Source organism: Flavobacterium oncorhynchi (assembly GCF_002217355.1).
GTDB lineage: Bacteria > Bacteroidota > Bacteroidia > Flavobacteriales > Flavobacteriaceae > Flavobacterium > Flavobacterium oncorhynchi.
The window spans coordinates 1-57,671 of the sequence record NZ_MUHA01000006.1; the positions used below are offsets into that span (position 1 = coordinate 1).

Sequence of the window (57,671 nt, forward strand, 5' to 3'; positions counted from 1 at the left end):
CAACTACAGTTGATAACGGAAACGGAACGTTTACGATTACGTATACTGACGGTACAACTTTTACCACTTCTAACTTAACAGGACCAAAAGGAACTGACGGAGCAAAAGGAGAAACTGGAGCGCAAGGAGCAACAGGAAATAATGGAAAAGGAATCACAACTACAGTTGATAACGGAAACGGAACATTTACAATTACCTATACTGACGGCTCAACTTTTACTACTTCTAATTTGACAGGACCAAAAGGTGCAACTGGCGCAGCAGGAACTGCAGGAGCAAAAGGTGATACTGGAGAAACAGGGCCGCAAGGAGTTGCAGGAACTAAAGGTGATACTGGGGCAAAGGGAGATACTGGAGCACAAGGACCTCAAGGAGCTACAGGAAATAATGGAAAAGGAATTACAACTACGGTTGATAACGGAAACGGAACTTTTACAATTACCTATACTGACGGTACAACTTTTACCACTTCTAACTTAACAGGACCAAAAGGAGCAACTGGAGCAACAGGAACTGCAGGAGTAAAAGGAGATACAGGAGCAACGGGACCACAGGGAGTTGCTGGAACTGCTGGAGCAAAAGGAGACACTGGAGCAACAGGACCGCAAGGAGTTGCGGGAACTGCTGGAGCAAAAGGAGATACAGGGGCGCAAGGTCCTCAAGGAACTGCAGGAGTAAAAGGTGATACTGGAGCAACAGGACCGCAAGGAGTTGCAGGAACAGTTGGAGTAAAAGGAGATACTGGAGCAACAGGACCGCAAGGAGTTGCAGGAACAGTTGGAGCACAAGGGCCTCAAGGAACTGCTGGAGCAAAAGGTGATACTGGTGCGAAAGGTGATACTGGAGCAACAGGACCGCAAGGAGTTGCAGGAACAGTTGGAGCAAAAGGAGATACTGGGGCACAAGGGCCTCAAGGAACTGCTGGAGCAAAAGGTGATACTGGACCAGCTGGTCAAGGAGGTGTTACAAATGCAGGAAATAATATTTCAATAACTGGATCTGGAACAACAGCCGCTCCTTATGTTATAAATGCAGTTATACCTGCAACTACACATACATTATCAAATCAAACCAATACAATTACATCAGTAGTAAATGGTGTTAGTGTTACGGCACCTGCAGTAAATACAGTTGGAAATGCATTAAGTGGTGCTAAATTGACAACGACAGTAAACGGAATACCTGCAACTGCATTAGATTTAACTCCGGCAATAACCAGCGCAATCACTGCTGATAATGGTTTAACAATTACTACTGGGAATACACAGTTAGGAGGAGCATTAATAAAACCAACTACGGTTACTACTACAACTGCTAATACATTAGCAATTGGTGGTTTGCAAACGGGTAACAATACTAATATCTATAACGGAAGTTCTTATACATCAACAGCAGACCGCATAGTTGTTGCAGATCCTTCAACTGGTGTTTTGAAACAAGTAAAAGCAGCAATGCCAAAGTTCTTTTATGCACCTTCTGTTGTAGTACCAACGCATAATGCATCTGGTGTTGTATTATCAGGGACACAGACTTTGAACATATATACTTTTTATTCACAACAGTTTGGATTCAATGCTTCTGCTGGGCAGGCTAGAAGTAATTCAGCTTCATCGCTTCCTGTTTTAGCACCTGCAGATTTAGATTATTTTGTGACTTATTTTGACACTAATGTATTTAATACAGTTACGGTTTCAGCAGCTGGGGTTATCAGTTATACAGTTAAACCTACTGCTGTTCCTACAGAAGCTTCATTTATGAATATTGTATTTAAAGTAAGAGACTAATGTTTTTGAAACGTACTATTATGAAAAATACATTTTTAAAAGGTTATAATAAACTAGTAGTTTTTTTGCTTCTTGCAACTGTTCAAACAGTAAGTGCACAGGTGTACGGTGATTTCCCGTATACACAGAGCTTTAATTCTGCGACAAAGCCTGCTGAAATAATTCTGCCAACTGGAGCTACTGCAAATGCTGCGGTATTTACAACTACTGGATTAGAGTTAACACCAGCGACTAATTCAAAATTTGGAGCAATTATTATTGACAATAAAAAATTTAACAGCGCAGTTGGTATTAAAATTTCATTTGAGTATGCAATTTATGGAGGAACTGGAGCAGATGGTATAAGCGTATTTTTATTTGATGCTGCTGTTACTCCAACAATTGGAACAAATGGACGTGGAATGGGATATTCTTATTTAAGAGCCAACGATTCCTATTCTGGCAATAGACGTGAAGGACTTTCTGGAGCTTATTTAGGTATTGCTTTAGATTCTTATGGAAATTTTAAAGGAGATCCTTTTCAAGGTGATGCTAGACTGAATGGGGTTTCGGCTCCATCTGGCGGCTGGGCAAACTCAGGAAGCAGTCATGTTACTTTGAGAGGTGCTAGAGGAGGTGCTTTGGATAATAAAGGAAGAGGAGCAGGTTATACAGGTTATCCTGTGCTTACAACCCAAAGTACACTAACTCCAACAGGGACATCAAACGGAGGTGCAGAACTTAATGTTTTAGGAGCATATTCCTATAACAATGGAAATCCGGATAATTTTAATATCCGATCTGGAGCCTATACCACAGATCCTAACAATGCAAATTATCGAAAAGCATTTATTGAACTTGTTCCCAATGCGTCTGGTGGTTATAACATTACAGTAAAAATACAGCATCAAAATACAGTTAGAACTATAATCGATAATTATTGGTACAAGCAATCTATACTTTATACCGAAAATTCAAATCCAGAAAACTCTGATTATAATACTTCTTTAAATGAAGGAGCAGCTACAACTCATACTTTAAATACTGCTATTCCTAATAGTTTTAAAATTGGTTTTGGAGCTTCAACAGGAGGTTTAAATGATATACATAAAATATGGGGCTTAGAAGTAGTTTTACCATATGCCGCAGAAGCAGTTGCTGATAATGCAACAATATGCAAAAATAATCCAGTAACTATAAATCCATATGCAAACGATGTCGCGTATAGTGGGCCAACTCACGGAATACCAATAGCATCTTCAAGTAATATAGATTACAGTCAATTTAGATTTCTTAATGCTGATGGTACTACTGCGGCAAATCCGTTTTCGATTACGACAACAGAAGGAACTTTTACCTATAATTCAGCTTCAGGATTAGTAACATTCAATCCCGTAAAAGGATTTACAGGCAAGGCAGAAGTTTCTTATAATATAAAAGGAAAAACATATCCGGCTGGAACATTTCAGCCTTATGGAGATGAAGGGTTTAGATCTAAGAAAGCCGTGATAAGTGTTACAGTATCAAAATGTCAGGTAATTACAAATCCAATGCTTCCTTCAAAAAGCAATGCTAAATACTAAAAGCGTTATTTTTTAAAGTTAAATCTAAAAAATTTCGATACAACAGTAAGTCAATAAATAGAGCTTATGAAATCAAGAATTCAAAATATTTTTTTAACCCTCTTATTATTTCTCGGCGGAATAATGACAGCGCAGACTGTAAATGTTGGAGAGTTGTTTATTACATCTGGCACAACTATGTCTACAGTAGGAGCAATGGATAACAAAAGTTCAGGAAATCTGTTTAATGATGGAGAATTTATCTTGTACAGCCATTATAATAATGACGGACTGGTAAGTTTTTCTTCAGGATCACATTCAGGAATAACACGAATGATTGGATCGACAGGATTTCAGCAAATTTCAGGAACTATGCCTATGCAGTGGAATGATGCTGAATTTAAAAATAATAGTATTCAGCCCGCTTTTCATTTGTCGAACGAAGTGAGTATTTCTGGTACGGCTAATTTTCAGCAAGGAATTATTAATGACGATGAATATGGAGGATTGTTAGTTTTCGAAAATAAATCTAAACATATTAATGTCAATGATAACAGTCATGTTGATGGTAAGGTGCAAAAAGCAGGTCAAGAAGATTTTACTTATCCAATTGGCGATAAAAATAAATACCGATTTGCAGGTATCTCGGCACCAAAGGAAATATTGAGCAGTTTTACAGGCAAATATTTCTTTGAAGATTCTAATGCTTTATATCCGCATAGTCAAAAAGCAAAGGAAATAGTTCTTATCAATAATCAAGAATATTGGACTTTAGATAAAACTTCCGGAAACTCAGATGTAATGCTGACTTTAAGCTGGGATGAAACATCGACTACGCCGGCAGACGTTCTCGTGTCACCACAAACTTCAATACATATCGTAAGATGGGATGAAGCTCAAAACCGTTGGATTGATGAAGGCGGAGTTGTAGATAGTGATAAAAAAACGGTTACTACTCCTGTAAATGTTTCGGGATATAATGTGTTTACTACTGCAAGAGTCGATGACGGCATTGTTTTGCCTTGCAGTACTTTGACAGTTTTCAATGCTGTTTCACCTGATGGAGATGGAAAAAATGAGTATTTCAAGATTGATGGATTGACAGAATGTTCAGCAGATAATACAGTTGAAATTTACAATCGATGGGGAATAAAAGTGTTTGACACTGTTAATTATGACTCTAATGGAAATGTTTTTAGAGGTTATTCAGAAGGAAGAACAACCATATCGAAAAATGAGATGCTGCCAACAGGAACTTATTTCTACATTATAAATATTAAATATTCTGGAACTTCACCTCAGGTATTAAAAAAATCAGGATACCTGTACTTAACTAGAAATTAATTTGCTGAGTTACATTTTTAGCAGCTTTAAATTATTAAAGATAAAAGCATGAGAATAAAATTTTATACAGTGGTTATTATGTTAACTGGTTTTTTTTGCTGTGCACAGCAAGATGCTCAGTTTACACAATATATGTACAATACCATAAGTATTAACCCCGCATATGCAGGATCAAGAGGAGCATTGAGTGTTTTTGGTTTATATAGAACGCAGTGGGTAGGTCTTGACGGTGCTCCAGAAACAAGCAGTTTTTCAGTCAATTCACCAATTAGTAACAGTAATTTAGGAATTGGAGTTTCGCTTGTTAATGACAAAATTGGACCAACAAACGAGAATAATTTCTCAACAGATTTATCGTATTCAATTCAAACATCAGCAAATTTTAAGCTGTCATTTGGTATCAAAGGAACAGTTAATTTGTTTAATTTAGATATTAATAAATTGAACATTGAAGACCAAGGAGATCCGCAATTTCAAGATTTAAGAAATAAAATTTCTCCAAACGTCGGAGCTGGAGTTTATTGGCATTCAGACAAAGCTTATGTTGGTTTATCAGTGCCCAGTTTTATCGAAACTAATCGTTACGATGATAATGATGTGGCGATTTATAAAGATAGAATCAATTATTATTTAATGGGAGGATATGTGTTTGATTTAGATAAATATCAATACATTAAATTCAAACCTGCGGTATTAGTAAAAATGGTAGAAGGAGCACCTTTGCAAGTAGATCTTTCGGCTAATTTTATGTTCAACGACAAATTTGTTGTAGGAGCAGCATACAGATGGAGCGCTGCGGTGAGTGCAATGGCAGGTTTTCAGGTTTCAGACGGACTTTACATAGGATATGCCTACGACCATGAAACAACAAAACTGCAAAATTATAATTCAGGATCGCATGAAATATTTCTACGATACGAGTTCTTTAAAAACTATGGTAAAATTACAACCCCACGTTTCTTTTAATCCTACATTGACAATGAAAAATTTTATACTTGTTTACGCCTTACTAATTGTTTTTTCATTTAATAGTTATTCCCAGCAAAACCAGACAGTTTCTGCTGATAAAGACTATAACAATTATGCCTATATAGACGCCATTAAAACCTATGAAAGAATTGCTGATAAAGGATACAAATCTGAGGATATGTTCAAGAAATTAGGCAACTCTTTTTATTTCAATTCAGAGTTTGAGAAAGCAGCCAAATGGTACGAGGAATTATTCGCTATGAAAAGTGAGGTAGAACCAGAGTATTATTATCGTTATGCACAATCATTGAAAGCAGCTGGAAATGATAAAAAAGCAAATGAAATATTAGACTTGTTTGCTCAAAAATCAAAGAAAGATACAAGAGCTGAGCGCTATTTAAAAGACAAAAATTATTTAGCAGAAATTAAAGCCAATTCAGGAAGATATAAAATTGAAGATGCAGGTGTAAACAGTAAGTATTCAGATTACGGAACGGCATTTTATCAAAATAAAATAGTGTTTACATCAGCCAGAGATACTGGTAATTTTGCGCAGCGAATTCACAAATGGACAGGGGAACATTTTACAAATTTATATCAAGCCGATATTGATGCCGATTTCAATCCAAATAAGCCTGAAAAGATAAAATCTAAAATCAATTCTAAATTCAACGAAGCGACGCCAGTTTTTACAAAAGACGGAAAAACGGTTTATTTTACAAGAAACAATTTTATTGACGGCAAAAAAGGAAAAGATGGTAATAAAACTACTTTAATTAAAATATACAAAGCAACTTTTGAAAACAATAAATGGACGAATATTATTGAACTTCCATTTAATAGTGATACTTATAGTACCGCACATCCAGCTTTAAGTCCTGATGAAAAAACCTTGTATTTTGCATCTGATATGCCGGGAACATTTGGACAGTCAGATATTTATAAAGTAAGTATTAATGGAAGCGGAGGTTTTGGTTCTCCAGAGAATTTAGGTAAAACAATTAATACTGAAGGCAAAGAAACGTTTCCATTTATAACAGCTGATAACGAAATTTATTTTGCTTCAGATGGTCATCCAGGACTTGGAGGTTTAGATGTATTTGTTGGTAAAATAAGCGGGAATGAAATAACAAATATTAAAAATGTAGGTGCCGATATTAATTCTCCTAACGATGATTTTGCATTTGTTATTGATAATAAGTCCAGAAGAGGTTTTTTCTCTTCGAATAAAGACGGCGGACAAGGTTCTGATGATATTTATAAGTTTTTAGAAACGCGTAAATTGGAATGCGTTCAGGAGTTAAACGGTATTATTACACATACACAGACAGGAGTTATTTTATCTGGTGCCAAAGTCTCACTGTATGATGATATGCAGGTGCTGAAAAGTACTGTCATTTCAGATTTAAATGGATTTTACAGTTTTTCTGTTGAATGCGGAAAAACCTATAATGTAAGAGTTGAAAAAGCAGATTATGCAACTAAAGAGGTTCGCCCATCGATTGGAACAGAAACAGGAAAAACGTATTTGCCAATTTCGCTGGATAAAGTTACATGTCAGGTTGCAGTAGGAGATGATTTAGGGAAATGTTTTGATATTAAAATGATTTATTTTGATTTGGACGGATCGGATATTCGTCCTGAAGCGGCCTTGGATTTGGTGAAAATTCTAGATGTTTTAAATCAGTATCCAACAATGAAAATAGATATTCGTTCGCATACAGACAGTCGCCAAACAGCCGTATACAATGAAAGACTTTCTGATAGAAGAGCCAAATCAACAATAAAATGGCTGGTAAAAAACGGTATTTCACCAAATAGATTAACAGGTAAAGGTTACGGTGAAACGCAGCTTGTAAATGAATGTTCTGATGGTGTAAAATGTACCGAAGAACAGCATCAAATGAATAGAAGAAGTGAATTTATAATCACGAAACTATAAAATATAATCAGTTAAGAATTTAAAAAAAATCAAGATAAACAAGAGAAGAATGAGCAGAAAAACCATTTCAATAATTAGTTACTTAACTCTTGTAGGATGGGTAATTTCTTTTCTTGTTTATCATAATGGAGGAAGGTCTTCATTTGCGCAGTATCACCTAAAACAGTCTTTTGGATTAGGTGTTTTGAGTGCAGCACTAGGCTGTGCTTTTATACCGATATTTTCTATTAATCCTGTAATTTCAACTTTCTTTACCGTTTTTAGTTTTGGTATATTGGTTTTTTTAATAGCAGGGATTGTTAACGCTGTTAATCAAAAAAGAAAACCCATACCGCTAATCGGATCTATGTTTGTTGATCGATTTAACTTTATCAAATATTAAATTTTCTATTCTTTGTTTTTAAAAGAATACGATACAATACTTATATCAGATTATCTCTTTGTTTACTAAATATTTCCTTAAAATGTTTAGTAAATAAAAGTCTTATTTTGAGGTTTTTATGTCTTATTGTGGAGGTGTTTAATTTTGAAGTGAAATACTTTTGTACTTGTTTATCAAGATTGTATAAATCAAAAAAAGACAAACAAATACAAAACCTAAAAAGAAACTTTGATGAGCTGTAACTAGCTCAGTTTAGGGAGTATTAATTGTAAAGAAATTGACGATGGAAAAGATACAAGTTTTAGTGCGAGACGATAAAGGATTGTTTTTAAAAATGTTTAAAAATAATTTTGCAGATGAATTTAAATTTACCCAAGATTCATTTTTGATTAGTAAAAAGCCAAAATCTCAAGGGCTTAATAGATCTATATTTGTAGTTTACAGTCATCAAGAATTAATTGAATTTTTGCAGCTTGAAAAGAAAGGAAAAATTGCTTTAGTCTGTTTATTTGATAAGTTATTATACGCTAATCTAGCTGTTCTAGAAGAAATTAACAATTTGATAGGATTAAGCGGTTACCAAACAAAAAGAGGAATTGTTAATGACTTGAAGGCATATCTTAAAAATGCTGCTCAACCAAAAAGGGATACCATTCAATCTGGAGTTTTTAATGCAGATACAAAGCAAATACAATCTAATGATTTATATAAAACAGTATTGTATTTTGTATAAATAAGATTAAAAAAATAAGTATAAAAAAAGGAATTTCAATCTTCTTGAAGTTCCTTTTTTTTGTGAAAAATGATTGAATTGTTAGAGTTGAATATTGATTGTACTCCCGTCTTTAATTAGTTTGGTAAATACTATCTTTTTTCCATTAGAGATAGTTACTTTCAGTTTTTCATTCGCTCTTTCAACTGTAATATCAAAATCTTTTTCAAAAGCATGTATTTGGCGCAGTTTCATAATAGGCCAAGATTTAGGAAGCCTCGGCGTAAAATCGAAACTGTTTAAACCAGTAGGACGAATGCCAAATAATCCCTCCGTAAAAATTCTACAGTATAAACCGCTTTCGGAAGAAAGATGTCTCTGATCTCCTTCAGGATAAGCCTCTACAGGATACGGAACGTGATCGCCCAATAAACGACGATTCGAGTAATAATGTAAAAAATCCAGCGCTTTATCTGTTTCTCCCGCAGCCAATACGCCTCTTAAAGCATATAAAGTTGAGCGGTCCCAAAATATTTTATCACCAGCAATACTGGCAAGACCATCTTTTGTCCATAGTCTTGTAGAAAACAAAGCATCTATAGTTCCCTCTTTTCGATCATAAATTTCCATCGTGAGCGGAGTGCAAATCCAAGCTCTCAAAACATCATTTTCTTTATAGTATTTATAGGTTTCAAAACCTTCTACTTTAGCTCCAAAATATTTTTCAATAGCCATTTTTAATTTTTCAGCCTCAGCCTTATAAGTCTTCAATTGAGTTTTGTCTTTACCTAAAGCTTCGCCCAAATAAACAGCAGAGTTAAGAGCGTCATAATATAAAGAGGAGGTGTTAAGATTGGCTTTTCCTGCCGGAAGACGACCTTCAAGTTCATCAGAATCAGATATTACAACTCCATCAGAATTTAGTTTTCTATGGCAATACTCTAAACACCATTCAATCAATGGCCATAATTGTTTGGCTTCATTTTTATTTCCTCTAGAAAGAGCGTAACGTGCAGCACCGTAGGCAATCATTGCGCCATCGCCGCGGTCGCCGGCGCCATCCCAAATATCCGTTCCCTCAGCAATAATCGAACTTGGAATAGACTTGTATTCCTTATTCATGAATTTAGCAAATTGCAAATAAGCATTGAATGATGCCTGATTACCATACTCATATCCTAAAAACGGAAAGAAAGGCCCAATATATTCAGCCTGATCGTTTGCCCAAATAGCCGCATAATAAGATTCTCCTCCAGGACCGTGCATAGGGCCGCCTTTAGTTTCAAAAATACTTTCAGAAGCTCTGATTTTAGCAAAAGCAAATTCTGTATTCAAAACTTCATCAGGTGTTTCTAATATGAGTTTGTCCCAAAATTCATAGATTAATTTTAAGCGTTTATCTTTTTCGTCTTCAATGTTTACAACTGGAATTTGTTCGTTTGTTTTACCTGCGGAGTAAAAAACAGAAAAACGAATAGTCTCATTTTTCTGCAGATTAAAATTTCCATGATTAAAAAGATCTACATGCAAGTCATAACTTCCATCCGTTCCTTTTGCTGGATCTGATGTATAAACAGCATTTGATTTTGGAATCTCTACAACACAAGTTTTATCAGAAACATTTTTAATAGTATAGATTTCACAATATCCAGATAAGGTTGTTGATGGGAAAAATTGTCTCGTTAATTCGAGAGTATTACCCGATTTACTCTTTACCAATAATGTTCCGTTCAGCGTTAATGAAATTACTTTTTCTGAAGCAATGGGTTTATAATTCACCGTAACCAAATCAAAAGCATCTTGCGCAAATTGACGTGTAAAACTGGCATGAGTATTATTCGGTATTGTTCGCAACATTGGCCAAACCAAACTGCGGGTTGCATGAAACGCGCCATCTGCCGCTACACCATATCTTAGTACGCAGGAGATTTTTTTACCGCTCATTTCGATATGATCTTTATGCGGAATGTTGTTGTTTATCTGCCAAGAAATAGATCCGTCTTGATCAATCTGCCAGCGGCGCTCTTCTTGCGAAAAGAGTTTACTGGAAAATAAGCAAAGTGCAGCTGAGACAAATAGAAAATGCTTTCGGGTTTTGGCAAATAATATCTTCATTACATTTATTTTTTAATTTCAATAAGGAGCAAAAGGCCCTTTTTCGGGCTGTTTATCATATGTTTCTGATTAGTAGAAAGAGATGAAATTGAAAATCAAAATTAGAAAGGTTTCTTTGTTTTTTCGTATCAGTACCAACTAGTTTGTTTGTCGTATGTCTAAAATAGTATCATGATCTGATAGAATATGAAAAGAAAGCGGATAATATATGAATATAAATCATAAAACGAGGAGCTGTCGGTGATAACGGAATTTGTGCATTATTTTAAGATTGAAAATATTTCACAGCTAATCTAAAAGTGCAAAGGTTATTTTTTGCCCCTTTAAAATGTAGAAAAAAATAACAGTTTGCGTTTTGTAAAAATGGATAATATAGTATCAAAAATAATTTTTGTACAGTTTTACGATTGGCTGTGTTTTTTTTAATTTTTGAACCATACCAGTTGTAGAAAGTTAAATCTACACAAGATTAAGTTTGTTTAAAATTGTATCAGTTCAATTTCGAATTTGATTTTTTTGGGTTTTGATTGTTGTAAAATCACTTGTTTTTAGTGTGTTATGGTTATTCGTCTTTTTTGTTATTTAGAATAGAAAGCAAAAAATCAATTTACTGGTAGGTTTTTTTCCAGCAGTGCTGTTATTCCGCAAGATGGTTTAAGTTATTTTTTTGAATCCTTATTATCGATCGAGTTTTCAGCAAAATGATGATTTTTTAGCATTCTTAAATTATTTAAAACATGGATTATTTTTAGGAGTGCAGCATTTATTAAAAAGAAACTGGTAGGTGCCAGTATGTTTGTGAATATGAATGTGATATTTTTGAATTTCATTTTTCGCAAATAAATAATAGAAACAGAAAAAATAATATAGTTTATTGTGAATTCTATAATGTAATAACGCAAGTTACTATCTGTTGATTTAATTGTAAATAACATACAGTAACCACATTTTAACTACCAACTACTTACTTTTTATGAAAAAAATAATCTTTTTATTAATGCTTACCGCTTTAGTTTATAAAGCTCATACACAAGAGAAACAAATACAAATTGAAACACAAAGTTCAGCTTTGATTTTAAAAGCGGGAAAAAACGGCTTATTGTATCAAACGTATTTAGGAGCAAAACTTACTGGAAACTCTGGATATGATGCACTTTCAAAAGAAAACACAAAATCATTCGTTATAAATGACGGAAATCCCTTGAATAACTTGAGACATTTGGCGTACCCAACTTATGGAACTGATAATTTGTTCGAATCTGCTATACGTGTAACTCATAACGACCGAAATCCATCTCTTGAATTAACTTATGTAAGTCATCGTACAGAAAAGATAGATGACAATACAACAGAAACCATTATAAAATTAAAAGATCAAGTATATCCAGTAGAAGTGACGCTGCATTATAAGGCTTTTTATAATGAGAATATTGTTGAACAATGGACAGAAATTGTGCATCACGAAAAGAAACCCATAATGTTGTACAATTATGCCTCTTCAATGCTTCATTTTGATGCTGATCGTTACTGGTTAACTCAATTTCATGGTGACTGGGCAAAAGAAGCACGAATGCTGGAAACGGAATTAACGAGTGGAACAAAAGTAATCGACTCAAAATTAGGAGTTCGTACCAATATGTACCAAACACCTGTTTTTTTCTTATCTCTAAATGCTAAAGCGGAGGAAAATTCGGGAGAAATTATTGCAGGAACAATTGCTTGGTCAGGGAATTTCAAACTTGCTTTTGAATTAGATAATAAAAACTCACTTCGAATAAGTTCAGGAATTAATCCATTTGCCTCAGAATACAGTCTTGAGCCAGGTAAATTATTTACTACACCGTCATTTATCTATACTTTTTCTAATAAAGGTAAGGGACAAGCGAGCCGAAATCTGCATAAATGGGCAGGGAAATATGGCATAAAAGATGGTGATAAACCAAGATTGACTTTATTGAACAATTGGGAAACAACCTTTTTTAATTTCGATGAAAAAAAACTAACAGATATGTTTGCTGATACCAAAACGCTTGGTGTCGATATGTTTTTATTGGATGATGGCTGGTTTGGAAATAAATATCCACGAAGTGGCGATAAATCAGGACTGGGAGATTGGCAGGCTACTAAAACGAAATTGCCAAATGGTATTGGTTTCTTAATTCAAGAAGCACAGAAAACCGGAGTAAAGTTTGGTATTTGGATTGAGCCGGAAATGGTTAATCCTAAAAGTGAATTATACGAAAAACACCCGGATTGGGTTTTAAAACTTCCAAATAGACCAGAAAGTTATTATCGCAGTCAGCTGGTTTTAGATCTAAGTAATCCGCAAGTGCAGGATTTTGTTTTTAAAACAGTAGATGATATTATGCAGACTAATTCTGGAGTAGCATTTTTTAAATGGGATTGTAATCGAATGATGACGAGTGCGTATTCTACTTATCTAAAAAATCAGCAGTCACATTTGTTTATCGAATATACAAAAGGACTTTATAAAGTTTTAGACAGAATTAAAACTAAATATCCAAATCTGCCCATGATGCTTTGCGCTGGCGGCGGAGGAAGAACAGATTATGCGCTTCTTAAATACTTCACAGAATTTTGGGCAAGTGATAATACAGATCCTTATAATAGAGTATTTATACAATGGGGTTATTCGCAGTTTTTTCCAGCATTTTCAATTTGTAATCATGTAACATCATGGGGAAATCAGTCGATCAAATTTAAAACCGATGTGGCTATGATGGGCAAATTAGGTTTTGACATTAATGTAAAAGAACTAAAAGCAAATGAGTTGAAATATTGTCAAGATGCGGTTGCAAATTATAAGCGATTAAGCCCAGTAATTTGGCACGGTGATATGTACCGTATGGTATCACCATATGATGAAAGTCGTGCTGTTTTAATGTATGTTGATGATACCAAAAGCAAAGCCGTTTTATTCTCTTATACCTTGCATCCGCTTTACGATCCTCAGTATAATTTAGTTCGTTTTCAAGGATTAGACCCAAACAAAAAGTATAAAGTTGAAGAGATCAATTTAATGCCGGAAGCAAAGAAAACCCTTGAAGAATCAGGAGAATCTTATACTGGAGATTATTTAATGAATGTAGGTTTACGAGTTTCTTCATCAAAAGTAGAAACGAGTGTAGTTCTTGAGATTACTCAGATATAGATACTAAAGGCATTTAGTATTAACGATTTTACTAAGTAAAAAAACAGCTCAGTTACGAGCTGTTTTTTTATTAAGTAAATCGACTAATTTTTCTGGTAGGTGTTTTTTGTTTTTCTTATTTAAAACACTGTATTTTGTTAGATGAACTCTGGCAGGAGATATGATGATTAAAGGTTTAGTGTTGATTCTAGGGTTTTTAAGTGAAAAAATAAAATTTTTAAATATGAATAAAATAAAAGAAGTAATCATTTTATGTTTTGCAACTTGTTCGCTGTTTGCCCAGCAAAAGCCCAACATCATTTATATTTTAGTTGACGATATGGGCTATGGTGATATAGGTGTATTTTTTCAAAATCAGCGAATGAAAAGCAATGATCCGTCAAAACCGTATCAAATTACTCCTTATCTAGATCAGATGGCCGTTACTGGTGCCATGTTTACACAGCAATATTGTAACGCTCCAGTTTGTGCGCCTTCTAGAAGTTCTTTGTTGACAGGTGTTAATCAAGGAAATGCTCAAATTAGAGACAATCAATTCGACAAAGCATTAGAAGATAATCATACGCTGGCAACAGTTTTAAAACAAGCCGGTTATCAAACTATGGCTATAGGAAAATGGGGATTACAAGGAGTGGAAGAAACTGGACCAAATTGGCCTGCACATCCTTTAAAGCGTGGTTTTGATTCGTATTATGGTTACATGAGACACGTTGACGGACATGAACATTATCCTGTTGAAGGTTTGTATCGTGGTAAAAGAGAGGTTTATGACGACTATAATAACGTGGCCGAAGGTTTAGCAAAATGTTATACAACTGATTTATGGACAGCGATGGCAAAAAAAAGAATTGTTGAACACGCAAAAAGCAAAGATGCTTCAAAACCTTTTTTTATGTATTTGGCATATGATGCGCCTCACGCAGTATTAGAATTGCCAACACAAGAATACCCAAGCGGAAAAGGATTAAATGGAGGCTTGCAATGGACAGGAACTTCTGGACATATGATTAATACAGCTTCTGGCACTCCAGATTCTTATATGCATACTGATTATGCAAATGCTGCTTATGATGATGACAATAATCCAGCGACAAAAGAGGTGCCGTGGCCCGATACTTTTAAAAGATACGCAACTGCCAATCGCCGAATTGATGATGCAGTGGGCGATATACTTCAATTATTGAAAGATTTAAAAATAGACGAAAATACGCTGGTGGTTTTTACATCAGATAATGGCGCTTCTATTGAATCGTATTTGCCATCGCAATTTGTTGGATTTCAACCTACATTTTTCTCTAGTAATGGTCCTTTTGATGGTATTAAAAGAGACTGTTGGGAAGGTGGTGTTCGTATGCCGGTTTTGGCAAATTGGCCTAAACATATTCAAGCCGGAAAAGTTGTTACCACTCCGTCAATGTTATCAGATTGGATGGCTACGTTTGCGCAGGCAGCCGGAGTTATTCCTCCCGCAAGAACTGATGGTGTTTCGCTTTTACCTACATTAATTGGAAATGGAAAACAGGAGCAGAGTTTAATATATGTAGAATACTTTGAAAATGGAAAAACACCAGATTTTAAAGACGATAATTCGACACACAAAAACCGTAAACGCGGACAAATGCAAATGATACGAATAGGGAATTACTCAGGAGTTCGCTATGATATTAAATCAGCCGAAGATAATTTTGAGATTTATGATGTTGTAAATGATCCAAAGGAGACAAATAATTTAGCGATTAAACCTGAGTTCGAAAATATGCAAAAGCAAATGAAGGCTTCCGTTTTACAAACGCGTCATACAGATACTGAAGCACCTCGCCCTTATGACAATGCTTTAATTCCTGCCGCTAAAATTTCAGGAAAGTTTTTGTCAGGATTTAAGCAAGAGTTTTTTGCAGGTGATTTTCCTTGGGTAGTTTCAGAAAAAGGATTAAAAGCACAATCTAGTAAAATAAGTACTTCTATAAATGACAAAGCAGAAACAGCTAAAACAGGTATGATCCTTTACAAAGGATATATAAAAGTTCCTGCCGATGGAAAATATAGTTTTTCATTGAAAGCATCAGGAAAAGCTTATATGCGTTTGCACAATGCTAGTTTGTTTGACGCTGATTTTGGTTATCAATCCAATAAAGAGTTAATTCAAGAGGTGAATCTAAAAGAAGGTTATCATCCTGTTTCAATTTATGTACTTAAGCAAAGTAAGAGTAATGAAACTATAACCATAAAATGGAAAGACAAAGAAGCAAGTGAATGGAAAGTCTTAGATGATTCAGATTTATATTATTCAACTAAATAATCAGAGTCAAAATGAGTTTGTCTATTTGTAAAGCTCTTTTATTAGATTTAGTTCCATATTAAAACAAAAAAGTTTATGCTTTTAAGCATAAACTTTTTAATATTGGGTGTAAAAACAATTTCTTAATTCGTTCCAGCAGCACTTTTATCTACAAGAAACAATAGCTCTCCAGAAACAGGTTTAATTAACTGCATCGGATAAGTTACTGGATTGTATTCGCCAGTTGTAACTTCTTTTAAAGCGGGTGCTTTTTTCTCTCCAAAAGCAATTACAATGATTTTTTCAGCTTTGTTTATAAGCGGAGCAGTAAGTGTAATTCTGAACATTTTTTGAGGTTCAAGATAATAGGCATCAACCCATTTATTTTGCTCTTCCAATATTGCTTGACCAGGGAAAAGTGAAGCTGTATGTCCATCGTCACCCATTCCTAATAAAATAAGATCAAACTTTCCTTCATCGCCTAAAACTGTTCTAATAGATTGCTCGTAAACAGCAGCATAATCTTCTGGTGTAACATTGTCTTTGTACATTTCGAAAATATTTTCTGCAGGAATTGGAACGTGACTTAGTAAAGCAGCGTAAGACATTTTAGCATTGCTTAAATCGTCATTAAGCGGAACCCAGCGTTCATCTCCCCAAAACACAAAAACTTTGCTCCAGTCTATTTTGGTTTTATAATCGTCAGAAGCTAATAATTTGTAAACTCCTGCAGGAGAAGAACCTCCTGTAAGAACTACGGTAAATTTGTCTTTTTCAGTGATTGCTTTTTGTGCTGCGGCAATAAAAAGGTCTGCAGCTGCGATATTAATTTCTTCAGTATTATTGTAAATCTGTATCATCTAAAACTTCTTCTTTTGTTTGTTTATTTGGGATCCATTTGTGTCCTTGGCGCGCCAATAATTCATCAGCTTCTTCAGGCCCCCAGCTTCCTGCTTTATAATTAGGGAAATTATCAGGCGCTGTAGTTTTCCATACTTGTTGAATAGTATCAATTGCATCCCAAGCTTGTTCCACCTGATCCCAACGCATAAATAGAGTAGGATCTCCTGCCAAAGCATCGGCAATTAATGTTTCATAAGCTTCAGGTGACATTGTAGAGCAGGCAAAATAATCGAATACCATTTCTGCAGGTCTTAAAGAAAGAGACAAGCCCGGTTTTTTAGTCATAAACTGCAGTTTAATATCCATTTCCGGCTGAATATTGATAATCAATCTATTTGGTGTCATACCTTCTTTTCCATAAGAAAATGCAGAATGAGGAACTGGTTTAAACTGTATTATAATAGAAGACTGTTTTTCTTCCATTCTTTTACCTGTGCGTAAGTAAAACGGAATTCCCTGCCATCTCCAGTTGTCGAGATAAATTTTCATGGCAACATAGGTTTCTGTATTAGAATCCGGAGCAATTCCTTTATCTTGACGATATCCAGGAACGGGTTTGCCTTTTATGGTTCCAGCATCATATTGACCTCTCACAATATAATGATCGACTTCGTCTGGTTTAATGCGTCGAATCGATTTTAAAACATCAGCTTTACGGTTTCGAATATCATCTGCTTCGAGTGAAGCCGGAGCCTCCATAGCAGTCATACATAAAATTTGAAGCAGGTGATTCTGAATCATATCTTTCAAAGCACCAACACCTTCATAAAATCCGCCGCGTTCTTCTACGCCAACTTCTTCGGCTACTGTAATTTGAACAAAATCAATAAAATTACGGCTCCATAAAGGCTCAAACATCGAATTTCCAAATCGGAAAGCTAGAATGTTTTGAACTGTTTCTTTTCCTAAATAATGGTCGATTCTATAAATCTGTTCTTCTTTGAAAGTCTGTGAAAGCATTTCATTAAGTGCAATTGCAGAAGTTTTATCGTAACCAAAAGGTTTTTCTATAATAATACGATCTTGTTTAGGATTGGCAGCAAGACCGATTTTCTTGATATTACTAGAAATAGTCGAAATGAAAGACGGCGTAATCGAAAGATAAAATAGACGATTAGCGCGTTCTCCAAAAGACTGATCAATAGTATTTATTTTCTCATTTAATCCTATGTAAGATTCTTCTTTGTCAATATCAAGACTATGATAAGTAATGTGAGAAAGAAATTTTTGAGTTTCTGGGTCCGAAAGACCTTTTTTTCTTGAGAATGTATTTAGGTTTTCTAAGACATAACTGCGAAATTCTTCATCGCTTTTTTCTGCTCGTCCAAGAGCAATAATCTGAAACTTTTTTGACATACGTCCATCAAGATACAGATTTTGAAAAGCGGGAAAGAGCTTTCTCTTTGCCAGATCTCCAGTTCCACCAAAGATAACAATGATAGTTGGATTTATATTTTTGAACTTACCCATTTTGTGTGTTGTGTTGTTTAAAGTTCTTTATTCAGACCATTGTGTGTGGAAAACACCAGTTTTGTCAATACGTTCGTAAGTATGTGCTCCAAAATAATCACGCTGCGCCTGAATTAGATTTGTTGGCAGATTTTCAGATCTGTAAGCATCAAAATAAGCTAATGAATTCATAAGTCCTGCCGCAGGTATTCCTTTTTGCACAGCAAATTGAATTACATTTCTCATTCCAGCTTGATTATCTGTTAATTTTGAAGCGATTCCAGCATCTAAAAGTAAGTTTGGTAAATCTGCTTTTGTAACATATGCTTTTCTGAAATCCTCTAAAATAGCGGCACGAATAATACAACCGCCTCTCCATATTTTAGCAACAGTTTCTAGATTTAATCCATAATTGTATTCTTTAGAAGCAGTATGAAGTTGAGCTAATCCCTGCGCGTATGTTACGACAATCGAAAAGTACAATGCCGATTTTAATGCCGCAATTGCTTCACTTGTGTTCACATCAGTTTGATTTCCATTCCAAACTAATTTAGTTGCAGCTTCAATTCTTTCTGGTTTAGTTTTAGACATATCGCGCATTACAACAGCAGCGTCGATAGTTGGAACCGGAACTTGTAAATCCATCGCATTTTGCGAAGTCCATTTTCCTGTTCCTTTAGATTTTGCCCAATCTGAAATTTTATTGATCAGCGGACTTCCGTCTTCGTCTTTTTGTTTTAGGATTTTTCCCGTAATTTCAATCAAATACGATTTAAGATCATACGTTTCATTCCATTCTTCAAATGTTTTCTGAATTGTATTTTCATCCAAATTATAACCTCTTTTCATTAAGTCATAAATTTCAGAAATCAACTGCATGATACCATATTCAATTCCGTTGTGAACCATTTTTACATAGTTTCCAGCAGATCCGTTTCCTAAATATTCTACACAAGGTTCACCCTCTACTTTTGCAGCGATAGCTTCAAAAATTGGACGAAGTCTTTCGTATGCTTTTTGATCTCCTCCAGGCATCATTGCAGGACCAAATCGTGCTCCTTTTTCACCACCAGAAATTCCCATTCCAAAAAAGTGAATTCCTTTGGAAGATAATTCTAAAAATCTTCTGTCAGTATCCGTAAAATAAGTATTTCCGCCATCAATGATAATATCTCCTTTGTCTAAATGAGGAAGTAAACTAGCTATAGCACTATCAACAGGTTTTCCAGCTGGTACTAAAAGCATAATAGCTCTTGGTTTTTGTATAAGTTCTACAAAATGTTTAACATCGGTAGTCGCTTCAATTGTATGATCAGAATCGGCTTCTTGTTGAAGAGAGTTGACTTTTTCAGTGTCCAAGTCTAAACCTGCAGCCGCAAAATTATGGCTTGCAATATTTAAAAGTAAGTTACGCCCCATTACGCCGAGACCTACAATTCCAAAATCAAATTTGTTCATAGTTTTCAATTAACTAAAATTAGTAGAAGAATGTATTTTCTGAAAAAAATGTAGGACAAAATGCAGTAACGCTTTTTCATTCAGTTATTTGCAGAAAAACAAAGTTTATTCGAATCTTACTATTTAAGATTGACAGCGCTAAGTTAAAGAAAAATGATGAAAAACTAGGGGTAAAATAGTCTGCATTAAGGGTGTCGCTGGATAGTTTTTTAAGTGTTGAAATTATACTTATTATGAGGTTTGATAATTGGATTAATCCAAATAAGATTGATTAGGATTTAAAAAAGTTCGAAAAAAAAGTTTTTTATGGACTTTGTGAAGTTACATGGAACCAAACTAGGATACAAACAAGGATATTGTTTTCATCCAAAAGTTCTTTGAAGTTTGATTCAGTAATAACTCTGTAGTTTTCTCGACTAGATAGAGATTTAATATTTCCAGGCCGTTAAAATTATCGTTAAGTGACTATTCGTTATAATTTTGAGCAGTGCTTTTTCTACCCTTTTAAACTATTACATATAAAGTAGTTGAATTGTTAATTTTTAATATTTGGAAACTATTATTGAGTAATTGCGCTGTCAGCAATAAAAATGGCAGAATATGATGCTGATATTAGATAAAATGGGAAATAAAGAGATTGTCCCGTGCTAGTCTTAATTTGTATATTTGCTTTATTAGTTTGTAAAACTTAATCCATAATGCTTAAAGTTTTTTTGTTAGATCCAAAAACAGTTTTTCAACTTTATTTTCTGGCTAATTTATTTGTTTGTATTCTTATTTTTAGCTACTCATTTACCTACGCTACCAATGACAATCGAAAAATACTAAAAAGGTTTGGGTACGGAAAATTATTGTTAACGATTGGCTGGATCTTAATCTTTTTGAGAAATTTAGTTCCAGATTTTGTTTCGATTAATATTGCAAACACTATAATTTTTGCGGCTTGTTATTGTGAGGCTACTGCACTTTTTCCTTTATTTTGGATAAAATCAGAAAAAAAATATCACTTAGAGAAAATTATAACTGTAACGGCAGTACTTTTTTTTAATCTGATTGTGTTTTTAGGGAGTTCAATTAATGCCCGAATTTTGGTTGTCTGCTTGGGTATATTTAGTATTTATTTACTTCCTGTAATTAGTTATTTCAAAAATAGAGAAGGTAATTTTTTTAGAACATTCTTCATACTTTGTTATGTCGTATTTGAGTTGCTGATCCTCATAAGAGCATTGTATAATTATTTAAATCCACAGCAATATTTTTTTTCCTATAGTGCTTTTGAGAGCTTATACAATATTAGTCTATTTCTACTTACCTTAATTGGAACGGTCGGATTTTTACTCTTAGTAAAGGAGAAGCAAGATCTTAAAATTTCCAAACTTTTAAAAGATAAGAATCAGTTCTTTTCGATTATCGCACATGATTTAAGGGGACCATTAGGAGCATCTGTGCAGCTTTCAGAAATGATAAGCAAAGATGTAGAATGCTATAGTCGTGAAGAGATTAAAGAAATTCTTGAAATGATTCATGAGTCAAATTCAAATATTCACAAGCTGCTTGATAACCTTTTAGAGTGGTCTCAGGTGCAGACAGGAATGATTGAGTATACTCCAGAAAAGGTTGTGCTGAACGATTTGATTGCTGAGAATGTTGAACTTAATAAAAATGCAGCTGCAAACAAAAGGATTAAGCTTTTGTTTGAATCAGACGAGTCTATTGAAGTGATGCTGGATAGAAACATGATCGCTACTGCAGTTCGAAACTTATTGAATAATGCAATTAAGTTTACAGATAAACATGGTGAGATTACTTTAAAAATACAGAAAATTGGACAAAAAGTTTTAGTGTCTATTGCTGATAACGGTATCGGAATTTCACTAGATGCAAAAGAAAATTTGTTTAAAATTGACAGAAAGGTTATTCAAAAAGGAACCGAAAATGAGAAAGGAAACGGTATTGGATTGTTGCTCTGTAATGAGTTTATTAAGCTGCATCAAGGAGAGATCTGGGTGGAAAGTGAACTAGGAAAAGGAAGTACTTTTATGTTTACGTTACCTTTGGTAGAAAAAACAAACTTATCTGCATGAAACAAATGGCAGTAAAAACGGCAACTTAAAAACAAAAAGCCTGTAAACAAAGAGTTTACAGGCTTTTTTGTGGAGTCGCCGGGAATCGAAAACTGAAACGAGTGATTTTGAAAAGTTAAGTAATTGATTTTATTGACTTTACAAACAAATTAAAATGTGTTAATATTAGGTTTTGTTCACTTTTTTGTTCACTGCTATATTGTAGTTTTTATAATGAAAATGGGTTCTTGACTTCGCCTGTTTCAACTGCTGATTCATAGTCAATGTAAACAGGTATTCCGTAGCCTTTAAATAAAGCATAAATTTTATATCCTCGATTCGTTGATCCAACAGATTTAAAATTTGATATTTTAATTTTATTGTTGCTTAAAAAAGCGGCTACTGGTTGGTTGCCTTGTGTTAGAAATGTAAAATCTTTTCCTAACGGATAGCCAATTGTTAGACTGTCTCCAATTTTTAAAACTTGTCCTTCCTTAGTTTGGTATTCTTTGAAATTTCCAGCTGATTTTGTTTTGTTATAGACAGCTGTTTGTGCATTGCAAAATGCTGTTGTTAAAATCAATGTAAGAAATAAATTTTTCATATCTAAAGTTTTTAATTCTTCAAATATAAGAAATTTCTACATATCGTTTTTGTGGGTTTCTTCTGCTTCTTTTATGATGTTTATCTGTTCTTTTAAGATCGAAATGATTTTTTCTTGATGGCTACAATCTTGTTTCTTTTCTTTTAGTAATCTTATTGTTTCAAGTCTAGCTTTTATTTCCTCCTCTTTTTCGGCAATTTTTTTACTATAACCGCTGAGCGATTTTGTATAATATCCTACAAGTTCGTTATCTGTATCTGTGTCGTTATTTAGTAAAATATTGTACAGTATATCTCTTTTTGATTCGGGAATTACTTCGCCTTTTTCATAATTTACAATTGTTTGTCTAGAAACACCTATTCTTTTTGCTAATTCACTCTGTGATAATCCTTTTTGAGCACGTAATTCTTTGATGTTTAAATCGTTCATAGGGCTGATTTTGTAATAAAAAACATAAAATAATGTTAAAGTTTGTAAAATATTGTACAAAAACATGGTTAGATGTAAAATATTGTACATATATTTGTCTTGTCAAATAATTTAAGTATTGTATAACAATTCAAATGCCAAACTTGACAAGACAAGACAAATATATGGAAAATATTATACAAATAATTCCAGTAAATGAAGAAATGGCTTTGCTGGTGAATGCTGTTCGTATTCTGAATAATTACAAGGCGCTTGGTTTTGTGAAACGAGAGGGGTTTGTGGAGTTAATTATGGACGCTGATCATTCGTATCATACTCGTGAAGGAATGAAAAAATTAGATAATTTTTGGGCAGGAAGGGTTAAAGATCCTGAACTAAATAAAGATTTAGAAAAGATTTATGATGGTTTAAAAACTTCATGATATAACCTGATTATGAAAATGGTTCTTATTCCAGAAAACGATTTAAATGTCTTGCGGGAGACGTTAGAAGTAGCTTTGAAGATAATTCAAGCTAGTGGTGTGGCTGGGAGTGTGAAAGCTTCCAGTATTGCACCAAAAGAAACTAAGCGAGATCGAGAGATTAAATATTCTGCGATGATCGATTCAAAAACTAGAGGAAGAAAACCTAACTACTTAAAAAAGCAAAATGGAAAATCAAATAGAAGTAACAGAGGCTGAGCAAGAAATAATTAATGAGATTGAGGTAAAGGATGCTGTGTTATGTAGTAATGCAATTCGTGTTTGTGATCCTGAATCTTATTTTGAAATGATTGAACAATGTAAAATATGTGGAAGATGTGTATAAGTGATCTTGATGCTGTTATTATGCTGCTTTTTGTGGCTATTGTATTTCTTCTATGGTTTTTGTTGAAAGCAGTGTTGGATTATAGAAATGAAAAAAGATTTCATTATGCGGTGTTTCCTGAATCTAAAATTAAAAAATCATTATGGAGGTAATTAAAATTTTAGGCTGGCTGATTCTAGGTTGTTTTGGCTTTGCTGTATTATTTGTGTTTTTGTGGTTTGTGATTGGGATGTCAATTTGTTTTTACAAAATCTATATCAAAAAACCGAAACCAAAATCAGACGAATTCGATAAATATCTTAACTAAATATAAAACATGGAAACATTACAAATCAACAAAAAAGATGCGATAAAAGCGCATGATGAAGCTGGACCAAAGTCTAAGCTGCTTCTTGAAAATTTGCTGGGAAAAGCGGTTTTTCTAAAATCAATTAAAGAACGAATCAAAAACTTTGATGATGTTCTTTCTGAATTAAAAATTAAAAGATCAGATTTTGATTTATCAAATCATGGTTTAGAATCTGATGAAGTTGCTTATAGAAAAGCGAAGCTTGTTGCAAAAGTATTTAATGAAGGTTGGATTCCTGATTGGGCTAATTCCAGTGAATACAAATATTTTCCATATTTCACAATGGGTTCTCCTTCGGGTGTCGGGTTTTCGTACAACTACTACGTTTACTGGGATACGCTTTCGGATGTCGGCTCCCGCCTTGCTTTTAAATCAAGTGATTTGGCTGAGTACGCTGGAAAACTTTTTGAAGAGGAAATTTACAAACCATTGTTCGTTTTAGAAGTAGCTTAATTATGGAAACAGTTCAAATTAATAAATCGGCAGCGGTAAAAGCGCACGATGAAGCAACACCGAAGCAGAAAACAATGCTTGAAAATCTTTTCGGAAAAAAAGTATTTGTGAAAAACATCAGAGAAAGAATTCAAACGATTCAGGATGTTTTTGAGTTGAATGATACCACTGAGGCTGATTTCTATAGAAAATGGAACGGATTTTCAGATCATGAGATAGGTCAGGCTTTAGAGGTTCTTATAGTTGCAGCATACAATGAAGGTAAATTACCTGATTGGACTAATAAAGGCGAGTATAAATACTTTGCGTATTTCAAGATGGGTTCTCCTTCGGGTGTCGGGTTTTCGTCCGACCACTACGTTGGCTGGACTTCGTCTTCGTTTGTCGGCTCCCGCCTTGTTTTCGTCGGTCCTGATGCAAAGCAAAATCTGCTTGATGCTGTGAAGAAATTTTTACCTGAGTATCAAAAATCAAGAACAACTTAAAAAAAAATATCATGAGTAAAGAAATCGCTACAATAGAACAAATTTTTGAAAGTGAAAATTTAGATGCAAATGCAATTGTTATTACTGGTATTCCTGAAAGACATATTGAAGCTGTAAAAGCGATCGCAAAGCTTTTTGTTGCCACGGACTATCACAACCCGACATTTAAGCCTGATTTCACTGATTATGATCAGTATAAATACTCAGCTTATGCCGAAATGGGTTCTCCTTCTGGTGTCGGGTTTTCGTACTGCGACTACGATTACTGGATTACGGATTCGGCTGTCGGCTCCCGCCTTGTTTCTGAATCCAGGGAAACTGCAAAAATGATTTTTGACGAGTACCAGGATTTGTACAAAGCATTCATGGTCTACGACAGGGAAGTGAAGTAAAAGAATAGGTTGTGCAGTGAGTTGCTGACAGTTCTCCTTCAGGTGTCAGGTTTTCGTACAACAACTACGATAACTGGAATACGAATTCGAATGTCAGCTCCCACCGAGCAAAGAAAATATTAAATCATTGCAAACCATGCCGGCATGGCAAAAAATCACAAATTTAAAAGGTTGTTGGTACTGTAAGGGAAAATGACCTCTTTAAGCAAGGCATGAAAAGAGTAAGTAATTTATACGATAAGATAATAAGCTTAGAAAATCTTAGAAAGGCTGATCAAGTTGCTCAAAAAGGTAAACAGAATCAATATGGCGTTGTGCTGCATAATCAGAATAAAGAAGCTAATATTTTAAAGCTTCATGAAATGTTAAAAAGCAAAACGTATAAAACTTCTGAATACCAAGTTTTTAAAGTTTACGAACCAAAAGAAAGGGATGTTTTTAAGCTTCCATATTTTCCTGACAGAATAATGCATCATGCAATAATGATACATCTTGAAAAAGTATTTGTATCTGTTTTTACAGCCGATACATACAGCTGTATCAAAGGAAAGGGGATTCACGCAGCGTCCAAGAAATTGAAGTTGACTTTAAAAGATGTTCCAGGTACTAAGTACTGTTTGAAATTAGATATTAAAAAGTTTTATCCGAGTGTGGATCATGATGTTTTGAAAATGCTTCTAAGAAGAAAAATAAAAGATCAGGATTTACTTTGGTTGTTAGATGAAATAATTGATAGTGCTGAGGGATTGCCGATTGGTAATTATTTGAGCCAGTATTTCGCTAATTACTTTTTGACTGGTTTTGATCACTGGATTAAAGAGAATAAAAGGGTAAAATATTACTTCAGATACGCAGATGATATTGTGATTCTGTCTGAAAGCAAAGTTTATCTGCATTCTCTTTTAGCGGAAATTAGATTGTATTTGAGTGACAATTTAAAGCTGACTGTAAAGGGTAATTACCAGGTGTTTCCTGTTAGTTGCAGAGGAATAGATTTTTTAGGTTATAGGTTTTATCATGAATGCGTACTGCTTAGGAAATCGATTAAAAAACGATTTGCAAAAGCGGTATCGAAAAAGAAAGATAGAAGTGTTTTAGCAGCTTATTGGGGCTGGGCAAAACATTGTAATTCAAAACACCTAATTAAAAAATTAATGCCTAATGAAAAATTTTAAAGATTTCGATATAACTCCTGTTATTGAAAATTTCGTTGGAGAAAAGATTAATACAGGTAAGATATTAGATAAAGAGATAGTCGTAAAAGGTTATAAAGTACAACCGTCAAAATTTGCTGATCGTGGTGACAGATTGGACCTTCAGATTCATTACAAGGATGAAGACAGAGTTGTCTTTACAAGTGGAAAATATTTGATTCAGACAATTAAAAAAGTGCCTGATGATGGTTTTCCTTTTAAAACGAAAATTATTAAGAATGGCGAACATTTGGAGTTTGCCTAAAATGTAGAGTTATGAAAATTTATCAAAATAATCATTTTATATAGATGCTTCTTTGGGAGCTGAATCCTAAAAAAAGAAATACTAATAATAAAGTAACTCTTTATTCGGATAATGAAATTGAAGCGGGTGATGTTATTATTAGTAATCCAGCTGATACAAATGTTTCGACTTACACAGTAACTGAGGTTTTGGAAAAACGACCAGCAAAGCTGAAAGGTAAAACGCACTATACTGTGCTTACTTCTTGGTGTTTTAATGGATTGCCATTTTTTAAAGGATTGAATCTTGAGGGAACAAGTAAATCGTTTCAAAAACAAATAAACGGCTTATAGAATGGAAACAACCGCTTTTAATTTAGAAAAAGCGCAAACAGTTGAGAAAGCAGTTTGCGAAGTATTTCAATGTGATATCTATGATATAGTGTGTCTTAGGGATACGTTCTTTAAAAAAGTGGTTGTTTATCTATTAGTTAAGATTTATGGAGTTAATAAGCGGAATATAGGGATAAAATATAAAATAGCTTATTTGTATGTGCCAACAGTGGTTTTAGAAATGGAGCATATGGAAAAAGTTGTTCCTGGATTTGCTGAAAAAATTAATAAAGTTTATGGATCAATCAATTGTGAAAAAGAAACGCATTGCGCCTAATTTGATAATACTGACTAAGGAGCAAGAAAACTTTATTCGTAGTAACTTTTTTAAACTTACGAATAGGCAGATCGCAAAGGCTATCGGATTAAATCTAACTACTACAAGAAAACACTGTTATAGTATGGGTTTTAAAAGAATGAATTTGGAGTACTGGGATGAAACGACGGTTCGATTTTTAAGATTGTATTATAGGAAAGTTGGGGATACTGAATTGGCTGAAGTTTTTACAAGACACTTTCCTAAAAGAAAAGGATGGACCAAAAAGCATATTGAGAAAAAGCGTAGATATTTATTCTTGAAACGATCTCCTCAAGAAATAAGTGATATAAAAAAGAGGAATACTGAATTAGGAAAATATGCGATGTGTGCTGTTAATATGTGGAAAACTCGTGGAGTGGCGGCGGTTGGTGATGTGAGAATTTGGGTTCATGGTGGTTGTGAAATGGCTTTTGTTAAAACTGAAAAAGGTTTTGTTCCAAGAAATCGATGGCTTTGGAAAAATGCTTATGGAGAGTTGAGTTCTACAGATGTTATTCGATCACTTCCAGGCGCACCGATTATTGCTGAATTACACCATTTGGAAAAAATAACTAATGCCGAGAACGGGATTCGCAACAAAGCTCTGCCTAGATCGATAATTAAGACATTGTTTAAAATTAAGGACAATGCTTTGGCTCAGCAAATTGCAGATGATTATCCTGAGATTGTAGAATTAAAAAAAAATATGTTGAATTTAAAAAATAAACTAAATGAATCCAATAGAAAAATTAACTGAATTGTTGACTGATAAAAGTTTCTCTCATAACAGTAAAGATTATTGTTTTCAAAGCTGTAAAAAGGTTAATGAAAATGTAATGATTTTGACAAATAAGGAAACATTGCAAATTCCCATAAGCAGTTTTGATAATTTTTATCAAAAAGTAAAAGATAATTGTGTTTTGGTGTCTGAGGTATTTCAAAAACCGTCGTTTATTCCTGAAAAACAAAATATTGTAAAATTTATCCCTGAAATGCCGAAAACATATCAAAAGTTAAATGACAGTTTTGATAAATTAATTGATGCGATTGATAGTGCAGGTGAAGATGATTTAAAACACTTAGAAGTTAAAGCTAAGATGTTGACATCAATGGCGCAGACCGCGATAGGAATGGAAAATAGCCGCATAGCTTTAGTAAAAATAATTCACGGAAAGTAAATAACTTAAAAATGGATCAGCCAAATTATTACGCTATCATTCCGGCTAATGTCCGTTATGATGAAAATTTAAAGCCTAATGCAAAATTGTTATACGGTGAACTGACTGCATTGTGTAATCGTGACGGATTTTGCTGGGCAGGAAACGATTATTTTGCTGATCTGTACAAAGTAGATCAAAAGACAATTTCGCGCTGGATTTCGCAGCTCGTTGAAGGTAATTATATTCAACTTGAAATATTCAAAAATGAAGGAAATAAGCGTAAGATTTTTTTATCAAATTCTAGTGTTAACCTAGTGACGAAAAAGTCACTACCTAGTGACAAAAAGATCACTAGGGTAGTGATAAAAAGATCACTACCTAGTGACAAAAAGATCACCTCTAATATAAGGATTAATAATACAATTAATAATACAGTGAATAGAGAAGAAAAAGCTCTCTCTTTTTTTCAAGAGAATTCACCTTCAGATTGGGAGATTTTTCAAATGAGATTTCGAAAAGAATTTGATCAAGCTGAATGGGAAAAATTTATTGAATTATTCAATTTGAAATCCGATGAAGAATCTTTGGAATACACAACAAAAAAAATTAATGCAAGGTTAACAAGGTTTGCGATTAATTATGTCGAGAACATGAAAAAACCAGTTAAGCAGTTGCAAAAAATAGAATCGGAAATTGTTCCTCCATCACGAAAAAGAATATCATAATGCAAACATCATCTAAAAGTTATAAAGCAGAGCCAGTTCAGCAAACTAAAATTATTTCGTTGGAAAAAGGGAAGTTGCCGCCTCAGGCAATAGAATTTGAGGAAGCGATTTTAGGAGCATTGATGATTGATACAAGGGCAATCGATGAACTTCTACAGGTTTTTAATAACCCTGAAGTATTTTATAAAGATTGTAACAAGTATGTATTTGAAGCTATTAAAATTTTATCTGAGACTTCTCAACCCATTGATTTGTTAACAGTCTCTAATCAATTGAGACAAAAAGGTTGTTTGGATTTAGCAGGTGGTGATTTTTATCTTATTGGATTGACGCAGAGGATTGCTTCATCAGCTCATATCGAGATTCATGCTAGAATTGTGCTTCAGAAATACATGAAGAGAAAAGCGATCCAGGTTGCTTCAGAAATTATAGAACTGGCTTATGATGATGATACTGATGTTTTTCATTTGTTTGATTACATGGATGTAGAGACTGCTAAAGTAAATGAGATAATTGAAAAAGGAAGATCTGAAATGACATACGCTGATGCTTTAAATGCGGCAGTTGAGCGCGTTCAAATGTTGACTGATAGTGATAATTGTTTGACGGGTGTTGATACAGGGTTTAAAAAGCTAAATAAGCATTTTGGAGGATGGCAGCCAACTGATTTTATTGTTGTTGGTGCGCGTCCTGGAATGGGAAAAACTGCTTTTGTTACTAATACAATGCTTGGTGCGGCTAAAGCTGGTGATTCTGTAGGTTTTATATCTCTTGAGATGAGTACTGAACAGCTTGCAACAAGAACTATTGCAAACGAAAGTAATTTTCATTTGAATCAGTTGACTAAGACTGGATTCGAAAAACCTGAGTATTTCAGTGGTTTACTTAGAAAGGTTAATGAGTTAAAAAGCTTACCAATATTCATTGATGATCGACCAGCTTTGACAATTGGTGAGATCAAAAGAAAAGCAAGGTTGTATAAACGTAAACACAACATTAAGCTTCTAATTGTGGATTACATTCAATTGGCTGGCAGTGATGGAAATGAAGATATTAGGGTCAGGGTAGGGAAGATATCAAATGGATTGAAAGCAATAGCAAAGGAACTAGGTATAACAGTTATTGGTTTGGCACAATTGTCAAGAGAGGTTGAAAAGACTGCGTATAAAAGACCTGCTCTTCATCATTTAAAAGAAAGTGGTGATATTGAACAGGATGCTGATGCTGTGTGTTTTATATACCGTCCAGCTTATTACGGTTTAGAAGTTGATCATGATGTTATTGATGATGACTGTAATACTGAGTTTATTGTTGCGAAGTATCGACATGGCGGCGTTGGGACTATTGGATTGCATTATGATGAAAACAAAACAAAGTTTACGGATAATGAAATTAAAGAAGAATTGAATGATTCGTATAGTTCTAATGTTATCGATATTCCTAAAGCAATGCCTAACGAAGCTTTTTATTCTATTGATGATGTAAGTGATGGTAATGATAGTAACGGAATAGATTTTTAATCATGGCGAATAAACCAAAAAAAGTAAAAAGAAGCTGGGTAAAGGAGAATGTTGCTTTCGATCGGGAGCGTACTAAAGAGGACTTTGATTACAATGGAAGGAAGTGGCGTAAGCTTCGGTTACTTCAGTTGAATACTTTTCCGTTGTGTTGTGATTGTGAAGCTGAAGATTTAGTTGTTGCTGCGACTGTTGCAGATCATGATACACAAGCAAAGGTTTTGATTGCTCGAGGTGATGATCCTTATGATATGAAGTGGTTAAAGTCAAGATGTAAAAAACATCACGATTCAAAATCAGGTAAAGAACGTCATCGAGGGGGTATGGGGTAAAATCTCGAGAGGTTGCACACAGCGTACATCGCTGTTTAGTCAGGATTTTACTCGACGTTAAAAAAGTGAGGGGGGGTCAAAATTAATAATAGTTAAGTTATGGGAAATCTAGGAGTTGTATCGATTGGACAAGGAAAAGACACTTTATTACAAGTGCCTACGCCGCCAAAATATTTAACTGATTCGGCTAAAAAACATTACAAATTCATGGGTAATATTTTGGCAAAAAACGATCGGTTGAAGGAAACTTATTTAAATGCTTTAGAAATTTATGCTGAAGCAATGGCTCAATTTCAATTTGCTTTGGAAGCTATTAAAACAAAAAACAAAGCCAAGTTTGGAACGGGTTATATTCAAACTTTTGCATCCGGTGCAAGTAATATTTCGACTGAGCTTACTTTGAGAAATGATGCTCAAGATACTTTGATGAAATGTTTTAAAATCTTTGGTCTTGATCCTAAATCTGACAAAGAATTAAAAGGTGCAGGCGATCCGGCACAAACTTCTCTTTTCGATGAATTAATGAAACTTAAAAAAGGCTAAAATCTAAAAATCAAAACTTATGAACTGGAAAGAATTAAAAGATTTCTGCAATAATTTGCCTGAATCAGAATTAGAAAAAAATGTGATGCTTTGGCGTGAAGATGAAGTAATTTCAGACATTTCAGCGCAGCAATTAAATGAAGATAATTATATCTATCCTCCAACTGTTGAAGATGGTTGTTTTCCTGAATCGGAAATGAAATCGCAAATAGAAATGAGTCCGTCTGATTATCCTAAAGGTGTTAGAAATTTTACCAAAATTTATGACAAAGGACATCCTGTTTTAGTTGAAAACTTCTAAAAATTAACCTATGGCACTAAAATCAAACAACCCAACAAACGCAAAGATAAATCAAAACTTTATCATCCGTGTTTTAGAAAATCCGAAGGAAAATCATGTTAAAAATACAAAATTAACATCGGCAAACAAGCTTTCGAACTATATAAAAGACGAAGAACTTAAAATAAAACTTTTTAAGAAGATATTATTCGGTGAAGCAGATAAATATGTGTTCAATATAAGAAATCGTCTTAGAATTGAAATTCAGTCAAAATAACTTTTAAATTAAAAAAATATGGCTTGTACAGATGGTTTGGATTTTTTAGAAAAAGAGCTTTTAAGTACTCTTGCTAAGTGTAGTATTTTTAGTTATTCTGAGATTAAACTTGTTTATGAAAAGGTAAAATCTATAGATAAAACGATAGCTGTTTTGAAATTATCGGCGTCAGGATTTACGTTGAAATATGCTATTTTAGAATTTCTCCAAAATGCCGAAATCAAAATAACTCCTTAATATCAATTTTCAGAGCGTGGCAAATTCTGAAAAGCGTACCAATGGAAGCTTTTACTTCACCTCGTTCAATACGTCCGATTACATTTCTCGGAACGTCAGATTCCAAAGAAAGATTTTCCTGAGATAAGTTTTTAGACAATCTAATCTCACGCAATTTTTCGCCAACGGACTGAATAAATATTTTTTCGCTTTCTATCACGAGATAAAATTGCGGTTAACTTTTAAAATAATCCGACACTTTAAAGTGTCATTTGTAGGCTTTTTGCCGATATTTAAAATAATTAAAGAAAAATCGACTGTAACAAAATGGAAATAACTCCCGAAATGAAGTCATCAATTCCTTTTCAATATGCTTATGATGTATTGAATGGAAAAATTGTAACTGGACAATATATAAAATTAGCAGCCCAGCTTTTTTTTACTTGGATCGAAACAGCAGATAAGGACGGTTATTTCTTGAATCATAGAGAAGGAATGTTTGCAATCAATTTTTATCCAATGTTTCTTGTGCATACAAAAGGTCCTTTAGGTAAATTAAAAAAACCTTTTGAGTTAGCACCTTATCAACAATTCACGTTATATAATATTTTCGCTTGGCAATATGTGGGAAGTGGATTAAGACGCATAAATTTTGTCTATGAGGCTGTAGCGAGAAAAAATGGAAAAACCACTTTTTTAGCTGGATTGGGTTTGTTTGGTCAGTCGCTGGATGGAGAAGAAGGTCCTGAAATTTACGTAGGTGCGACAAAAGAATTACAGGCAAAAACGTTGTGGGAGCAGGCATCCGCTTTTGTCAATAAATCGCTGATGCTGCGAAAACTTGGATTTAAAAATACTACTCGTGAAATACGCTTTGCATTAACTTCAGGTGTTTTTCGTTTTTTGGGTGGTGATTCAAAAACATTAGACGGTTTAAATCCTTCAATGGCTTTTATTGATGAGTATCATGCACATGTTTCGGATGCAGTTCGTGAGGTTTTAGAATCGGCAATGGGTGCTCGTGATAATGCGCTGGTTTATATTATTACAACCGCTGGATTTAATTTGAAATCAGCTTGTAAACTTGCGGAAGATAGCTATAAAGATATTCTTAAAGGTTTAAATAAAGATGATCACACCTTGATTATGATTCATCAAATGGATGATGAAGATGATTGGCAGGATGAAAAGAATTGGATAAAAGCAAATCCAAATATGGAATATAATTCAACAATTTTGCCTTTTATCCGTCGTGAATTTATCAAAGCCACAAACCAGCCTTCAAAAATCCCAAATTTCAAAACAAAATCTTTGAATATGTGGGTAGATGGAAAAAACGTTTGGATTCCTTCTGATGTTTGGAAACGCAACGACGTAAATTTCGGAATCAATCTTAAAACCGAAACAAAGAAAGTTTTAGACGGTGAAAAATTTCGAAAATATGGTGCTTATGCTGGAGTCGATTTGTCTACAACTACAGATTTTACTGCTTTCGTTATACTTTCTGAACCAGATGAAAATGGTGAACGTTTTGTTAAGGCATTTTTATTTTGTCCTGAAAACACAATTGATAAAAGATCAAAAGAAGATAAAGTTCCTTATAATTATTGGCGTGATTGTGGATATATAATTGCAACTCCTGGCGATGTAGTTGATTACGATATTATTGAAGATTATATCAGGAAAAATTTTCATGAATACGGAATTATACGCTATGAGTTCGATCGTTACAACTCAAATTCAATTACAAATCATTTGGTCGAAGACGGTCTTCCGGTTTCATTGTTTTCCCAAACAATGGGAAATTATTCTCATCCTACTAAAGTTTTTGAAAAACTAGTGTATGAAAATAAGATAAAACATGACGGTAATCCGGTTATGGAATGGATGCTTTCGGGTTGTCAGACAAAGGAGGATTATAATGAAAATATCAGGATTGTAAAAGGAAAAGATAATACTTCAGGAAAACGAATTGATGGAATAATTGCTTTAATAATGGCTTTAGGAGGTTCGCTTTCCCCAAAAGATGAACAGTCAAAATATACGAAGCCGTTATCTGAAGATGAAATTTATATTTAGCCTACAAACATGCCTGTTAACCATAAAACAAATCAATATTATGACGCCATTAGAAAACGCCTTACAGATTGAAATTGAGAAATTGAAAAAACAAAATGAATTAATGAGGCAATTGTCTACAGTTGAAGGGTTCTCATTTTACTATTACACAAATTGTAAAAACCATAGTACAAATAAGGAGGCATTTAATTTTGTTAATGATCAATATTATGAACTGTTTGGAGAATACAGGTATTCTGATTTTCATTCATTCAAAAGAGTATTAATTTATAACAGCAGAAAAACAAAATGAAAATTTTAAAAATTATTCTAATAACTTTTATAGTAGCTTTTTTTACAAGTGCATTGTATGAATTTCCATTTGTAAATAATAATCCCGTGAGATGGTCCTTAGTTCTGCTAATGATAGTTTTAGAACTGCTGTCGGGTTTTTGTTACGCATTCTATATTATCAAAAAAATAATAAAAGAAAATAATTCAAAACCAAATCAAAAATGAGCGAAATATATAAAGCCGAAAATATAGCTAAAGCAATTAAGCAGCTTCTAAAACCAAAATCATTTTCACCTCTTACGGTAACGGTTTTGGTAGGTACTTTAAAATACACATTCGAAAAGAAAAATGACGAATGGCATTTTGTTTTTTAATCAAAAAAATAATTATGAAAAATAAATTATTGTTCGATTATTATCAGAGAATGATAATAATCGATTTCTACAAGAAATATCCGAATTGGAAGTATAGTAAACCGCTTACGGTTTCTATATATGAAATTACAAAAGCAAAGAAAGATTTACAGTTGCAAATAGATAAAGAAATTAATAAAGCTATTGAATTTATTGCTAAAACAATCAAGTTTTTAAAAGGCAAAACTTTCACCCTTTTGAGTTAAATCCGACTAATACTTTTACATGGTAAAAATTGTTAACCATGTCTTTAGATCACGCTTTTGCAGACGTATTCTCAACCCGCAGTACCGACGGACAATTATCCGGCGGTTTTGGCGGGTTTTCTTTTTTGTTAGGCGGTGGTAAAGGCACTAAGGCAAATACTAAAACCGCTTTTACAATTTCAGCTTTCTACAATGGAGTTGACCAGTTGTCAAACGACATGGCAAAACTTCCAAAATTTGTATTTAAAAAAGACGGAGAAAACCGTGAAAAAGATGCAGATCATCCGGTTAATTATCTTATCTCACAGCGTCCAAATAGTTTAATGACCTCTTTCGATTTTTGGAAAATTATTGAGATTTCAGCAATTGTAAAAGGGAATGGCTATGCTGAAATTGTTCGCAATTCTTATACAGGTGATCCGGAAGAGCTTTATTTCTTGGAAGAGCCTGATGTTGAAGTCTCTATTAAAAACCGAAAATTGTACTACAAGTACAAAGGTCGTCCAATAGCTTCTAGTGATATTCTGCATTTTAGAGGTTTCTCTTTTGATGGATTAATGGGAATTGGAATCGTGACTTTCGCAGCAAAACAACTCGGAATCACAATTGATTCTCAAACCTATCAGCAAGAAGTTTATAAAGATCGTGGTTTGGGTTATGGAGTTATCGAAAGTGATTTAAAAGTCGATAAAGGTAATAAGAAACTTATTGAGGAAGGTTTTGCTACAAAAATGGCTGGAGAAAGTAAGTTTAAAGTTCCTATGCTGGACGAAGGAATGAAATATAAATCAATTTCGATTACACCTGGCGAAGCTCAATTTTTGGAAACTAATAAAGCTGGTGTTTTAGAGGTTTGTCGCTGGCTGAATATTGCGCCTCACAAATTAAAAGATATTTCTTCCGGTACTTATGCAAATATCTATCAGCAATCAATTGAGCACGTTCAGGATTCTATGATGCCACGTGTTATATCACGTGAACAGGAATTGAACTACAAGCTTTTTACAAAAAAGGAATCCAAAACGTTATATACAAAATTCAATCTAGCAGTATTGCTTCGTGGTGATCTTGAAATGAAACAAAAGTTTTATACAGCTATGGTTTACGCTGGTATCTACACAAGAAACGAAGTTAGAGCACTTGAAGATATGAATCCAATTGAAGGTTTAGACGAAATATTACAGCCTGTAAATATGCAGGCTTTAGCAATGGCAAACAAATTAAATGAAGATCAAGGCAATGGAAAGTAAAATTATAAAAAGAGACGTTCAGGTTGTTTTAAGAGAATTAACACCTGAAATGATTGAAAATAGAGAAGCTGAGTTTGTAATATCCTCTGAAGCTAAAGATACTTACGATACTGTTTTTACTGCTGATGGTGCTGAATTTGAAAGATACGAAAGTAATCCTATTGTGGCTTATGGTCACAGAACTTGGAGTGATAATCCTGATATGATTATCGGTACTTCTGAAGTTAGTCAGGAAGGTAAACTGACTATTGGAAAAGTTCGTTTTGAAGATGCGGAATCAAATCCAATTGCTGAAAAAGTTTGGAAAAAAGTACAGGCTGGTATTTTACGAATGGCTTCTATCGGTGCAAACATTTTAGAGTGGCGAATGGGTGATGAAGCAAAAGGTGAAGATAAATCAGTTGTTTATTTCACTAGATGGGAATTGCTGGAATGGTCTATTGTTGCTATTGGTTCAAATCCTGATGCTTTAAAAAGAGAGGCGCAAACGGCTGAAGAAATAAGAAATTCTATTAAAGAAAATACTCCTGAAAATGAAAATTTATCAGGACAAACAGTAAAGCGCACAGTACGTGAAGCTCAATTAATTATTAATGAAAATTTGAAATAAAAAATGAAAACATCAATTGTATTGAAGAAAGAGCGTACAGCGAAAATTGTAGCTCAAAGAGCTTTAATTGATAAAGCTAAATTAGAAAACAGAGAATTGACGGACGAAGAGAACGAGCAATTTGACACTTTACAAAGTGAGGCGGATGAATTGGATGGTAAAATCGAACGTGCTGAAAAATTCGAAAAAAACGAACTTTTATTAGGTGGTAATGGTGCTGAGCGTTTAGCTGGTGCTGGTGCTAGCACTGGTGAGGAAAGAGAGCTGGAGAAAGTTGAAAAACGCTTTTCAATTAATCGCGCACTTTTTATGGCTCAGCCTGGTAAAATTCTTGACGGGGTGGAAAGGGAAATTCATGAAATTGGTCAAAAACAAAATCGTGATTCAGGTGTAAAATTAAAAACTGAAGATGCTGGTTGTTTTAGTTTGCCTATATCAATGCTAGGTCGTGCAACTCAGCAAACGGTTTCGCAAGATGGTGGTGCGTATGGTGGTGCTTTGGTGCAAAATGCAGCTCCTGTTATTGTTGATCCGTTACGACCAAGATTATTTTTGGAAGATTTGGGCGCTACATTTATGACAGGTTTACAGGGTGGTGATGTACCTTTAATTGTTGCTTCTGATTTTGCAATGGAGTTTCTTGCTGAAGGTGCTTCGATTACAAGACAGAAAAAGCAATATGCAGGTCCTTCTTTAAGCCCAAAAAGAGCGGGTGGTGCTGTTGAGATTTCAAACCGTTTAATCCTGCAGTCTTCTCCTGATGTAGAAAATTTGGTTATGACTGGACTTCGTAATGGTTTTTCTCAGTTGCTTGAATCTGCAAGTATTAACGGTGCTGGCGGTGTTGCTCCCACAGGTTTGTTGAGTTATTCAGGTGTGCTTTCTGGTTCATCATCTGCATCTGCAACTAGAGCTTTAGTTTTAGAGTTACAGGCTTTAATTGAGCAAAATAATTCAACTGAAAAATCTTTAGGTTATTTAATGTCTCCACAATTAAAAGCAATCTTGAAACAAGTAAAAACTGACGCTGGATCAGGAGTTTTTGTGTTGCAAGATGAAAAGCTTGATGGTTATAATTTTGTAGCAACTTCTTTAATGCCTGCTTTAAACTCAGGTGTTAACTTTCCATTGATTTTTGGAGATTTTGCACAAATGGTTATCGGTCAATGGGGTGCGATTAACATCAAAGTTAATCCGTTCTCTGCTGATTTGGAGGATTCAGTTCGTGTAACGTTAAATACTCATGCTGATATGCAAATTGCAAATCCAAAAGCATTTGCTAAAAACGCTTGGTTGACAGCATAATAATTTCTTAAAGAGTAATAATCTAAGTTATGAAAAAAGAAGAAAATCAAAAAGTTTCGGAGGATGCTCCGAAACTTGGTTTAGAAACGGTAACTGAAAACGTTACTGATTCTAAAGTTAAAACAGAACAGGAAGCTAAAGCAAAGGCAGAACAGGATGCTAAGGAAAAAGCTGAACAAGAAGCTAAAGCAAAGGCAGAACAGGAAGTTAAGGAAAAAGCTGAACAGGAAGCAAATAATTCTAAAGTTTGGATTCGTGCTATTTTGCCTTTGGCTGGTAAATTTTTCATGTCTCATGATCCTGGTCATGAATTTCAACATGATAAAAACCAATCAGAAGTAATTGTGGAATCTGGCTACGCTGAGTATCTAACTCCTGAGGAAATCGATGCGAAATAATTTAAATCGAAAGTAATGGTTACAGATGTAAAATTTCAAAGCCTAGAAACGAATGGTCCTATTGTGACTATGGCAATGGCAAAAAAGCAATTACGTGTTGAAGCTTCTTTTAATGATGAAGATGATTTGATACAAAGTTATATTGATACAGCAGTTGCAATGTCAGAAGATTATATGGGAGGTCATATTGTAGAAAAAAACATGATTATGAAAATGAACATGTTTGATAATCCTTTAATCTTTGAAGCGTTTCCAATTCAATCTGTTGTAAGTGTTTCTTATTTTTCATCTGATGGTTCTGATTCACAAGAAATGACTTCTTTTGATTATGATCTTACATCTGTAAATCCTAAAGTTTCTAGGATTACTTTTAAAAACATTCCGCAGACTGCTGAAAGATTTGATGCAGTAACTATAACTGTAAAAGTAGGTATTGAAGCTACGAAAGTGGTAAAGCCTATTATTCAAGCGGTCTTATTGCAAGTTGCAGATATGTATGAACGTCGAGAAGATAGGACTGAGGTAATGTTGTCGGTGTCGACTGCTTTGTTGAGACCTTATAAAAAGTTTTAAAAATGGATAAATCACCATACATAGGACAAATGAATCGAAAGATTAAAATTGTAGAATTTGAAAAAACACAAAATTCTACAGGAGAGGAGGAAATAGCAGAAAATGTTATTTCTGAACCATTTGCTTTTATGAATGAGGTTTCGGGTTCTGAAGATGCAGACGGAAAAATTAGACACATTGTTAATCGGACTTACACCATTCGGTACAATACTAGCGTACTGCGCAAAGCAACCGAACTAGTAGTTTATGATAATGAACAAAAATTTTCTGTTTATCATGTTAAAGAAATTGGCAATACTCATTTAGTCTTATTAGTTACAAATTATGAGTAGTCTAGAGGTTGATGTACAGGGTTTCGATGAATTAAAGCGTAAAATTATTCTTCTCTCAAATGATAAGGATAAAAAACGTGAGATTCTGATGCTACTGCGTCAGTCTGCTAAACCTACGTTAGCGGCTGCTAAATCGCTTGTTCCTGTATCTAAAAAGTCTCACAAGTTGAGAGGGCAGATTATACAACCTCGAAATCTTCAAAAATCTTTAGGTTATATAAATGGAAAATCTGCGAATCCAACTGTTTTAGTTGGCGCGCGTGTAAAAGGAGGTAATAAAGGCTGGTATGGTGCATTTGTTCATGATGGTGTGAATATTTATCACAAAGGTTATAGGCGTAAACGTACTAAGGGTGCAAATAATTATGCGGCTCGAAGTCGTACTGTTGGAAAACCTTTTTTAACTCAAGCTTACAATCAGACAAAGAACGGAGCTACTGCTGATGTTCAAAGTAAAATGGCGGCTTTTGTGCAACGAAGAATTAATAAATTAAGTTAGTATGCTAGAGTTGTCAGATGAAATTTTTGCTTTCTTAACAGGTCAAACGGCATTTACTGCTGTTATGGATAATAAGGTTTTTCCGATTATGGCTTTAGAGGGAACGGCAACACCGTTTACAACATATAGGATAAATGAGAAAACGCCTCTAACGAAAGATGGAAATGCTTTAAATTTTTCATTGTTTTTTTGGTTTAGTCCAAATGAATATAAAAAAATGATTGCTTTTACTGAAATAATGGAAGCGATAATAAAAGAAAAAACAAACTACGAATGGGTAAGTTCTTATCCTGATTTTATTGAGGAAAACTTTTCTTACGTAGGAATTATTAATTTAAATAAAGATTAGAAATTATGGCGGCAGGTCAAATTTATAAAGGACATAATGTGAGAATTTCCTATAACGGAAAAACGCTTTATCACACTACAAGTTGCAAATGGTCTTCTTCTAGAGATTTTGAAGAAATTGCAACAAAAGATACAGACGGGAAAGTTTCTGAACCGGGAAGCTATTCTTGGGATATGAACGCAGATGCTTTAGTGGCGGATAAACCAGCGAGTTCATCTACAACAACTGTTGATTTTATGGATGTTATGCAGTTGTATCTTGATGGTGTTGAAGTAGATGTTGAATTTTCGGGTAATGTAGTTGGTGACTGGATGATTTCGGGAAAAGCTTACGTTTCTAACTGCGATATTACAGCAGACGATGGTTCAGCGGTAAAAGGTACGTTTGCTTTCAAAGGAAACGGAAATATCACAAAATCAACAGTAGCGGCATAATGATGGATTCTTCTACAGTTGAATTAAATGGAAAAACTTTCGTGCTGAAATTCGGCATGAAAGTTTTTAGGTTATTAGGTGAAAAATTGAATACACCTACATTAATTACTACTCAGCAAAAAGTTATAAGTGTTTTGGGTGGTATGACTGATGATATGTCTTTTGAACAACTGAAAATCATAAACAGTTTAATTGTATCTGCAATCGAGGCAAATCCTGAGAATATAGAAATTATTACTGAGGATGAATTAGATGATCTTTATTTTACAAATACTAAAGAGATTTTAAATGTGATGACTATTGTAATGAATGATTTTGCAAAGTCATTACCGCAACCTGATAAAGGTGTAAGTGTGGGAAAGCCAAAAGCTCAAAAGAAGAAAGTGAGCGGACAAACGACAAAGAAATAGTAGATTTAACTTGGGATCAACTAGAAGAAATGGCTTTAGGTGAATTTAGGTTAAAAGTGAATTACTTTTATAGCCTAACGCCGAGAGAATTTGTAAATACTGAACGAGGTATAAGAAAGCACGAAGAAATTTTGAGTCAGGAAAGATGGATAATGACCCGAAAGATTATGTGGGCGACTGCTTTTCCGCATCTTAAAAGAGTAACTGAACATGATTTACAGCCGTTTCCCTGGGATGAAATAGAGTTTGAAGGAATGTCGGTTGAAGAATCCAAAAGGTTGCAAACCGAAGCTGAAAAGGTTAAGGAGTTTTATAGAAAACAAGACGAGATTAAAAAGAGCCAAAGCATATAGTTTTGGCTCTTTTGTTTTGTGTAAAAGGCAAAACTTTCACCCTTTTAAACTTTTGTCCAAAAGTACTTTTACCTCACTACAAACAGTACTTTCATGGCGAGTTTAGCAACGATAAATGTCCGTTTTTCGGTGGATTTAAAGCAGTTCTCTAGTGAGATGCAAAACGCTTTACGCCAAATTGAAAAAACTGGAAAAGAGTTTCAAAAAGTAGGTAGAATGATGTCTACTTATGTGACTACTCCTATTTTGGCTGCTGCTGCTGCTTCTATAAAATTTGCTAGTGATTACGATGAATCTTTGAATAAAGTTGATGCAGCTTTTAAAGGTTCTTCTGCTGAAGTGCGAGCTTTTGCAAAAACGTCTTTAGAGACATTTGGTATTGCTGAAGGTACTGCATTAGATATGGCGGCGGCATATGGTGATATGGGTACGTCAATGGGATTGACTAGAGCTGAAGCGGCTAAAATGTCAACGTCTTTAGTAGGTTTGGCTGGTGACCTGGCTTCGTTTAAAAACATAAGCATCGATGTGGCAAATACTGCATTGGCTTCCATTTTTACAGGAGAAACTGAAAGTTTGAAAAAAATGGGTATCGTAATGACTGAGGTTAATCTAATTCAGTTTGCATTGAACTCAGGCATTAAAAAGAACTACAAAGAAATGTCTCAAGCTGAAAAAGTGAACTTGAGATATAATTATGTTTTGTCAGTTACGAAAAATTCTCAAGGTGACTTCGCTAGAACTTCGGGCGGTGCGGCTAATCAAATGAGGATTTTTCAGGAATCTATGAAGCAATTGGCTCAGCAGTTTGGTGCGGTTATTCTTCCTGCATTTACTCGTTTGGTTAAAAGTGTGAATGGTATCATTAAGAGTTTTACAGAGTTAAGTGAACCTACAAAAAGAATAATTATAATTGTGGCAGCTTTAGTTGCCGCAATTGGTCCTCTCTTGGTTGTGATAGGTAGTTTGCTTGCTTTTGTTCCTGCGATTGTTTCGGGATTTACTTTGGTATCAGGTGCTATGGCGGGTATTGTGGCAACTGTTGCGCCTGTTATAGCTGGGTTGGCTTTGTTGTATGGTGCGTACTTGATTTTAAGAGAACGTACAGAAGATGCTGCAAAAGCAACAATTGAGCTAACAGCTTCTCAAAAGTTGGTTCAAAAGGTTACCGATGAGGCAACTACTTCTATTGTTGAACAAAAGGCAAATTTGGAGCTTTTGCTTTTGACGGCTAGAAATGATAATGAGACAAAAGCTGAAAGATTGAAAGCGATAAAGGCAATTAATAAAATCTCGCCTGAGTACTTGGGTAATCTAACGCTTGAGAATATCAATACCGATAAGGCACGTATTTCTTTAGAGAAGTATAATACAGCTTTGCTTTCAGGAGCAACTGCAAGAGCAGCGGCAAGATTGCTGGAAGAAAATCAAAGTGCAAAAATCAAAGCTGGTTTTGAACGTGAAAAAGCTTTGGCTGATTATAATGAGAAACGTAAGGAAGCTATAGCAAAAGGCTGGGAAGTTGAAAAAGCTTTTTACGAAGAAAATAATCGTTTGATGCAGTTTGCGAATGAAGCGCTAGATCGTAAGAATGCTAAATATGATTCTGAGGCAGAATTGCTTATTGATATTTATAATAAAAACAAAGCAAATTTAAAGCTTGTAGAAGAAACTGCAAAGCAACAAGATGTAGTTGCAGAAGGTACTGCTAAAAAACATAAAAACATAGATCCATTTGAAGCTAAAAAAAGTAATTTATCTTATGGGACTGTTGCGGCTTATGATGTTGAAATTGCTAAGTTAAAACAGTTTCGTGATGAAGTTGCTACTACAGCGGTTCAGGTGGCTATGGCGGACAAGGCAATAAAGAGTTTGGAGTTTGGAAAAGCTTTAAATTTTGATCCTACTTCTTTGATTGCTATTTCAGGCGGTTTCGAAAAGCTTCAAACTGAAATGCAGGCAAAAGCAAACGGTATTGCAAACTCAATAAATAGTATTGATGCGGCTGCGACATTAATGAAGAAAAATATTGCTGATGCTGCGCTTCCTGCTTTGAATGATGCTTTTGCTACTTTATCTGATGGTATTGTTGAGAGTTTGGGTCTTGCAAAAACTGGTTTTCAAGGTTTTATTGGTGGTTTGGTTTCTACTGTGTTAAAGTTAATATCAATGATGTTGGCTTCGGCTTTGTCTCAATCAATCGCTGGTGCAACGGCTTCGGGTACGGCAACTGGTCCGGCTGCAATATTTACTACTCCAGCTTTTATAGCTACGGCTGTTGCAGGGGTTATAGCGGCGTTTGCTTCAATTCCAAAATTTGAAAGTGGTGGTGTTGTTGGTGGGAATTCTTTTTATGGAGATAAGATTTTAGCTCGTGTTAATTCGAAAGAATTAATCTTAAATCAATCTCAGCAGGCGAGTTTGTATGGTCAGTTGAATGATAATGGCGGTTATGGTGAAATTATCGCTGAACAGAGAATAAGCGGCGATAGTCTTATTCTGATTTATAAAAGAGCAATGGAAAGAAAAAACCGAATTGGCTAATGAGTTACTATATCGACATAATTGATCAAGAAAAAGATGAAAATCGTTTTGTTTTGGAGAAATCTTCTAGTGGAGGAATTATCCTGGCTTGGAATGGTGGTGATAAAAAAGATGAGCTAGCGGTTGTAGGGACAAGCTTGGAGTTTGATATAGCACATAGTGAATTAGTTGATGCAAAATTTATAGGATTTTTTACTGGTAACGAAATACGTTTTAAAGTAGAATTGAGAAATCAGAGCGATGATGTTTTGTTATGGAGTGGACATTTAGTACCTGATAGATATTCTGAGCCATATACAAACAGTGTGACATTTGTTAGTATAACAGCAGTATGTGGACTTGGAAGATTGAAAGGAAAATACCTTCCTGAATCGTATTATCGTGACGAAAAGAGTGTAATCGATATTATCTGCGCTTGTTTAAAATTAACCAGTATGGAGCTGAATGTTTTTTTTAATCCAGCAATTGAAAATTCAAAACAAAAAGACTGGAATCAAATTTATATTGATACAAAATCTTTTTATACAGATGAAAAAAAGACAAAAAAACGAGATGCTTATGTTGTTTTAGAGCAGTTAATGAAGGACATAATGTGTGTTTGTTTTCAGGCGGATAATCGTTGGAATATTGAAGGATTGAATAAGCGAAATATAAGAAGTTATCTTGCTAATCTTTATGATATGAATGGTGTTTTGTTAACTCAAATTGACGGAGTAAAGTTGCTTAAAAGAATAAAAGCTTTAGCTAGACCTGACATTACAATGATCCCGCCTTATAATATGATTTCGGTAAGCCATGAAAGAATTCCGCAGGCGTTTCCTGAAACAATAGGAATTGAAAAAAATGAGGGTTGGTCAGTTATGCCTGGCGTTAAAGGTGAAGTCTATTCGACAGACTGGAATGGTAACGATGATTTTTACAGTGTGGCTGTGTTTCCGAATTATGCAAATTCAATACTGAAAGATTATTACGTACCGCCGCCGCCATTGGGAGGAATTCCTATTGTTGCGCCATTTGATGAAAATAAGTTTATTAATCTTAAAAACAAGATCTATTTATATAAGTTTCAAAAGGTTACTATTTCTGCTACATTTTCAATTTTAAAATGGAGTAAAAACATGGAAGCATCTGATCTTAATGCATATGTTAATCCTTTGTTGTATCAGTTTTTGCTTAATGATCAAGTCGTGTTTTCAAATCGTAAGGTTACGATTCCAGAAAACGAAAGTTTGTTTTTTGAAGACGGAAAAGCTGAATTATCTTTTGAATGGATAGTTCCTGAAGATGGGTTACTGGATGTGAAGTTTTGGCGTCCTAGTGGCTCGGTTTATGAAACTAATATAGTTGGTTTTGAAATTACAAAATTGGCAATTGCTCCAGTTAATTTTGAGGAAACGTATACTGTGACTGATTTGATTTCGGATGAGTTTACGATTGACACAGAGGTTGAATTAGAATATGCTGATGATGATTCCGCCTTTAGTAAGGCGTTTCGATTAGCAAAGTTAAATGAAGCTACAATTGATTATAATACAATCTTAATCCCTGTATTATATGGTTTTTCTCAGAATGGATATTTTTATTCAGTAGTTGATTTAAAAGGCGCTAATCTGATAAAGGATAATATTAATACAGTTATGTATGAGGATACTTTATTGGAAAATCTTGAAGTGATCTACAATTATATGGCAGCAACCGAAATGGTTGTTAAAACGGGTTTTGCAATCACAACTGGAAATTTCACGGTTAAAGTGTATAAAAATAATGATGTTTTAGGTAGTAGGGTTTCTTGGATGCAATGGACAGATGCTGTTTATAAAATTGAGACTGATCGTTATCAAAAAACAGTTTGTAATATAATCCGAAGAATGTTTAATGAGGCTTCTGAAAAATTGGATTGTGTGGCTTTGAATGCTGTAAAATTTAACGATTTGATTTTGTTTAAGTATGTCTATGATAAACAATTTGTAGTAACAAACTGCTCTTGGAATTTGGATGAAAACAAAACGACATTAACGCTTTCAAGAGCTATTTATAGAGATTCTGGTGATTCAGGAACTGATCCGACGAACGTTCCTCCAATAGTAAATGCAGGTGTTGATATTGTTTTAGAAGATAGTCAGACTTCAGTTGTACTTTCGGCAACTGCTTATGATGTTGATGGTTTTATTGTTTCTCAACAATGGGTAAAAACACTAGGTGGTTTTGGTGATATTATAATTTCACCAACTAGTTTAGAAACTGTGATAAAAAATCTAACTGAAGATGAGTATCAGTATAAAATTACAGTTGTAGATAGTGATGGTGCGACGGCGTTTGATACTCTTAATATAATTAGAAGAAAGGATTATGAAGTTACTTTAGAACTTGTGTTTTTGGAAAATGCTGAGTATATGCAGGCACGTTATAAATTGAAAGTGAATCCGAATATACCTTCTGATTTTAATTTGATTGTAAAAGGAAGGGCTTATTTATTTGCTTACAATACTGGAAATACACAGTTTAAAATAACAAAAAACGGTGTAGATATTTATGTTCATAATTCAAATTATGCGTCATACGATGATCTTCCTTTTTCAATTGGATATATCTCTACTGATGAAATATTTTTTGAGCTTTTTCAATCCGGTGGCTTTCCGGTTATAAACATTGGTAGTTCATGGATTGATTTAAACTCGGCAGAATTTGTATCAGGAGCTGGAAATATTTTAGGTGTACCGTATAGATATCAACCAGCAAAATTTATTGTATAGACATGGCAAAAAATATACAAAGAATAGGAGTAGGGAATAGAAGGTTTCCTGGCATAAATGAAAATGTAGGGATTTCAGAACCAGGAATATTCACATTCGATAGTACAACGGTAACTTTTGATAGTATAGTTGATACGTTCGATTTTGATATTGTACAGCTTCCTCCTGAAATTAAAAGAGATTATAAAGAAGTTGATTATTCAGAACCTGATTATAAGTAAAGATTATGGCAGATATTACAGAGAATGAAGTAAGACAGTTTATTGCAGAGAATCTTCAGGATGCGTCAGATATTCCAGCGCTTCGTCATAGGGCGGTTGAGAATAAAATAATGGATTATGTTTCGCAGGAAATAGGTAAGGTTGTTAAGTCTAAAGAGTTGTTTCTTGAATCTTTTACAGTAGATAGAAATTATTCGATTTCTTCAGGTTTACCTGCAAATTCTATTATCAGCTGTGCGATTGCGATGTTGGTATGTAAAAATTCTAATAATGGATTTGCAACGGGAGAAACAGTTACAGCTCCAACGCCATATCCTACTGACAGCGGTAGAACAGCGGCGCAAGGTATAGGGGTTCAGTTTAATAACTTAAGTATTGATTCTGTAAAAGTGATGGTGAATGATCAGATAACGATTATGACGGCGTATAATTCGACATCAGGTGCGTCTGCAAATAATGTAATAATAGGTGGAGCAGGAGCTGCAGACTGGAAGATAAAAATAATTATTATTTATAAGTAAGAAAGATATGTTACAGGATTTATTTATAGGGAGTGCTCCAAACGATAAGACAGGAACGCCTGCACGACAAGCTGGTCAAATGATTAATGATAATTTTGCTTATTTAAATAGCAGAATTACGACCATTCAGAGTCCTGATGCTGTTTTGAAAAGAGGTAATATAGAGACTAGTGTTTTAAATGTTCATGTTGATGCTGATGCTTTTGAATGGCGAATTGCACAAATTGAGTTCTTGGATAATCCTGTATATGATGTAGTTTTAGATGCAGCAACTGATGGTTATTATCGAAAAGATGTTTTGCTTGGTAATAATACAGGAGGTTACAATATTTTTAAAGGTAATGAAGATCCGACTTCAGCAACTGAGCCAAATTTATTTCCAAACGGAACGATCAAGCTTGGGGTTATTGATGTTTATGGGGCAGCTATCACAGGATCAATTGTAGCCGATGATTTTGAATTGATTGTAAATAAACAAAACTCACTAATAGTAGATGGAACGGGTGTAAAATATCCTACTGTTGATGCTGTTAATGCAGCTTTATTGTTAAAAGCTAATGATAATACTGTGCTACACAAAACAGGCAATGAAAGTTTTTCAGGTGTTAAACTTGGGGTAGATGGAGCAGGAAAACAATTAGCATTATTAGGAACTGATGGTGTAGTATCTGCTAATACATTGACTACTAATAACACTCCTGCTTTTTACGGAGTGTCATCAAATTCACAAACTGTTTTTAAAGGCAGATCTACCTCTACAGGATTAGTATTTGAGGGTGGAAATTCTGGAGCAATTACTTCTACAATTAATTCAGACGGTGATATAACAGGTAAATCTATATCAGCAGTTACAGGTGTTTTTACAGGAGCTGTATCAGGAATTAATCCAACTGCAAATAATCATTTTGCTACAAAAGCTTATGCTGATGGATTATTGGTTGGCTTATGGAATGATCGAGGAAACTACAATCCTAATACTAATTCAAATGCTTATCCATCTACAGGAGGAAGCGGAACTGCTGGAGCAATTATAAAGGGAAATGCTTGGATGATTAGCGGTTTAGGTACTGGAGTTACAGCGACTATTGGTACTAAAACTGTAAACGATGGTGATGTTGTTAGAGCTTTGGTAAACACTCCTGGTAATACAGATGCTAATTGGGCAGTTGCAGAAAATAATATTGGTTTCACACCAGCTAATGATGCAAACGTCATACATACAAGCGGAGCTGAAACTAAAACAGGGCAGCTTATTGTGTCTCATAGTTTAAACTCTCAAGCATTAGGAGGTCAGAATACTGGGAGCGGGATAGGAGTTGCTGGTTACTCAAATACAGGTTTTGCACTGTTTGCAAATGCTACTAATGGAATAGGTTTAAGAATAAATCACAGCACAGGGAATACCTCTAGGTTAATGTCACTCGGTGTTAATAATGGAGAGGTTTTAAGCTCTGATTATTTGGGAAATCTTACTGCTAACTCATTCGTAAAGACAGGAGCTTCGGCAAGTGATATTTTACTAGGTAACGGGACAACTATTGGAAATAGTAGTTTTTTACATACTACAGGAAATGAGAATTTCTCAGGAACAAAAACAGGTAACACAGGAACAGGTAAACAGGTTGATCTTTTAGGAAGTTCAGCAGCTCTTTATGCTGTTACTTTTTCAACAAATGCTACCCCTGCTATATTAGGGAGTTCTTCAAATTCACAACCCGCTATCGTAGCGTTTGCAGGTGTAGGCGGATCAGGGAATAATTTCGAGGGTAGAAATCAAGGAGCGACAACCTTTACAGTTAATAAAGTAGGTGATGTTTCTGCAAATGGTAATTTTATTGCAACTGCTGGAAAAGGACTAGTATATGATGGTGACATAACAAGGATAATTACACCCGAAGATAATGAGTTTGGGGCATTGATAAAATATTCCGCATCAGGAGGATTTAGAGTTTATCAAGGCTCATTGGAAAGAATGAGAATCGCGAGTAATGGAAATATGGGAATAGGTGTAACCAATCCTCAACAAAAAGTTCATACTAACGGTGCTTTTAGTTCTGCAATTACAAACCCTGTAAATGGTAACGTTTTTGGTACTTATGGTTTTAGTGTTTCGGTCTATCCTAATCTATTCGCAGAGATATCTTCAGTAGCAGATGGAGTTAATTGGTATAATAGTGCTGCTTTAATATTTAAAACGTCTTCGTCGGGTGACATAACAGCAAGTTCTTCTATTGAAAGAATGCGAATTACAGGAACTGGCAATGTTTTAATAGGAACTACAACAGATACAGGAAATGATAAGTTACAAGTTAGAAAACCGTCAGGCTATGGAGTTGGTATAGGAGATAATGAGGTAATTAATGGACTATCTCCAACAGGATACAGCGGTTTATATTTACAACACACAGGTAACAGTAATAACCTTACTGTGTGTAATGGTGGTGGAAAAGTACTAGTAGGGACACCTACAGACAACGGAATCGATAGATTACAAGTAAACGGTACTATTTCGACCACAGGGGTATCCCTGAAAACTGGAACAAATGTCGATGTGTTATTTAATGACACACCAGTGTTGAGTAGTTCCGTGGCCAGTACATTGTCAATAGATTTTGGAGCTGGTAGTGGTTTGGCTATATTAGAATCATTTAAACAAGATTCTAATGATTATGGGATTCAAAGAATTACCTATACGACAGGTACACCTAAAGGCAAAATGTATGTAAGAGTAAAAGATGCAGGAACTTGGACTTCTTGGGTAGAGAAATAAATAATTAATAATTAAATATAAAAAAAATGGAAATCAATTTAAACGCAAATTTTGTAGGGTTAGACGGTAAGCAAATGGAAAACAATAATATGGGGCAGTTAGTAGCTCAATTATTGTCTCAATCGACAACTGGAGATTCTCTTAAATTTTGGGATTGGGCTGTAAAATTAAATGCTGGAAAAAAACTTGATTTAGATCCATCTGATCATCAAACACTAAAGAGTTTTATTGAGAGCTGCAGTACAATTATAGTATTAGCAAAGGCTCAAATTTTAGCGAAGATTAAATAGTAAAAAAAACCTTCCTGTAATTGATGGGAGGTTTTTTGTAGTTGTCTTGTGCTTAAAAAAAAATGATTATTAGAAATAATGTAGTTTAAAAATATTATGAAAACATTAATTGCTCTTTCGATTCCAAAATTTTCTCTTTTAGCTTTTTTATTTAAAAAGCCAATTTTTATTGTACCTGTTGTTCCGGTTATAGCTGTTACTAAGCTAGTTGTTTCGTTTGAGGGGATGTGCTGGTTGTTATTTTGGACTTTTTTGGCTGATTTAGCTTCAGGATTGCTTGCTTCTTATTTTGATTGGAAAAAAAGTGATCATCAAGAACGTTGGTTTTTTGGAAAAGGTGAAGGCTTTTCAAGTGAAAAGGCAAAAAAAATGGTTGTTAAGGCGATTGTTTACTTAGGACTGCCATTAATATTAATTCAGCTTCAGCAAATATTGTTTTTAAAAAACTTCAAATACAGTAGATTGTCAGATGCTGAATTTGAATGGGCTACGATTGCGCTGATGGGTTTCTTTTTTATTGAAATGTTTTCGATTTTTCATGAAAATTTACCTAGATGTGGATTTAATCTTTGGCAAATTTTGAAAAAAATATTTGGAGTGTATAAGGATGTGAAAAAAGAACTTAAAGAGGATTAACTATGAACGAGATTTTAAAAGTTGCAGAAAAAGAAATTGGACAAACTGAAAAGCCTGCTAATTCTAATAAAACAAAATATGGTAAATGGTTTGGTTTAGATGGGGTTGCTTGGTGCGGTATATTTGTTTCCTGGTGTTATGCGCAGGCAGGATCTCAATTACCAAAAATTGGTTTTCTGAAAGGTTATGCAGGATGTCAAACTGCTGTAGCATATTTTAAAAAAATGAATCAAACGACAAGTAAACCAGTTGAAGGTGATATTGTTTTTTTTGATTGGAATGCAGATGGCAGGTACGATCATACAGGTTTGTTTGTTAAGTGGGTTAATGATAAAGAGTTTCAAACAATTGAAGGGAATACTAGTTTTGGGAATGATAGTAATGGAGGAAATGTAATGAAACGTGTCAGAAAAAATAAAAACGTAATATTTGTTCATCCATGATTACTTTGAGTTTGATATGGAGTAATGTAAAAATATTTGCTGCCATAGTTTTAGTTATTGGAATCGTTTGGATTTATAAGGACAAAGAATTTTATAGAGCCGAAAATGTGCGTCAAAGTGAGAATGTAAGTTGGTTGAGAAAGTATGATAGTTTAAGATTTTCAAATCAAGTGTTGTCATCTAAAGAGATAGAGGAACATATTACATATAATGATCCTGAGCTGAAGAAAAAACTTGAAGCTGCAAATATAAAAATCAACAGAATTGAAAGTTTGGTGTCACAAACACTAAAATATCGTGATACATCAAAAAGAGAGACTGATATATCAGGATTAATTGATGCAATTAAAAATAGTATTCCGAAACAGCAATCGTGGATTGATACAACTGAATGTATGACAGTAAAAGGAATTGCTTTATTTGATGGTCAAAAGTTAAAAGTTGCAGTTACTGATCGTCAATTTAATAATAAATCGGACGGTGTTGTTTATTGGCAGCGCCGCCAATGGAAATTTTTAGGTATTAAAACCCGCCTTTTAGGTAAAAAAGAATTTACATCTACAAACTTTGACGAATGTGGAGAAAGCCGGATTATGAAAATTGAAAAGAAAAAATAGTTTTTTTTATTTAGTTGGTTAGTTGGAAAAGCGCTTCAGAAATGGATCGCTTTTTTTTTTGTTATGATTTAGGACAACTGCATATTGTAATCTGTAATAATTTTGTAGATAAATATTTTAGGTTATGACAGTAGAACAGGAATTGGAAGTTGATGCATATATACTTGTGAATTCTAAGCTGAAAGTTACTTCTAGAGGGTATAGAGCGCTTAAAATTTTGCTCGAGCATGGTAATTTATTGTATTGGTATCTAGGAAAAGATGATACCTTAGATTTGGCTAAAGTTTTAATTTATTTAAAATTTAGGTATGAACACGTTAGTGGTGGTTTGCAATTAAGAGAAAATAGTAAGCTTGATTTTTACTATTTGGTTATGTATCGAAAAAGAATAATTGTTAAAGCAAGATATGATCAAAAATATAGTCGAGTTGGAAAAGCTGAATTAGACGAAAATAAAATTGGCTGGGCTGAAAAAATAATTATAAATAGTAAAAAGAAAAATGAATAACCCCGCTAGTTGAAGCGGGGTTATGGTTTTAAAAATCAGGTGATTTTTCAAGTATTTGTTGTCGATTGACCTCTTTAATGATTTTTGCATATCTTAAAGTCATCATTTTGGAGGTATGACCATATAGTTCTCTAAGTGCATCAAGTTCTACACCTGCTAGAATTTTTTTATTTGCTCCAAGATGTTTAAGGGAATACATATCTACATTTATTTCTAATTGGTTTTTAATCAGTTTTCTCCATAATTTAGAAGCACAGTGTCGGCTTAATTTTCGTGGTCCTGGTACAAAGTCTAAATCTTTTTTAAGTCCTCTGTTTGAATACTCTCGATTTGATCCGAAAACGTAAAAGTTTTTATTCTGTTGTGATAAATTCATTTCTTCAAAATAAGCTTTTAAGAATTGATTTATTGGTACGATTCTTTCTATATTGGTTTTTGTTATTTCGGGCGGCAGAATGATCTGTGATTTGTTTAAATCTATCATTTTTATCTGAATATGTAAAAGTTCCTCAGGTCTGATTCCAGTGTGAAAAATTGAAATAATGTAGGGGTAGAAGCTTGGAAAATCTGAAAGTATTTTTTCTTTTATTAATTTTACTTCATCATCAGTAGCTGGAGTAAAAGCTGTTACTTCGCCAACTTTTAATGATTTTATACCATGTGCTGGGTTATTTTCTATTATATCCCACTGTGTTAGTTCTGAGAGAACTGCTTTTAAATATCCTAAGTTTTTGTTGAATGATTTATTTGACCATTTTCTCTGCTCCATTGTTTTTTCAATAAGGAGTTTAATATGTGCTCTTTTTGTGTCGCAAATAAGTAAGTTCTTTAGATTTGTGGACGGTAAAGCATTTTTGATAAACTTAACGGTGCTTTCGTAACCGCAAAATGTTTTTTTTTCTAAATATGCTGCTTTCTTTTCAAGTGCAAAATCTAGAGCTTCGCTGAAGGTCATTGATTTAAAATTATTAACTACATCGGGTATGTTTGGATTCCAGCCGTTTCTTAATTTGTCATGTAAGACGTCTCTAATTGAATTTGCTTCAATTAGCCTTTTTTTGTAATTATTAATGTAGTTAATTCCGAATTTGTAACGGAAAAGCTTTTGGTTGTATCTGAAATAGACAAACCACGGCTTAGAAAGATCGTCATATTTGACAATCTTTGGAGTTGAATAAATTGATTTCATTTTAATTTGTTTTAAAATTAAAATGCTTGCGGGAGTGTTAAATCAATTATTTACTAAATCTGTTCTCTTTTTGTTCTCTTTTTTTGATTATTTAATATAAACCCCTGATTGTCAGGGGTTTATAGTGGAGTCGCCGGGAATCGAACCCGGGTCCAAACAAGCAACTAAAGAGCTTTCTACACGCTTATTTCCTGATTAGATTTTCGTTGTTGAGCTAGGCCAGAAACAACCACCCAACACTTATCTTCTTAATTTTCGAAATCCACCCGAAGCTCATGGAAATCTAGGTTTATTTTTACGGTTCCCCTTGACAGAACGCCACAAACCAAGGCTTTCTAGGAGAATCCAGCTTCTCTACCTTGTAGAGACGTGGCGCAATCTTACTATGATTCGGATTATGCAGCTAAAGCGTAATTATTTTCGCCGTGTAAAAGTGTGAGATCTTATATTTACGAGCAAGGTCTCAATGCTCGACGTGCTTACTGTTCAATTCGACTTGCTGTCAAAACCAGTCGACCCCAAAAATGAGTTTGCAAATTTATGCTATTTGAATTTACTATCGATTAAATTCTTCAGAAAAATTTTGTTACTCTTCGTCTTTAAAATTAAAAGGATAATCTCCAAAGATCGGTGCTAATTTACGAACAGCGTAAGTGTTTCTATTCATTTTATTAGATAAAGCAATAATCGTTACATTTTCTTTCATCAAAGTTATGTACGATGAAGTATTACCATGCCACCAGCCATTATGAAAATAGAAGTTTTGTCCTGTTTCCCAATTAATCATTCTAATTCCTAAACCGTAGTTTTTAGTGCCTTTACGTTCGTTGCTGTATCCCGTATAAACTTGTTTTAATAGTTCAGGTTTTAAAAAATCTGGTGAGTTTCTAGCTCGGTCAAATTTTAAAAGATCACGTACAGTCGAAAAAACATTTTTATCTCCGTAGACATTATCTAGATAATCAAAACCAATTTCAACGCCGTTTCCTTTATACGATGGAACAATTTTTTTTCTGTCTTTGTCATCATCAAAAACGTAAGTATTTGTCATGCCTAAAGGTTTAAAAATCATTTCAGACATCGCTTCTTTATATTTAAGGCCTGTGATTTTTTCTATAATCAGTGCCAGCATAGCATAATTAGTATTACAGTAGCTGAAACGAGTTCCTGTTCTTGATTCTAGTCCAATATCTTTTGTAGCCAAAATATCTAGAATGTCTTTATTGGTTAACTGGTTATGTCTGTCCCAAACTGATTTATCTCTGTCTGTAAAATAAGCATAGTTGCGCATTCCAGAACGATGATCTAAAAGCATTCTAATTGTGCAGTCTTCGTATGGAAACGTTTTTAAAATTGTATTTACTTTTTGATCTAAGTCTATTTTTCCGGCGTTTACCAATTTTAAAACCGCAGTAGCCGTCAAAACCTTACTTACCGAAGCAATTTGTACAGGAGTATTGGCAGTAATTTTGGTTCCTTCATTTTTATTAGCAAAACCGTTGTATCTTTCAAATATAATTTGACCATTTCTAGCAACCAAAAAGCTGCCGTTCATGCTGTTGTTTGGCCAGTTTTTATTGTAAAAGTGATTTATTCTGCCCGTTACCGAGTTTTTATAGGCCTGTGATATTTTCTTTTCAGGTCCTAAAGGCTTCATTTTAGGTAATGTATCTTCGACTGTTGAGGTAGTAGCTGTATCTGTTTTTTTGTCTTTACCACACGAACTTAAAACTAGTATTGAAAAAAGTATTTGTGGTATCTTTGTCTTTTTAAGGAAAATCATTTGCATCGTTCTTTAAAAACAAATATATAGAATTCAATATTTATGTTAGGCCGTTTTTTGAATACAAATCAGCTTTCTTTAACTTAAAATTAACAATTGTTTTAGGTAGTCGATTGCTAGTCAGCTTTAAACGGTTTTTAAACATTCTAAATTGTATTTTTACAACAAAACTTTAACGAAATTTGTTATATTTGAAACAAAAACGATGTAAAAAGTTATATTAATTAATGTTTTAAACTTGTTTGAATGAAATTTGGAATTATAAAAGAAAGAAAAAACCCACCAGATCGCCGTGTAGTATTTGCTCCAGATGAATTGGCTAAATTGAAACAACAGTATCATGAAGCAGTCGTAGAGGTAGAGAGTTCTGATATTAGGATTTTTTCGGATACACAATATAAAAGTATAGGTATTACAGTTTCCGATGATGTTTCAAACTGTGATGTTTTATTTGGCGTGAAAGAAGTTCCTGTTGAAAATTTAATTCCAAATAAGTCCTATTTCTTTTTTTCTCATACCATCAAAAAACAACCTTATAATAGAAAACTATTACAGGCAATTTTAGAAAAGAATATTGATTTGTACGACCATGAAACGATTGTTGATGCAAATGATCATCGATTAATTGGTTTCGGAAAATATGCAGGAATGGTTGGAGTTTATAATGGAATTCGTGCTTTTGGATTAAAGTTTGAATTGTTTAAACTTCCTAAGGCAGAAACTCTTTCTGGAAAAGATGCTTTGATTATGCATTTAAAGCGTATAACGATGCCGGCTTTGAAATTTGTCGTTACTGGAACTGGAAAAGTGGGCAGCGGAGCTAAAGAAATTTTAGACGCTATTAAAGTAAAAGAAATTACGATTGATAATTATTTGACTAAAAAATATGCACAAGCTGTTTATGTTCAGCTGGATGTTTTAGAATATAATAAAAGACTTGATGGTCAAGTTTTAGATTTTAAAGATTTTGTAAATCATCCAGAAGAATATACCTCAGATTTTGAGAGATTTACTAAGGTTTCAGATATTTATTTTGCAGGTCATTTTTATGCTAACAATGCTCCTATGATTTTGACAAAAGAAATGTTGAATGCGAGTGATTGC

62 protein-coding genes and 1 other RNA gene (1 of these 63 running past the window's edge) are annotated in these 57,671 nt (G+C 34.1%); 53 read left to right on the forward strand and 10 right to left on the reverse strand.

Features of this window, described 5'->3' with window-relative positions:
• The 7 genes from B0A75_RS04480 to B0A75_RS04510 form a co-directional block, all read left to right on the forward strand.
• The coding region (locus tag B0A75_RS04480) for a collagen-like domain-containing protein (protein WP_123872317.1) at positions 1–1,784 on the forward strand (1,784 nt) is incomplete at its 5' end.
• Between the two features lie 20 nt (positions 1,785–1,804).
• Positions 1,805–3,346 (forward strand): hypothetical protein, encoded by a 1,542-nt coding sequence (locus tag B0A75_RS04485; protein ID WP_123872319.1) that lies wholly within the window; start codon positions 1,805–1,807, stop codon positions 3,344–3,346.
• A gap of 66 nt (positions 3,347–3,412) precedes the next feature.
• Positions 3,413–4,669, forward strand: a complete 1,257-nt coding sequence (locus B0A75_RS04490; protein ID WP_089053098.1) for a gliding motility-associated C-terminal domain-containing protein — start codon at positions 3,413–3,415, stop codon at positions 4,667–4,669.
• Between the two features lie 48 nt (positions 4,670–4,717).
• Entirely contained in the window at positions 4,718–5,635 is a 918-nt protein-coding gene (locus tag B0A75_RS04495; protein WP_089053099.1) for a PorP/SprF family type IX secretion system membrane protein, read from the forward strand.
• Positions 5,636–5,648: 13 nt separating this feature from the next.
• On the forward strand, positions 5,649–7,580 hold the full coding sequence (locus B0A75_RS04500; RefSeq protein ID WP_089053275.1) for an OmpA family protein: 1,932 nt from the start codon (positions 5,649–5,651) through the stop codon (positions 7,578–7,580).
• 49 nt (positions 7,581–7,629) lie between these two features.
• Positions 7,630–7,962, forward strand: a complete 333-nt coding sequence (locus B0A75_RS04505; protein ID WP_089053100.1) for an import component protein — start codon at positions 7,630–7,632, stop codon at positions 7,960–7,962.
• A 283-nt stretch (positions 7,963–8,245) separates the two neighbouring features.
• A complete protein-coding gene (locus B0A75_RS04510; RefSeq protein WP_089053101.1) occupies positions 8,246–8,695 on the forward strand; it encodes a hypothetical protein in 450 nt (149 codons plus the stop codon).
• Between the two features lie 81 nt (positions 8,696–8,776).
• Here the strand turns inward: B0A75_RS04510 and B0A75_RS04515 are convergent, their stop codons facing one another.
• On the reverse strand, positions 8,777–10,789 hold the full coding sequence (locus B0A75_RS04515) for a hypothetical protein (RefSeq protein WP_089053102.1): 2,013 nt from the start codon (positions 10,787–10,789) through the stop codon (positions 8,777–8,779).
• Positions 10,790–11,762: 973 nt separating this feature from the next.
• Between B0A75_RS04515 and B0A75_RS04520 the strand changes: the two genes are divergently transcribed.
• Together B0A75_RS04520 and B0A75_RS04525 are read left to right on the forward strand one after the other, a co-directional pair.
• Positions 11,763–13,961 (forward strand): alpha-galactosidase, encoded by a 2,199-nt coding sequence (locus B0A75_RS04520; RefSeq protein WP_089053103.1) that lies wholly within the window; start codon positions 11,763–11,765, stop codon positions 13,959–13,961.
• 223 nt (positions 13,962–14,184) lie between these two features.
• A complete protein-coding gene (locus tag B0A75_RS04525; protein ID WP_208861256.1) occupies positions 14,185–16,260 on the forward strand; it encodes a sulfatase-like hydrolase/transferase in 2,076 nt (691 codons plus the stop codon).
• A 122-nt stretch (positions 16,261–16,382) separates the two neighbouring features.
• Here the strand turns inward: B0A75_RS04525 and pgl are convergent, their stop codons facing one another.
• From pgl to gndA, 3 genes are read right to left on the reverse strand one after another with little or no spacing between them, the layout of a single operon-like run.
• A complete protein-coding gene (pgl, locus tag B0A75_RS04530; RefSeq protein ID WP_089053105.1) occupies positions 16,383–17,099 on the reverse strand; it encodes a 6-phosphogluconolactonase in 717 nt (238 codons plus the stop codon).
• Positions 17,080–18,612 (reverse strand): glucose-6-phosphate dehydrogenase, encoded by a 1,533-nt coding sequence (gene zwf, locus B0A75_RS04535; RefSeq protein WP_089053106.1) that lies wholly within the window; start codon positions 18,610–18,612, stop codon positions 17,080–17,082. Before zwf ends, pgl begins: the two co-directional genes overlap by 20 nt.
• A gap of 27 nt (positions 18,613–18,639) precedes the next feature.
• Entirely contained in the window at positions 18,640–20,049 is a 1,410-nt protein-coding gene (gndA, locus tag B0A75_RS04540) for an NADP-dependent phosphogluconate dehydrogenase (protein ID WP_089053107.1), read from the reverse strand.
• Positions 20,050–20,747: 698 nt separating this feature from the next.
• On the opposite strand from gndA, the gene B0A75_RS04545 reads away from it, so the two are divergent.
• Positions 20,748–22,133: a sensor histidine kinase gene (locus B0A75_RS04545; protein WP_089053108.1), complete on the forward strand. Its 1,386-nt coding sequence runs from the start codon at positions 20,748–20,750 to the stop codon at positions 22,131–22,133.
• A 208-nt stretch (positions 22,134–22,341) separates the two neighbouring features.
• Here B0A75_RS04545 and B0A75_RS04550 read toward each other — a convergent pair whose 3' ends face one another.
• Positions 22,342–22,716: a hypothetical protein gene (locus B0A75_RS04550; protein WP_089053109.1), complete on the reverse strand. Its 375-nt coding sequence runs from the start codon at positions 22,714–22,716 to the stop codon at positions 22,342–22,344.
• Between the two features lie 36 nt (positions 22,717–22,752).
• A complete protein-coding gene (locus tag B0A75_RS04555; RefSeq protein ID WP_089053276.1) occupies positions 22,753–23,145 on the reverse strand; it encodes a helix-turn-helix transcriptional regulator in 393 nt (130 codons plus the stop codon).
• 164 nt (positions 23,146–23,309) lie between these two features.
• Between B0A75_RS04555 and B0A75_RS04560 the strand changes: the two genes are divergently transcribed.
• The 18 genes from B0A75_RS04560 (at position 23,310) to B0A75_RS04645 (ending at position 32,829) form a co-directional block, all read left to right on the forward strand.
• Positions 23,310–23,567 carry a hypothetical protein gene (locus tag B0A75_RS04560; RefSeq protein WP_123872321.1) on the forward strand — a complete coding sequence of 86 codons (258 nt, stop codon included), beginning with the start codon at positions 23,310–23,312 and terminating at the stop codon, positions 23,565–23,567.
• 226 nt (positions 23,568–23,793) lie between these two features.
• On the forward strand, positions 23,794–23,952 hold the full coding sequence (locus B0A75_RS20465) for a hypothetical protein (RefSeq protein WP_165765090.1): 159 nt from the start codon (positions 23,794–23,796) through the stop codon (positions 23,950–23,952).
• 316 nt (positions 23,953–24,268) lie between these two features.
• Positions 24,269–24,754: a hypothetical protein gene (locus tag B0A75_RS04570; protein WP_089053112.1), complete on the forward strand. Its 486-nt coding sequence runs from the start codon at positions 24,269–24,271 to the stop codon at positions 24,752–24,754.
• A gap of 2 nt (positions 24,755–24,756) precedes the next feature.
• A complete protein-coding gene (locus B0A75_RS04575) occupies positions 24,757–25,239 on the forward strand; it encodes a hypothetical protein (RefSeq protein WP_089053113.1) in 483 nt (160 codons plus the stop codon).
• A gap of 11 nt (positions 25,240–25,250) precedes the next feature.
• A complete protein-coding gene (locus B0A75_RS04580) occupies positions 25,251–25,631 on the forward strand; it encodes a hypothetical protein (RefSeq protein WP_089053114.1) in 381 nt (126 codons plus the stop codon).
• 212 nt (positions 25,632–25,843) lie between these two features.
• Positions 25,844–26,806 carry an RNA-directed DNA polymerase gene (locus B0A75_RS04585; protein WP_089053115.1) on the forward strand — a complete coding sequence of 321 codons (963 nt, stop codon included), beginning with the start codon at positions 25,844–25,846 and terminating at the stop codon, positions 26,804–26,806.
• Positions 26,793–27,089, forward strand: a complete 297-nt coding sequence (locus B0A75_RS04590; protein WP_089053116.1) for a hypothetical protein — start codon at positions 26,793–26,795, stop codon at positions 27,087–27,089. The genes B0A75_RS04585 and B0A75_RS04590 overlap by 14 nt, the downstream gene beginning before the upstream one ends.
• Positions 27,090–27,133: 44 nt before the next feature.
• On the forward strand, positions 27,134–27,421 hold the full coding sequence (locus tag B0A75_RS04595; protein WP_089053117.1) for a hypothetical protein: 288 nt from the start codon (positions 27,134–27,136) through the stop codon (positions 27,419–27,421).
• A gap of 1 nt (position 27,422) precedes the next feature.
• A complete protein-coding gene (locus tag B0A75_RS04600) occupies positions 27,423–27,737 on the forward strand; it encodes a hypothetical protein (RefSeq protein WP_089053118.1) in 315 nt (104 codons plus the stop codon).
• A gap of 139 nt (positions 27,738–27,876) precedes the next feature.
• Complete coding sequence (locus tag B0A75_RS04605; protein ID WP_123872323.1) at positions 27,877–28,515, forward strand: hypothetical protein; 639 nt, start codon at positions 27,877–27,879, stop codon at positions 28,513–28,515.
• Positions 28,490–28,936 carry a hypothetical protein gene (locus B0A75_RS04610; RefSeq protein WP_089053120.1) on the forward strand — a complete coding sequence of 149 codons (447 nt, stop codon included), beginning with the start codon at positions 28,490–28,492 and terminating at the stop codon, positions 28,934–28,936. Before B0A75_RS04605 ends, B0A75_RS04610 begins: the two co-directional genes overlap by 26 nt.
• An 11-nt stretch (positions 28,937–28,947) precedes the next feature.
• Complete coding sequence (locus B0A75_RS04615) at positions 28,948–29,643, forward strand: helix-turn-helix domain-containing protein (protein WP_089053121.1); 696 nt, start codon at positions 28,948–28,950, stop codon at positions 29,641–29,643.
• A complete protein-coding gene (gene dnaB, locus B0A75_RS04620) occupies positions 29,643–31,163 on the forward strand; it encodes a replicative DNA helicase (protein ID WP_089053122.1) in 1,521 nt (506 codons plus the stop codon). The genes B0A75_RS04615 and dnaB overlap by 1 nt, the downstream gene beginning before the upstream one ends.
• 2 nt (positions 31,164–31,165) lie before the next feature.
• Positions 31,166–31,492: a hypothetical protein gene (locus B0A75_RS04625; RefSeq protein ID WP_089053123.1), complete on the forward strand. Its 327-nt coding sequence runs from the start codon at positions 31,166–31,168 to the stop codon at positions 31,490–31,492.
• A gap of 99 nt (positions 31,493–31,591) precedes the next feature.
• Positions 31,592–32,035: a P27 family phage terminase small subunit gene (locus tag B0A75_RS04630; protein ID WP_089053124.1), complete on the forward strand. Its 444-nt coding sequence runs from the start codon at positions 31,592–31,594 to the stop codon at positions 32,033–32,035.
• A 19-nt stretch (positions 32,036–32,054) separates the two neighbouring features.
• A complete protein-coding gene (locus B0A75_RS04635; RefSeq protein ID WP_089053125.1) occupies positions 32,055–32,336 on the forward strand; it encodes a hypothetical protein in 282 nt (93 codons plus the stop codon).
• A 10-nt stretch (positions 32,337–32,346) separates the two neighbouring features.
• Positions 32,347–32,592, forward strand: coding sequence for a hypothetical protein (locus B0A75_RS04640; RefSeq protein WP_089053126.1), 246 nt, complete (start codon positions 32,347–32,349; stop codon positions 32,590–32,592).
• Positions 32,593–32,610: 18 nt separating this feature from the next.
• On the forward strand, positions 32,611–32,829 hold the full coding sequence (locus B0A75_RS04645; protein WP_089053127.1) for a hypothetical protein: 219 nt from the start codon (positions 32,611–32,613) through the stop codon (positions 32,827–32,829).
• On the opposite strand, the gene B0A75_RS04650 is transcribed toward B0A75_RS04645, so the two are convergent.
• Positions 32,813–33,028, reverse strand: coding sequence for a helix-turn-helix domain-containing protein (locus B0A75_RS04650; RefSeq protein ID WP_089053128.1), 216 nt, complete (start codon positions 33,026–33,028; stop codon positions 32,813–32,815). The two genes, B0A75_RS04645 and B0A75_RS04650, sit on opposite strands and share 17 nt — an antisense overlap.
• Before the next feature lie 107 nt (positions 33,029–33,135).
• Between B0A75_RS04650 and B0A75_RS04655 the strand changes: the two genes are divergently transcribed.
• The 24 genes from B0A75_RS04655 to B0A75_RS04775 all read left to right on the forward strand — a co-directional run bounded on the left by B0A75_RS04655 (position 33,136) and on the right by B0A75_RS04775 (position 53,595).
• Complete coding sequence (locus B0A75_RS04655) at positions 33,136–34,887, forward strand: terminase large subunit (RefSeq protein ID WP_089053129.1); 1,752 nt, start codon at positions 33,136–33,138, stop codon at positions 34,885–34,887.
• 494 nt (positions 34,888–35,381) lie between these two features.
• Positions 35,382–35,534, forward strand: coding sequence for a hypothetical protein (locus B0A75_RS20470; RefSeq protein ID WP_165765091.1), 153 nt, complete (start codon positions 35,382–35,384; stop codon positions 35,532–35,534).
• Between the two features lie 14 nt (positions 35,535–35,548).
• On the forward strand, positions 35,549–35,779 hold the full coding sequence (locus tag B0A75_RS04670; protein WP_123872325.1) for a hypothetical protein: 231 nt from the start codon (positions 35,549–35,551) through the stop codon (positions 35,777–35,779).
• Between the two features lie 38 nt (positions 35,780–35,817).
• The gene (locus B0A75_RS04675) at positions 35,818–37,029 is read left to right on the forward strand and encodes a phage portal protein (RefSeq protein ID WP_089053133.1); all 1,212 of its coding nucleotides are present in this window, start codon (positions 35,818–35,820) and stop codon (positions 37,027–37,029) included.
• Positions 37,004–37,639 carry an HK97 family phage prohead protease gene (locus B0A75_RS04680; protein WP_123872327.1) on the forward strand — a complete coding sequence of 212 codons (636 nt, stop codon included), beginning with the start codon at positions 37,004–37,006 and terminating at the stop codon, positions 37,637–37,639. Before B0A75_RS04675 ends, B0A75_RS04680 begins: the two co-directional genes overlap by 26 nt.
• Positions 37,640–37,642: 3 nt before the next feature.
• Complete coding sequence (locus B0A75_RS04685; protein ID WP_089053135.1) at positions 37,643–38,944, forward strand: phage major capsid protein; 1,302 nt, start codon at positions 37,643–37,645, stop codon at positions 38,942–38,944.
• 29 nt (positions 38,945–38,973) lie between these two features.
• Positions 38,974–39,342: a hypothetical protein gene (locus B0A75_RS20595; protein ID WP_089053136.1), complete on the forward strand. Its 369-nt coding sequence runs from the start codon at positions 38,974–38,976 to the stop codon at positions 39,340–39,342.
• A 15-nt stretch (positions 39,343–39,357) separates the two neighbouring features.
• Positions 39,358–39,915, forward strand: a complete 558-nt coding sequence (locus B0A75_RS04695; RefSeq protein WP_089053137.1) for a head-tail connector protein — start codon at positions 39,358–39,360, stop codon at positions 39,913–39,915.
• Positions 39,916–39,917: 2 nt separating this feature from the next.
• A complete protein-coding gene (locus tag B0A75_RS04700; RefSeq protein WP_089053138.1) occupies positions 39,918–40,247 on the forward strand; it encodes a phage head completion protein in 330 nt (109 codons plus the stop codon).
• Positions 40,240–40,746, forward strand: a complete 507-nt coding sequence (locus B0A75_RS04705) for an HK97-gp10 family putative phage morphogenesis protein (protein WP_089053139.1) — start codon at positions 40,240–40,242, stop codon at positions 40,744–40,746. The genes B0A75_RS04700 and B0A75_RS04705 overlap by 8 nt, the downstream gene beginning before the upstream one ends.
• Position 40,747: 1 nt before the next feature.
• Positions 40,748–41,095, forward strand: a complete 348-nt coding sequence (locus tag B0A75_RS04710; RefSeq protein WP_089053140.1) for a hypothetical protein — start codon at positions 40,748–40,750, stop codon at positions 41,093–41,095.
• A gap of 5 nt (positions 41,096–41,100) precedes the next feature.
• The gene (locus tag B0A75_RS04715) at positions 41,101–41,529 is read left to right on the forward strand and encodes a phage tail tube protein (protein WP_089053141.1); all 429 of its coding nucleotides are present in this window, start codon (positions 41,101–41,103) and stop codon (positions 41,527–41,529) included.
• Positions 41,529–41,939, forward strand: a complete 411-nt coding sequence (locus B0A75_RS04720) for a hypothetical protein (RefSeq protein WP_089053142.1) — start codon at positions 41,529–41,531, stop codon at positions 41,937–41,939. The genes B0A75_RS04715 and B0A75_RS04720 overlap by 1 nt, the downstream gene beginning before the upstream one ends.
• 29 nt (positions 41,940–41,968) lie before the next feature.
• Entirely contained in the window at positions 41,969–42,292 is a 324-nt protein-coding gene (locus tag B0A75_RS04725; RefSeq protein ID WP_089053143.1) for a hypothetical protein, read from the forward strand.
• Between the two features lie 93 nt (positions 42,293–42,385).
• Positions 42,386–44,836 carry a phage tail tape measure protein gene (locus B0A75_RS20845; protein ID WP_089053144.1) on the forward strand — a complete coding sequence of 817 codons (2,451 nt, stop codon included), beginning with the start codon at positions 42,386–42,388 and terminating at the stop codon, positions 44,834–44,836.
• Entirely contained in the window at positions 44,836–47,589 is a 2,754-nt protein-coding gene (locus tag B0A75_RS04735) for a PKD domain-containing protein (protein WP_089053145.1), read from the forward strand. The genes B0A75_RS20845 and B0A75_RS04735 overlap by 1 nt, the downstream gene beginning before the upstream one ends.
• Before the next feature lie 2 nt (positions 47,590–47,591).
• A complete protein-coding gene (locus tag B0A75_RS04740; RefSeq protein WP_089053146.1) occupies positions 47,592–47,810 on the forward strand; it encodes a hypothetical protein in 219 nt (72 codons plus the stop codon).
• 5 nt (positions 47,811–47,815) lie between these two features.
• Complete coding sequence (locus B0A75_RS04745; RefSeq protein WP_089053147.1) at positions 47,816–48,331, forward strand: hypothetical protein; 516 nt, start codon at positions 47,816–47,818, stop codon at positions 48,329–48,331.
• 7 nt (positions 48,332–48,338) lie between these two features.
• A complete protein-coding gene (locus B0A75_RS04750) occupies positions 48,339–51,101 on the forward strand; it encodes a beta strand repeat-containing protein (protein WP_089053148.1) in 2,763 nt (920 codons plus the stop codon).
• Between the two features lie 26 nt (positions 51,102–51,127).
• A complete protein-coding gene (locus tag B0A75_RS04755) occupies positions 51,128–51,391 on the forward strand; it encodes a hypothetical protein (RefSeq protein ID WP_089053149.1) in 264 nt (87 codons plus the stop codon).
• A 96-nt stretch (positions 51,392–51,487) separates the two neighbouring features.
• Positions 51,488–52,027: a phage holin family protein gene (locus tag B0A75_RS04760; protein WP_089053150.1), complete on the forward strand. Its 540-nt coding sequence runs from the start codon at positions 51,488–51,490 to the stop codon at positions 52,025–52,027.
• Positions 52,028–52,029: 2 nt separating this feature from the next.
• A complete protein-coding gene (locus tag B0A75_RS04765) occupies positions 52,030–52,470 on the forward strand; it encodes a CHAP domain-containing protein (protein ID WP_089053151.1) in 441 nt (146 codons plus the stop codon).
• Complete coding sequence (locus B0A75_RS04770) at positions 52,467–53,087, forward strand: hypothetical protein (protein WP_089053152.1); 621 nt, start codon at positions 52,467–52,469, stop codon at positions 53,085–53,087. Before B0A75_RS04765 ends, B0A75_RS04770 begins: the two co-directional genes overlap by 4 nt.
• 124 nt (positions 53,088–53,211) lie before the next feature.
• Positions 53,212–53,595 carry a hypothetical protein gene (locus B0A75_RS04775; protein ID WP_089053153.1) on the forward strand — a complete coding sequence of 128 codons (384 nt, stop codon included), beginning with the start codon at positions 53,212–53,214 and terminating at the stop codon, positions 53,593–53,595.
• Between the two features lie 28 nt (positions 53,596–53,623).
• Here the strand turns inward: B0A75_RS04775 and B0A75_RS04780 are convergent, their stop codons facing one another.
• The 3 genes from B0A75_RS04780 to B0A75_RS04790 all read right to left on the reverse strand — a co-directional run bounded on the left by B0A75_RS04780 (position 53,624) and on the right by B0A75_RS04790 (position 56,573).
• Complete coding sequence (locus B0A75_RS04780) at positions 53,624–54,784, reverse strand: tyrosine-type recombinase/integrase (RefSeq protein ID WP_089053154.1); 1,161 nt, start codon at positions 54,782–54,784, stop codon at positions 53,624–53,626.
• Between the two features lie 122 nt (positions 54,785–54,906).
• Positions 54,907–55,304: a transfer-messenger RNA gene (gene ssrA / locus B0A75_RS04785) on the reverse strand.
• 66 nt (positions 55,305–55,370) lie between these two features.
• Complete coding sequence (locus B0A75_RS04790; RefSeq protein ID WP_089053155.1) at positions 55,371–56,573, reverse strand: serine hydrolase domain-containing protein; 1,203 nt, start codon at positions 56,571–56,573, stop codon at positions 55,371–55,373.
• 240 nt (positions 56,574–56,813) lie between these two features.
• Between B0A75_RS04790 and B0A75_RS04795 the strand changes: the two genes are divergently transcribed.
• Positions 56,814–57,671, forward strand: partial view of an NAD(P)-dependent oxidoreductase gene (locus tag B0A75_RS04795; protein ID WP_089053156.1) — the 5' portion only. It continues 345 nt past the right edge of the window; only the first 858 of its 1,203 coding nucleotides appear in the window; its start codon is at positions 56,814–56,816; the stop codon falls past the right edge of the window.

What these genes read in the sequence shown, in the direction of transcription:
- B0A75_RS04485 (WP_123872319.1), top strand. Translation starts at nt 1,805, where the DNA reads ATGAAAAATACATTTTTAAAAGGTTATAATAAACTAGTAGTTTTTTTG.
- B0A75_RS04490 (WP_089053098.1), top strand. Translation starts at nt 3,413, where the DNA reads ATGAAATCAAGAATTCAAAATATTTTTTTAACCCTCTTATTATTTCTC.
- B0A75_RS04495 (WP_089053099.1), top strand. Translation starts at nt 4,718, where the DNA reads ATGAGAATAAAATTTTATACAGTGGTTATTATGTTAACTGGTTTTTTT.
- B0A75_RS04500 (WP_089053275.1), top strand. Translation starts at nt 5,649, where the DNA reads ATGAAAAATTTTATACTTGTTTACGCCTTACTAATTGTTTTTTCATTT.
- B0A75_RS04505 (WP_089053100.1), top strand. Translation starts at nt 7,630, where the DNA reads ATGAGCAGAAAAACCATTTCAATAATTAGTTACTTAACTCTTGTAGGA.
- B0A75_RS04510 (WP_089053101.1), top strand. Translation starts at nt 8,246, where the DNA reads ATGGAAAAGATACAAGTTTTAGTGCGAGACGATAAAGGATTGTTTTTA.
- B0A75_RS04515 (WP_089053102.1), bottom strand. Translation starts at nt 10,789, where the DNA reads ATGAAGATATTATTTGCCAAAACCCGAAAGCATTTTCTATTTGTCTCA.
- B0A75_RS04520 (WP_089053103.1), top strand. Translation starts at nt 11,763, where the DNA reads ATGAAAAAAATAATCTTTTTATTAATGCTTACCGCTTTAGTTTATAAA.
- B0A75_RS04525 (WP_208861256.1), top strand. Translation starts at nt 14,185, where the DNA reads ATGAATAAAATAAAAGAAGTAATCATTTTATGTTTTGCAACTTGTTCG.
- pgl (WP_089053105.1), bottom strand. Translation starts at nt 17,099, where the DNA reads ATGATACAGATTTACAATAATACTGAAGAAATTAATATCGCAGCTGCA.
- zwf (WP_089053106.1), bottom strand. Translation starts at nt 18,612, where the DNA reads ATGGGTAAGTTCAAAAATATAAATCCAACTATCATTGTTATCTTTGGT.
- gndA (WP_089053107.1), bottom strand. Translation starts at nt 20,049, where the DNA reads ATGAACAAATTTGATTTTGGAATTGTAGGTCTCGGCGTAATGGGGCGT.
- B0A75_RS04545 (WP_089053108.1), top strand. Translation starts at nt 20,748, where the DNA reads ATGCTTAAAGTTTTTTTGTTAGATCCAAAAACAGTTTTTCAACTTTAT.
- B0A75_RS04550 (WP_089053109.1), bottom strand. Translation starts at nt 22,716, where the DNA reads ATGAAAAATTTATTTCTTACATTGATTTTAACAACAGCATTTTGCAAT.
- B0A75_RS04555 (WP_089053276.1), bottom strand. Translation starts at nt 23,145, where the DNA reads ATGAACGATTTAAACATCAAAGAATTACGTGCTCAAAAAGGATTATCA.
- B0A75_RS04560 (WP_123872321.1), top strand. Translation starts at nt 23,310, where the DNA reads ATGGAAAATATTATACAAATAATTCCAGTAAATGAAGAAATGGCTTTG.
- B0A75_RS20465 (WP_165765090.1), top strand. Translation starts at nt 23,794, where the DNA reads ATGGAAAATCAAATAGAAGTAACAGAGGCTGAGCAAGAAATAATTAAT.
- B0A75_RS04570 (WP_089053112.1), top strand. Translation starts at nt 24,269, where the DNA reads ATGGAAACATTACAAATCAACAAAAAAGATGCGATAAAAGCGCATGAT.
- B0A75_RS04575 (WP_089053113.1), top strand. Translation starts at nt 24,757, where the DNA reads ATGGAAACAGTTCAAATTAATAAATCGGCAGCGGTAAAAGCGCACGAT.
- B0A75_RS04580 (WP_089053114.1), top strand. Translation starts at nt 25,251, where the DNA reads ATGAGTAAAGAAATCGCTACAATAGAACAAATTTTTGAAAGTGAAAAT.
- B0A75_RS04585 (WP_089053115.1), top strand. Translation starts at nt 25,844, where the DNA reads ATGAAAAGAGTAAGTAATTTATACGATAAGATAATAAGCTTAGAAAAT.
- B0A75_RS04590 (WP_089053116.1), top strand. Translation starts at nt 26,793, where the DNA reads ATGAAAAATTTTAAAGATTTCGATATAACTCCTGTTATTGAAAATTTC.
- B0A75_RS04595 (WP_089053117.1), top strand. Translation starts at nt 27,134, where the DNA reads ATGCTTCTTTGGGAGCTGAATCCTAAAAAAAGAAATACTAATAATAAA.
- B0A75_RS04600 (WP_089053118.1), top strand. Translation starts at nt 27,423, where the DNA reads ATGGAAACAACCGCTTTTAATTTAGAAAAAGCGCAAACAGTTGAGAAA.
- B0A75_RS04605 (WP_123872323.1), top strand. Translation starts at nt 27,877, where the DNA reads ATGAATTTGGAGTACTGGGATGAAACGACGGTTCGATTTTTAAGATTG.
- B0A75_RS04610 (WP_089053120.1), top strand. Translation starts at nt 28,490, where the DNA reads ATGAATCCAATAGAAAAATTAACTGAATTGTTGACTGATAAAAGTTTC.
- B0A75_RS04615 (WP_089053121.1), top strand. Translation starts at nt 28,948, where the DNA reads ATGGATCAGCCAAATTATTACGCTATCATTCCGGCTAATGTCCGTTAT.
- dnaB (WP_089053122.1), top strand. Translation starts at nt 29,643, where the DNA reads ATGCAAACATCATCTAAAAGTTATAAAGCAGAGCCAGTTCAGCAAACT.
- B0A75_RS04625 (WP_089053123.1), top strand. Translation starts at nt 31,166, where the DNA reads ATGGCGAATAAACCAAAAAAAGTAAAAAGAAGCTGGGTAAAGGAGAAT.
- B0A75_RS04630 (WP_089053124.1), top strand. Translation starts at nt 31,592, where the DNA reads ATGGGAAATCTAGGAGTTGTATCGATTGGACAAGGAAAAGACACTTTA.
- B0A75_RS04635 (WP_089053125.1), top strand. Translation starts at nt 32,055, where the DNA reads ATGAACTGGAAAGAATTAAAAGATTTCTGCAATAATTTGCCTGAATCA.
- B0A75_RS04640 (WP_089053126.1), top strand. Translation starts at nt 32,347, where the DNA reads ATGGCACTAAAATCAAACAACCCAACAAACGCAAAGATAAATCAAAAC.
- B0A75_RS04645 (WP_089053127.1), top strand. Translation starts at nt 32,611, where the DNA reads ATGGCTTGTACAGATGGTTTGGATTTTTTAGAAAAAGAGCTTTTAAGT.
- B0A75_RS04655 (WP_089053129.1), top strand. Translation starts at nt 33,136, where the DNA reads ATGGAAATAACTCCCGAAATGAAGTCATCAATTCCTTTTCAATATGCT.
- B0A75_RS20470 (WP_165765091.1), top strand. Translation starts at nt 35,382, where the DNA reads ATGAGCGAAATATATAAAGCCGAAAATATAGCTAAAGCAATTAAGCAG.
- B0A75_RS04670 (WP_123872325.1), top strand. Translation starts at nt 35,549, where the DNA reads ATGAAAAATAAATTATTGTTCGATTATTATCAGAGAATGATAATAATC.
- B0A75_RS04675 (WP_089053133.1), top strand. Translation starts at nt 35,818, where the DNA reads ATGTCTTTAGATCACGCTTTTGCAGACGTATTCTCAACCCGCAGTACC.
- B0A75_RS04680 (WP_123872327.1), top strand. Translation starts at nt 37,004, where the DNA reads ATGAAGATCAAGGCAATGGAAAGTAAAATTATAAAAAGAGACGTTCAG.
- B0A75_RS04685 (WP_089053135.1), top strand. Translation starts at nt 37,643, where the DNA reads ATGAAAACATCAATTGTATTGAAGAAAGAGCGTACAGCGAAAATTGTA.
- B0A75_RS20595 (WP_089053136.1), top strand. Translation starts at nt 38,974, where the DNA reads ATGAAAAAAGAAGAAAATCAAAAAGTTTCGGAGGATGCTCCGAAACTT.
- B0A75_RS04695 (WP_089053137.1), top strand. Translation starts at nt 39,358, where the DNA reads ATGGTTACAGATGTAAAATTTCAAAGCCTAGAAACGAATGGTCCTATT.
- B0A75_RS04700 (WP_089053138.1), top strand. Translation starts at nt 39,918, where the DNA reads ATGGATAAATCACCATACATAGGACAAATGAATCGAAAGATTAAAATT.
- B0A75_RS04705 (WP_089053139.1), top strand. Translation starts at nt 40,240, where the DNA reads ATGAGTAGTCTAGAGGTTGATGTACAGGGTTTCGATGAATTAAAGCGT.
- B0A75_RS04710 (WP_089053140.1), top strand. Translation starts at nt 40,748, where the DNA reads ATGCTAGAGTTGTCAGATGAAATTTTTGCTTTCTTAACAGGTCAAACG.
- B0A75_RS04715 (WP_089053141.1), top strand. Translation starts at nt 41,101, where the DNA reads ATGGCGGCAGGTCAAATTTATAAAGGACATAATGTGAGAATTTCCTAT.
- B0A75_RS04720 (WP_089053142.1), top strand. Translation starts at nt 41,529, where the DNA reads ATGATGGATTCTTCTACAGTTGAATTAAATGGAAAAACTTTCGTGCTG.
- B0A75_RS04725 (WP_089053143.1), top strand. Translation starts at nt 41,969, where the DNA reads ATGGCTTTAGGTGAATTTAGGTTAAAAGTGAATTACTTTTATAGCCTA.
- B0A75_RS20845 (WP_089053144.1), top strand. Translation starts at nt 42,386, where the DNA reads ATGGCGAGTTTAGCAACGATAAATGTCCGTTTTTCGGTGGATTTAAAG.
- B0A75_RS04735 (WP_089053145.1), top strand. Translation starts at nt 44,836, where the DNA reads ATGAGTTACTATATCGACATAATTGATCAAGAAAAAGATGAAAATCGT.
- B0A75_RS04740 (WP_089053146.1), top strand. Translation starts at nt 47,592, where the DNA reads ATGGCAAAAAATATACAAAGAATAGGAGTAGGGAATAGAAGGTTTCCT.
- B0A75_RS04745 (WP_089053147.1), top strand. Translation starts at nt 47,816, where the DNA reads ATGGCAGATATTACAGAGAATGAAGTAAGACAGTTTATTGCAGAGAAT.
- B0A75_RS04750 (WP_089053148.1), top strand. Translation starts at nt 48,339, where the DNA reads ATGTTACAGGATTTATTTATAGGGAGTGCTCCAAACGATAAGACAGGA.
- B0A75_RS04755 (WP_089053149.1), top strand. Translation starts at nt 51,128, where the DNA reads ATGGAAATCAATTTAAACGCAAATTTTGTAGGGTTAGACGGTAAGCAA.
- B0A75_RS04760 (WP_089053150.1), top strand. Translation starts at nt 51,488, where the DNA reads ATGAAAACATTAATTGCTCTTTCGATTCCAAAATTTTCTCTTTTAGCT.
- B0A75_RS04765 (WP_089053151.1), top strand. Translation starts at nt 52,030, where the DNA reads ATGAACGAGATTTTAAAAGTTGCAGAAAAAGAAATTGGACAAACTGAA.
- B0A75_RS04770 (WP_089053152.1), top strand. Translation starts at nt 52,467, where the DNA reads ATGATTACTTTGAGTTTGATATGGAGTAATGTAAAAATATTTGCTGCC.
- B0A75_RS04775 (WP_089053153.1), top strand. Translation starts at nt 53,212, where the DNA reads ATGACAGTAGAACAGGAATTGGAAGTTGATGCATATATACTTGTGAAT.
- B0A75_RS04780 (WP_089053154.1), bottom strand. Translation starts at nt 54,784, where the DNA reads ATGAAATCAATTTATTCAACTCCAAAGATTGTCAAATATGACGATCTT.
- B0A75_RS04790 (WP_089053155.1), bottom strand. Translation starts at nt 56,573, where the DNA reads ATGCAAATGATTTTCCTTAAAAAGACAAAGATACCACAAATACTTTTT.